Here is a 55,794-nt window from a genome sequence, read left to right on the forward strand (position 1 = left end):
CGCTGCTTGTCGGCCTCGATCTCCTCCTTCGCCAGAGCCGCATCGCGGAAGACGACGAGAGCACGCGCCATGCTGCCGATCTCGTCTCCACGCTCCTGATGCGCGATCGGGTTTTGCAGATTGCCGGTCGCAAGTTCGTTCATCGTATCCGCGAGCGAGGTCAGCATGCTCGACGAGCGGCGGCTCAGGAACACGACCAGACCAAGCATGAGCAGACCAAGCGGAACCAGGACCTTGGCCACGTCGAGCATCATGCCACGGAAGGCCGCGTCGACATCGTCGACATGCAGCCCGGAACCGACGACCCAGTTCCATTTCGGAACGGAGACGACATAGGAAATCTTGAGAGAAGGCTCCTTGTCGCCCGTCCTCAGCCAGAAATAGTCAAGAAATCCGGTGCCCTTTGCCTTGGCGAGTTCGACCATCTCCTTGACGAAGAACTTTCCGGTCGCATCCTTCAACGGCATCATGTCCGTCGTCTCGATCTTCTTATTGGCATGCAGAACGCTGATGCCGTCGAAATTGACGACGAAATAGTAGTTTCCGTTGTCGAAGCGCGCTGCGGAAATGGCATCGAGCGCCATCTTCTTCGCCTCGGCTTCCTTCAGTTCACCCTTATCAGCCCGCGCCAGATAGCTGTTGACCGTCGATGCAGCCGCCTCGACGGCGTTCTTCATCTCGGCGCGCTTGAGGGCGATCATCTCGCTGCGGGCCTGGACGAGCGTGAAGCTCACCCCACCGATGGCGAGGACGGCCGCGAGAATGGCGATGAGGCCGAACGAACGGCCGATGGACAAGGCAGCAAGCTTCTTCAGAAACGGCATCGAGTAAGCCTCGCGAGGTGTGATTCTTCACACTCCCCGGGCAACAACTAAGGCCTTGTTAATTCTGCCCCGTTTTCGCCTCATTTTGCTGGCGCGCGGCGATGCTAGATGGCCGGAGCGAAATCCTCGTTATCCTCGCCCCGGCGGCCATCCTCGCCACGCTCCCGGCGGCGAACCCGCGGACGGGCTCCGCAGAAGGCACGGGCGAGTCCGCGCAACGGAGCCGTGAGCCGATGGATATCCTCGGCCCGCGACATCACCCAGCTCGCAGTCTTCAGTTCGCGATCGAGACGGGCCATGGTCCGGGAGAGTTCGGGCTCGTCATCGTCGAGCCAGACATCGGCGACACGTGCCATCAGCAGCACCGCGCCCTGCACGCGCACCCCTCCCAGCGCGTCCTCCGTCGGGATCCCCGCCGAGGCGAGCATGTAGCGCCAGGAATTGACCGCACCGCGATTGAGAGCCGCGAGAGCCAGGGGATCGCGCCGCAGCGCCGGCATCACGCGCCGCAGGCCGGCCTTGTAAGGGGCAAGAGCATCGAGGCGGCGCATGACCAGGTCGAACATCCGCTCGCGGTAGGATTCGTCTGCGAGGTCATCGGACTGGCCGGCGAGCACCGCATCGTCGACGATACGGGTCAGCCCGCCGAGAATGGCGAGCTTGGACGGAAACAGGTTGCGCAATGTCGCAAGCGAGACGCCGGCCTCGCCAGCGATATCGCCAAGCTCGATCTCGTCCCACGGCCGCGCGGCCGCAAGATTGAAAAGCGCGTCCACCACCGCCTTCCGCGAGTCGGCGGGCGGCGCGCCTGCAGCAGGCTTTTCAGCTTTGGGGGAAGCAGGTTTGCGGGCCATCGGACCTCTCCATTCGCAAAGCGATGACGGAAAGGTAGGTCTGGATCACGGCCGAGGAAAGGCCGTTCAGCCGGAAAGCTCTTCGGCGCGACGTTTCGCGGCAGCCACGGCGCGGCGCATCAGCGGCGCAAGTCCGTTATCGGCCATCAGCACTTCGAGTGCTGCCGCCGTCGTTCCGGCAGGCGAGGTCACGTTCTGGCGCAAGGTCGCCGGCGACAGCGGCGATTGATAGAGCATCTCCCCTGCTCCTTCGATGGTGCCCCGCGCCAGGCGCTCGGCCGTCTCGGCCGGAAGTCCCGCTGCGACGCCAGCCGCCGCCAGGCACTCGACGAGATGGAAGACATAGGCGGGACCGGAGCCCGAAACGGCCGTGACCGCGTCGATCAGATCTTCGGTCGCGAGCCATTCGACCTTTCCGATGCTGCCGAGCAGCGCATCCGCCATCGCCCGTTGATCAGCACTGACGCCCCGTCCGGCGGCAGCCGCAGTGACGCCGCGCTGTACGGAAGCCGGCAGGTTCGGCATCGCGCGAATGATCGCCGTGGCATTGGGCAGGCGCGCCGAGAGATCGCCGAGCGTCTTGCCGGCCAGAATGGAAATCAGCAGGGTCTGCGGCTGGATGAACGCCTGGACCGAGGGCGCTGCCGTATCGAGCATCTGCGGCTTTGTCGCGAGCACGAGAACCTCGGTCGGCGGCACCGCGCGCGGCTCAGGGTTGAGGGCTATGCCCTTCTCGGCCGCCAGCGTCGCGATCTCGTCCGAGGGTTTGGGGTCGATCAGCGTGATCCCGGTCGGATCCATGCCGATGCGCAGCCAGCCCTCGAGCATGGCGCCTCCCATCTTGCCCGCACCAATGAGGACAAGGGTTTGCGGCAAGGAACGGGACATGGAGGCCTCACGAGGAACGATATGTGACGTCTTGCGCAGCCCGGAACCGGGCATCGCACGACCAGAAGCGGCAACGGATGTCCGGGTCAAGCCCGGGCATGACGAAACCAGGGTCTCAGGCTTCCCCGACGGTTTCGAGCATCGCCCCCTCGAGCCCCTCACGCGCGCTCTTGCCGGCCCAGACCACGAAGTGGAAGGCCTGGAAATAGCGCTCGCAGGCGTCGATCGCCGATTTGATCAGGGCGGCGGCCTGCTCGTCGGTCGGCTCCGCACCGCCCGAAAGCAGGAGCGCGTGGCGGTACATCACCACGTTCTCCGAGCTCCAGAGGTCGAAATGGCCGAGCCAGAGCTGCTCGTTGACGAGGCTGACAAGTTGCAACACCTCGCCGCGCCGCCGCTCCGGCACCTTGAGATCGAAGGCACAGGCGATGTGGAGCGCCTCCACTTCGGAGAGCCAGGTGATCGCGACATGATAGTCCGACCAGCCTCCGGTGACGGAGACGGAGAGCTCGTCATCGCTGTCGCGGTCGAACGTCCAGTTATTGAGTGCGGCGAGGCGCTCGATCAGGTCGAGAGGATTGGCAGGCCGTTCGGCTTCTGCGTCCAGGTCAAGGTCCATCATGCCCAGGGTCCAACTGCCAGCTCCCCGCGGGAATGCGGGTCCAGCTCGTTCGAGAACGGGAACACGGCGACGGGGAAGCGCGGGACGCAACAAGACTGCGGAAGCCGCTACATGGCCTCCTGACCGCCAAACGCACCCCAAGTGGATACGATCGGCGAATCACCTCTCCTTCGACGATAGCGCAGGCGCGACGACGCTCCCAACACCTGATGCAGGCTCGGCGGATTCGGGGGTTGGGCTCAATCCCTGCCGGCTGCTGTCCACAGCCGGAACACGGGCCGGCTCAGCCCTTGTCGCGCCCAGCCTCGAGTGCAGCCAGCCGTGCGGCGAGCTTGTCATTCTCTTCACGGGCCAGAACCGCCATCTCGCGCACGGCTTCGAACTCCTCGCGTGTCACGACGTCCATCTCGCGCAGGAGGCGGTCGATCTGCGTGCGGGCGACCGTCTCGACCTCACGGCGCACACCCTGGGCGGCTCCCGCGGCGTCGGTGACCAGACGAGCGAGATCGTCGAGTATACGGTTCGAGGTCGTGGCCATCATCAATCTCCAGGGCCGGATGCCGGCGCTCCATAGCACGCCTGATATGGGCGACGAAGGCCTCGCCCGCAATCGCAGCGGCACATCGTCCACGTCCTTTGAGCCCGAGCGAGCCCGGCCTAAACATGAGGACCACGTCAGCACGGGGGATTCGCGAGCCATGGCCCTGCACTTCTCTCCCGCCGAATTCGCACGCCGGCGCGATGCCCTGCTCTTAGCCATGCAAGCCGATCGGCTCGATGCGCTCTTCCTGTTCCAGCAGGAATCGATGTTCTGGCTGACCGGGTATGACACCTTCGGCTTCTGCTTCTTCCAGTGCCTGGTGGTGAAGGCCGATGGCAGCATGGCGTTGCTGACCCGCTCTGCCGATTTGCGCCAGGCCGAGCACACCTCGAATCTGGCCGATATCCGCATCTGGAAGGATGGCCGCGACGCGAATCCTGCGCGTGACCTGCTCATGCTGGCACAGGATCTCGGCCTGGCCGGCAAGCGCATCGGCGTGGAGTTTGAATCCTACGGCCTTGTCGCGGCAAACGGCCGCAAGCTGGAAGCAGCCTTCACGGATATCAGCGTTCTCGTCGATAGCTCGACGATCGTGACACGGCTGCGCGCCGTGAAATCGGCGGCAGAGATTGCCTGTGTCCGGCGCGCGGCCGCTCTCTCGGACGCCGCCGACAGGGCGGCGCTCGACCTGATCCGGGCCGGCGCCGACGAGGGCGAGATCCTGGCCGCACAGCACAATGCGATCTTCGCGGGTGGCGGCGACTATCCGGCCAACGAGTTCATCATCGGCTCCGGCCGCGACGCCCTGCTTTGCCGCTACAAGTCGGGCCGCCGGACGCTCGACGCGCAGGATCAGATCACGCTCGAATTCGCGGGCGTCGACAGACACTACCATGCTGCGATCATGCGAACCGTCGTGGTCGGGGAGCCCCGCCCGCTGCATATCAGCTATCATGAAGCCGCCAAGGCGGCGCTCCTCGCCTGCGAGGCTGAACTGAAGCCGGGGCGGACTGCAGGCGATGTCTTCTCCGCCCATGCCCGGGTCTTCGACGAACACGGTCTTTCCAGCCACCGACTCAATGCCTGCGGGTACTCGCTTGGCGCAAAGTTCACGCCGAGCTGGATGGACTGGCCGATGTTCTACGAGAGCAGCGACTGGCCGATCGTTCCGGGCATGGTGATGTTCGCCCATATGATTCTGATGGATTCGGCGAGCGAGACCGCGATGTGCCTCGGCCGCACCTATCTCGTCGGCGATAAAGGCGCAGAAAACCTGAACTTGCCCGATCTGGACCTCGCGATCCGTTGACCCTACAAGAGTCACGCAGGGAATCCTCAGCAAACCCGTACGCAAAAAGCGGGAGGCGTCATGTTTAGTCGTTTAAGTGGCCCCGTTCTGGGGCCAGCTCTCGCGCTTGCGCTCGCAGGCTGCCAGGAAACCACCAGCACGGCCGCGCGTCCGCGCGTCGATGCGCCCGGCGTCCCGGTCTCGGTCCAGAGCATCTCCGGTGCGCCCGACCAGGTCACCACGAATTTTGCGAGCCTGCTCGGCGAGGCGGCGGCGGAACGCAAGATGGAGATCGTCGCCGGCAACGCACCCGCGCGCTTCCGGGTTCGCGGCTATTTGACCGCCCAGCCGACAGAGGACGGCCAGACTGCGCTGGCCTTCGTCTGGGACGTCTATGACGAGAGCAAGAAGCGCGCCCAGCGCGTGCAGGGCGAGAGCCTCGGCAGGCGCGGCGGCGGCGGCGATCCCTGGTCGAGCATCGACCAGACCATCGTCGCCAAGGCAGCATCGGATTCGATGGACGCGATCGCGAGTTTCCTCGTGACCGCTCCGGTGCCGGACAAACCTGCCGCGGACGGCGCCAAGGATAAGGACAAGGCGAAAACCAAGACGGCTGCTGCGACCAGCGGCAAGCGCTCCTGAGCGAGGCATCCCGCTGAACGCAGTGGGGTGAGGCGTGATTCGCGCACTGTTTTTGCAGTGCAGCGGTCGACTCATTGTCATGGCGCTGTTATGAGCGCTGCGAATTCAGCCGGTCTCACGACTCCCGCCCCCGCCAGTCCTCACGGTGCGCCACGGCATGCCCTCTTCGTTCAAAGTCGTCGCCGGAAACTCCAACCGGCCGCTCGCCGAAGCGATTTGTGCCTCCCTCGAAATTCCCCTTGCCAAGGCCCAGGTCCGGCGTTTCGCCGACATGGAGGTCTTCGTCGAGATCCAGGAGAATGTTCGCGGGCAGGACGTCTTCGTCATCCAATCGACCTCCTTCCCCACCAATGACCACCTGATGGAGCTGTTGATCATCACGGATGCCCTGCGCCGTTCCTCGGCACGGCGCATCACCGCGGTGATCCCCTATTTCGGCTATGCCCGGCAGGATCGCCGTGCCTCGGGCCGTACGCCGATCTCGGCCAAGCTCGTCGCCAATCTCATCACTCATGCCGGCGTCGACCGCGTTCTGACGCTCGATCTCCATGCCGGACAGATCCAGGGCTTCTTCGACATCCCGACCGACAACCTGTTCGGCGCGCCATTGATGGCCCGCGATATCAAGGAACGGCTCGACTACAAGAACGCCATGGTCGTTTCACCGGACGTCGGTGGCGTGGTCCGTGCCCGTGCACTGGCCAAGCGCATCGACGCTCCGCTCGCCATCGTCGACAAGCGCCGCGACCGGCCGGGCGAATCCGAGGTGATGAACATCATCGGCTCGGTCGAGGGCCGCTCCTGCATCCTGCTTGACGATATCGTCGATTCCGGCGGAACGCTCTGCAACGCCGCCGAAGCGCTGCTCGCGGAAGGCGCCAGGGAAGTCTACGCCTACATCACCCATGGCGTGCTGTCGGGCGGCGCAGTCGCACGCATCGCCAATTCCAAGCTCAAGGAGTTGGTGATCACCGATTCGATCATGCCGACCGAGGCAGTGAAGGTGGCGCGCAACATCCGCGTCATTTCCATTGCCAACCTGATGGGCGAGGCGATCGAGCGCACCGCGAGCGAATCGAGCGTCTCCAGCCTGTTCGACTGAACGGGATGGTATGATGACGGCTGCCACGACCGGCGAAGGCCGCGCACTCGTCCTGTTCTCGGGCGGGCAGGATTCGACCGTCACGCTCGCCTGGGCCCTTGCACGCTTCGGCTCGGTCGAAACAGTCGGCTTCGATTACGGCCAGCGCCACCGCGTCGAGCTGGAATGTCGGCTCGCGATTCGCGATAAGCTGCCCACCCTGGCCTCGGCCTATGCCGAGCGGCTCGGGCCGGACCACATCATCGACCTCGCCGCGCTCGGCACGATTTCCGAGACGGCGCTGACGCGAGAGAGCGAGATCGCCTTCGCCGATACCGGGTTGCCGACGACCTTCGTGCCGGGACGGAATCTGATTTTCCTGACCTTCGCCGCGGCGCTGGCCTATCGCCGTAACTGCAGGCACATCGTGCTTGGCGTCTGCGAGACCGATTATTCCGGCTATCCCGATTGCCGCGATGACACGATCAAGGCGATGCAGGTCGCTCTCAATCTCGGGCTCGATCGCCGCTTGGTGCTGCACACGCCGCTGATGTGGCGCGACAAGGCGCAGACCTTCGCGCTGGCCCGCGAGCTTGGCGGCGAGACGTTGCTCGATCTGGTGGTCGAGGACAGCCATAGCTGCTATCTCGGCAACCGGACGACACGCCATTCCTGGGGCTATGGCTGCGGAACCTGCCCCGCCTGCGAGCTGCGGGCGAAGGGCTATGCTGGCTTTCTCTGTTCACCGGACGACACTGGACCATCCTATGACTCCTGATCAGCAGCGCTGGACCGAAGGGCTGGTCGCCCTCGTCCTTTTCACGCTCACCATCCCCGCCGCGAACTGGATGCTCGGCAATGTCGGCACGGTCTGCGTGCCGAACGGTCCTTGCCTCGTGCCGGTCGCGCCGGGCATCAAGGCGCCGAGCGGCGTGCTGATGATTGGCCTCGCACTCGTGCTGCGCGACATCGTCCAGCGCCGCCTCGGTGCCAAGGTCGGGCTGGGCGCGATCTTCGTCGGCGCCGCGATCTCCGGCTTTCTTGCTCCGCCGGCGATCGTCGTCGCCTCGGTCGCGGCCTTCCTTCTGTCGGAGCTCGCGGACTTCGCCGTCTACACGCCGCTGCAGCGCCGCCGCTTCGTCACGGCCGTGATCGCATCCAGCCTTGTCGGCCTCGTCATCGACAGCATCGTCTTCCTCTGGCTCGCCTTCGGCAGCCTCGACTTCCTGTCGGGCCAGATCATCGGCAAGGCCTGGATGGTGCTGCTGGCGCTGCCGCTGATGCACCTGCTGCGCCGGCGTGACGAGCGGCTGGGACTGGTCGCCGCCTGAGCGGAAGCGCCCGTCCCCGGGTTGAGCTTTCCCGCTTTTTCGCCTATGAGCCTCCTCGCGCTCGACTGACACCCTTGGAGGCACGGGCGCGAGACCAAGACGGCCGCCATCGGGCGGCCGTGTCTTTATCAAGAAAACGAGGACCATCATCATGACCGCCGTGAAGCAAATCGAGGCTTCGGCGCGCACCCAGGTCGGCAAGGGGGCCGCCCGGGCAGTTCGTCGTCAAGGCCAGACTCCTGCCGTGATCTATGGTGCGGGCGAAGCCCCGCAGGCGATCGCGCTCAACGCCAACCAGACCCGCCTGATGATCTATGGCGGCCACTTCCTGACCACGATCTTCGAGATCAATGTCGGCGGCAAGAAGACGCGCGTCATTCCGCGCGACTACCAGCTCGACCCGGTCAAGGACTTCCCGATTCACGTCGACTTCCTGCGCGTCGCAGCCGGCCAGACCATCAAGGTCATGGTTCCGGTTCACGTCGTCGATCAGGAGGCCTGCCCGGGCCTGAAGTCCGGCGGCACCCTGCAGATCGTCGAGCACAACGTCGAAATCGACGTCGCGCCTGAGAACATCCCCGAGGCCCTCGACGTCTCCGTTGCTGGCCTGGGCGTTGGCACGTCTGTCCATGTCAACGACATCAAGCTGCCGGCAGGCGTCAGCCTGACCACCCGCGAGAACCTGACGCTGGTCACGATCCTGGCGCCGTCGGTGATCGAGGATGCTGCTGCCGAGGGCGCAGCCGAAGGCACCGAGGCCGCCAAGGCCTGAGGATGCCGCGCTTCGGCGCTGCCTTCGCGAGACCACTTGGACGGCCGGGTTTCCCGGCCGTCTTGCTTTGGAGGGAGGCACAGGACCACCAGCCCCTCCCGACTGCCGGAGTGACCTGCCATGCTGATCTTTGCCGGTCTCGGCAATCCCGGCGCGCGCTATGCCCGCAACCGCCACAATATCGGCTTCATGGCGGTCGAGACGATTGCCCGCACATACCAGGCCTCCCCCTGGCGCTCGCGCTTCCAGGGCGAGGCTTGCGAGGCGACAATCGGTAGCGAGAAGGTCATCCTGCTCAAGCCGCAAACCTACATGAACGAATCCGGCCGCGCTGTCGGCGAGGCGGCTCGCTTCTTCAAGATCGCCCCCGCCGACGTGATCGCTTTCCATGACGAACTCGATCTCGCTCCGGCCAAGCTGCGCGTGAAGCTCGGAGGCGGCAATGCCGGCCATAACGGGCTGCGTTCGATGACGGCCGCGATCGGCAACGACTACCGCCGCGTCCGCATGGGAATCGGCCATCCCGGCGACAAGGCCCTCGTCCATGCCTATGTGCTGAACGATTTCGGCAAGGCTGAGCAGCCCTGGGTCGAGGATCTCTGCACGGCCTGTGCCGATTACGCCACTCTGCTCGCCGCGGGCGATGATGCTGGCTTCCAGAACAAGGTACATCTCTTCATGGACGCGCGCGGCCATGCCGCGGTGAAGCGCCTCGGCGAGAAACCCGAGGACTAAAAGGCTCGTTCATCGGACCCGATCTCGTATCGGGTCCGATGAACGAGCCTTTCCGTGTTTGCATCGGCTTTCCCGAAAACCGCAATCCACTTTTCGGGCGATGGATCAGAGCGGCAACTGGGCGCCCTGTTTCGCGATCGTAACTCGGCTGGCAAGAAGACCGCCGCCGGGCTGGCGCGTCGCCGTGAACGCGACCTGCGCGCCCGGCGACAGCTCGGACGCTTCAGCGGGTGCGGCCATGATGATATTGGCCTCGGGCGTGATCGTTACCTTTTGCTCGCCGCCGGGATAGGTCAGGACGAGATTGGCGCCATCGACGCGCGAAACCGTCTCGGCCACGGTCGCATTGGTCATGGTGCTGTCTGGCAAGACGCCCCAGGCCCTGTGCCCTTCGCCCGTCCCGCGCATCGCCTCGGGAAAGATCAGGACCTGGACGGCGAGAAGCGTGCCGTCAGCCTGCGGCCGCGCACCGACGCCGACGAAGCTGCCCTTCTTGATGTCGTTTGGGCTGGCTTTGACCACCCCGCCAACCGAGTAGCCGGGGGCCAGGGCGACCGCGACGTCCTCGCCGCTGGGCGTCTTCACGGTCAGCGCCGAGCCTTCGAGCTTCTCGACCGTGCCACGCACCCGTGTCGCCGGCGCCTGAGCCTGCACGATACTGCTGGTCAGGACGAGAGCTGCGGCGAGGAGACTGGCAGAGTGCGCGCGCATGAAAGAGCTCCGTCGAAAGGACCGGCGCAGACAGGTCGCCGTCTCGCGAAGTCCTGCGCTCCTGCGCAGTGCCTCGCCATGCACGTTCGCGTGAGCCGTCCCTGGCCCCTGCCATCTTGTCTTTTGCCGCCCGGACCCCAATAAGGCCCTGGACATTCCAATCATCATCTCGCGACCGCCCCTTTGCGGCGGCGACGCAACGGACCAGCCATCATGGGTTTCAAATGCGGTATCGTCGGCCTGCCGAATGTCGGCAAGTCGACCCTGTTCAACGCACTGACGCAGACGGCTGCGGCACAGGCGGCGAACTATCCCTTCTGCACGATCGAGCCGAATGTCGGCGACGTCGCGGTACCCGATGACCGGCTGGAAAAGCTGGCCGCCATTGCCGGTTCGAAGGAGATCATCCCGACGCGCCTGACCTTCGTCGATATCGCCGGGCTCGTGCGCGGTGCTTCCAAGGGCGAAGGCCTCGGCAACCAGTTCCTCGCCAATATCCGCGAATGCGACGCCATCGCCCATGTCGTGCGCTGCTTCGAGGATGGGGACATCACCCATGTCGAGGGCAAGATCTCGCCGATCGACGATATCGAGACCATCGAGACCGAGTTGATGCTCGCCGATCTCGAGAGCCTCGAGAAGCGCGTGCAGCCGCTGGAGAAGAAGGCGAAGTCGGGCGACAAGGAGGCCAAGGAACTGGCCGACCTGATGAACCGCTGCCTCGTCCTGCTTCGCGACGGCAAGCCGGCACGCCTCGTCCAGGTCGCAGCCGAGGAACGCAAGGCCTTCGAGATGCTCGGCCTGCTTTCCTCCAAGCCGGTGCTCTATGTCTGCAATGTCGAGGAAGCCAGCGCCGACAAGGGCAATGGCTTCTCCGAAAAGGTGAAGGCCCGCGCTGCCGAGGAAGGCGCAGTCGCCGTCGTCGTCTCGGCCAAGATCGAGAGCGAGATCGCCGTCCTGCCGGCCGAAGAGCAGAAGGACTATCTCGACGCGGTCGGCCTCGCCGAGCCGGGTCTCAACCGCGTCATCCGCGCCGGCTATGCGCTCCTGAACCTCGTCACCTATTTCACCGTCGGCCCGAAGGAAGCCCGCGCCTGGACGATCGAGAACGGCACCAAGGGCCCCGCCGCCGCCGGCGTGATCCATACCGATTTCGAGAAGGGCTATATCCGGGCCGAAACCATCGCCTATGACGACTACATCGCCCACAAGGGCGAGAGTGGTGCGCGCGAAGCCGGCAAGTTCCGGCTCGAGGGCAAGGAATATGTCGTCGCCGATGGCGACGTGCTGCATTTCCGCTTCGCCAACTGAGCCGGACCGCGAGCGACCTATGCGCTATTTCGAGGACTTCGTCGTCGGAGAGGTGAAGCAGAGCGGCCGGGTCGCCGTCTCGCAGGACGACATCATCGCCTATGCCTCGCGCTACGATGCGCAGGATTTCCACACCGATCCGGCGGCCGCGAGACAGAGCTTCGTCGGCCAGCTCATCGCGTCCGGCTGGCATAGCTGCTCGCTGCTGATGCGGCTGCTCGCCGAGGACTTCGTCCTGGAGGCCGCCTCGATGGGGGCCCCCGGCATCGAAGAGGTCAAATGGCTTCGGCCCGTGCTGCCGGGGGATGTCCTCAGCGCACGGCGCAGCGTGATTGAAACCAAGGAATCGCGCTCACGCCCCGAGATGGGCCTGGTGAAGTTCCGGTTCGAGCTCCTGAACCAGCGCGACGAGCCGGTCCTCGAGCAGACCAACTGGATCATGTTCGGTCGCAAGGGCTCGGGCTTTGCTCAGCCCAGGGGCGACTGGCTGGCCCACCCGCCCCGCTACGTGCAGCCGGGAACGCTGAGCCTGCTCGAAATTCCCGCTGGCGAGACGCAACCGGCGCCCTTCTTCGAGGAAATCGAGATCGGCGAGAGCCATGAGCTCGGCAGCTTCGTCTTCACACCTGAGGAAATCGTCGCCTTCGCCCGCGCCTTCGATCCGCAGCCCTTCCACATGGACGATGTTGCGGCGCGCAGCGGTTCCTTCGGGCGTCTCGCCGCCTCGGGCTGGCATACGGCCTCGGTCTGGATGGCAACGATGGTCGCTCACCGCAAACGCCAGCTCGCGGCCACGCCCGGACAGGCGCCACGCCTCGGCCCCTCCCCCGGCTTCAAGAATCTGCGCTGGTCCAGACCGGTCTTTGTCGGCGACAGGATCACCTATAGCTCGACTGTCATTCAAACCCGCGCCAGCGCCAGCCGCCCGCAATGGGGCCTGTTCTTCCATCGCAATGCCGGTGTGAACCAGCATGGAGAGGAGGTCTTCAGCTTCGAGGGCTGCGTCTTCATCGAGCGCAGACCGGCCTGATCTGCGGCGCGATCTGAAGCGTCCCAAGCGACATGACCGGGCCAAGCCCGACCATGTCGGGCTGCGCTCCAAAACGCCTCCGGTCGTCAGCCGACCTTGCCGTAGCCCGCGAACTTCGCGGAAACGCGCGACATCTCGACCTCGTCAAGAATGACCGGCTCCAAGCCGGAGGCGAGCAGGTCGAGATATTGCCCCGCGAGATTCTCGACCTCGGCGACGATCGTGTGTGCGCCCGCGAGAGTCTGTCCAAGCGCGATGACACCGTGGTTGGCAAGCAGCACCGCCTTGCGCCCCTCAAGCGCCTTCACGGCGTTCTCGGCAAGCTCAGGTGTGCCGAAGGTCGCATATTCAGCGCAACGCACATCGGCCCCACCGCACAGCGCAATCATGTAATGGAAGGCCGGAATGCCGCGCCTTGCCGACGACAGCGCGGTGGCGCGCGGCGAATGCGTGTGCACGATCGCCTGGGCGTCCGGGCGCGCCTTGTAGATCTCGACATGGAATGGCCATTCGGACGAAGGCTTGCGTGAGCCATTCAGGATGGTGCCGTCCTGCGAGAGATGGATCAGATCCTCCGGCCTTGTCTGCGCATAGGGCAGGCCGGACGGGGTGATCAGGAAGCCACCTTCGAAGCGGGCCGAGACATTGCCGGATTTCGATGGGCAGAACCCGGCCTTGTCGATCGCCTGGGCGACCGCGACGATCTCTGCGCGAAGCGCCATTTCACTCATGTCGCAGCTCCGCGCGCCAGATCAGGAAAGAGACCAGCAAGCCCCTGGGAGCTCGCAGGGGCCACACCACGTTCGGTGATGAGGCCGGTGACAAGGCGCGCCGGGGTGACGTCGAAGGCGGGATTGGCGGCGGGGCTGCCAGGCGCCACCACCCGGAACTGGCCGACCTCGCCATCCTCGCCCAGGCCCGCGAGATGGGTGACCTCGCGTGCCGACCGCTCCTCGATCGGGATCTCGCCGAGCCCGTCCGACAGCCGCCAGTCGATCGTCGGGGACGGCAGGGCGACATAGAAAGGCACGCCGTTGTCATGCGCTGCCAGCGCCTTGAGATACGTGCCGATCTTGTTGGCGACATCTCCGGTCGCGGTCGTCCGGTCGGTTCCGACGATGACCATGTCGACCTGCCCGCGCTGCATCAGATGCCCGCCGGCATTGTCGCTGACCACGGTATGCGGCACGCCATGGGCGCCGAGTTCATAGGCCGTCAGCGCAGCGCCCTGATTGCGCGGCCGCGTCTCATCGACCCAGACATGGATGGGCAGGCCGGCATCATGCGCCAGATAGATCGGCGCCAGCGCCGTGCCCCAGTCAACCGTGGCAAGCCAGCCGGCATTGCAATGGGTCAGGATATTGAGTCGCTCGCCCGGAGCCTTGCCCGCCGCAAGGCCGCGGATCACGCCAAGTCCGTGCTCGCCGATCGCGCGGCAGAGCGCGACATCCTCGTCGCAGATCGCAGCAGCCTCGTCATAGGCCGCTGCCATGCGCGAAGCTGGACCCAGGCCTGCCAGCCTGGCGCTCACCCGCTCCAGCGCCCAGTGCAGGTTCACCGCCGTCGGGCGGGTCGCACCAAGCAGCGCGACAGCCGCCTCCAGCGCCTGGTCGGACGGGTCCGCGCGCATGGCCAGGGCGACGCCATAGGCGGCTGTAGCGCCGATCAGCGGTGCTCCGCGCACAACCATGCTGCGGATCGCCTCGGCGGCCTGCTCGGCACTCCCAAGCGCGACGGTCTCGAAACGGAAGGGCAGCTTGGTCTGGTCGATCACGCTGACGCGCCAGCCATCCTGCGCGAGCCAGATCGTCCGGTAGGCCTTGCCGCCGATCTTCATGGGCTCAGTGTCCGCTGAAGGAGACGAGCGTGCGCACGGGAACGCCGAGGCGGCGGACCCGATCCGCCCCCCCGAGATCCGGCAGATCGACGATGAAGCAGGCCGCCACGACCTCCGCGCCCAGCGAGGACAGCAGGTTGACCGCCCCTTCCGCAGTGCCCCCGGTCGCGATCAGATCGTCGACCAGCAGGACGCGCTCGCCCCGTGAGACCGCGTCCTTGTGGACCTCGATCTCGCCCGTGCCGTATTCCAGGGAATAGCTGATGCTGACCGTCTCGTGCGGCAGCTTGCCCTTCTTGCGCACCGGGATGAAGCCGGCCGAGAGCTGATGGGCCACCGCCCCGCCGAGGATGAAGCCGCGCGCCTCGATGCCGGCGATCTTGGCGATCTTCAACCCGGCAAAAGGCTGGACGAGCTCGTCGACCGCACGTCGGAAGGCCCGGGCATCGCCGAGCAGGGTGGTGATGTCCCGGAAGATGATGCCCGGCTTGGGGTGATCCGGAATCGAGCGGATCGCGTTCTTCAGGTCGAGGAGGGTATCACGGTCCATGCGGAAACAGCTCGCTGTGGCGACGCGCTCTCTTAGCGCCGTGGCCGCGCGAAGGGAACCGCCGGCGCTCGACCGGCGGCCTTCCGATATCACACAGCAGTCAGAGGACCCGGCCCGCAACCGCGTCGAGCCTTGCCACGAGGGTCGGATCGCGAAATTCGCGCGCCGTGATGATGGCGCCGTCCAGCGCGTGATGGGAGCCAGCCGGACAAGGCTCGCGCTCGGCAGGGAAATCCGCGGCCAGGCGCGCAACCAGCCGGCGCGCCTTCTCGGCATTGTCCTTCAGGACTGCCACGACTGAGGTGACATCCACCGAGGACTGCTCCGGGTGCCAACAGTCGAAATCCGTCACCATCGCGACGGTCGCGTAGGTGATCTCGGCCTCACGGGCGAGCTTGGCCTCGGGCATCGCTGTCATGCCGATAAGGTCGTAGCCGAGCGCCTTATAGGTCAGCGACTCCGCATAGGTCGAGAATTGCGGGCCTTCCATGGTGACCAGAGTACCGCCGCGCACGAAGGGCAGCTCCTCGGCCGTAGCGGCATCGGCGAGCCGTGCCTGCAGCAGCGGACCCACCGGGCGCGCCATCGGGACATGCGCGACACAGCCTTTGCCGAAGAAGGAGCTGGCGCGACGCACGGTGCGGTCGATGAACTGGTCGACCAGCACGAACAGGCCGGGATAGAGCTCGGATTTGTAGGACCCGCAGGCTGAGAGCGAGACGAGATCGGTGACGCCCGCTCGCTTCATCACGTCGATATTGGCGCGGTAATTGATCTCGGAGGGCGGCAGGACGTGGCCGCGACCATGGCGCGGCAGGAAGACGATCTTGGTTTGGCCGATCCGGCCGATGCGCAGGATATCCGAGGGTTCGCCCCAGGGGCTCGTGACACGCTCTTCGCGCAGATCGGTCAGGCCCGGCAGGTCGTAGATGCCCGACCCACCGATGATTCCGAGCACAGCTTCGCTCATGATCGCTTCCTTTCAGTTTGGCCGGACAGGAGCAGGCTTCTGTGACGGCCGTACAAAGGGCTGCACAGCCGCAGCTGCGCAAGGCCAAACGAAAAAGGCCCCGTTTCCGGGGCCTTTTCCCAATCTCAGAGGTGGTCAGTGCGCGGTGGAGCCATCCGGCATGCGCGACCAGACCTTCTTCTTGGTGTAATAGAGCAGACCGCCGAAGAAGATGAGGAACAGCATCACCTGCATGCCAATGCGCTTGCGCGCCTCGAGATGCGGCTCAGCCATCCAGACCATGAAGGCCGCGACGTCCTTGCCATACTGCGCCACGGTCTCCGGAACTGGCGACTTGCCATCCGGCCCCTTCGGATACTCGACCTGCCCGTCCTGGAGCGGCTGCGGCATCGCGATGAGGTGGCCCGGCATATAGGTGTTGTAGTTCTGGCCCGGCAGCAGCGGCGGGAAGCCCTGCGGCGGTTCCTTGTACCCGGCCAGCAGCGCCGCGATATAGTCCGGCCCCTGCTCCTGATACTGGGAGAAGATGTCGATGATGAACTGCGGGAAACCGCGCTCATAGGTGCGGGCCTTGGCCAGGACCGACAGATCCGGCGGGTAGGCTCCGCCATTGGCGGCCCGCGCCGCCTGCTCGTTCGGGAACGGCGACGGGAAACGGTCCGCCGGACGGCCGGGACGATCGAACATCTCGCCCTGGTCGTTCGGGCCGTCCTTGATCTGATAGGTCGCCGCCAGCGCGGTGACCTGCCCGGGCGTGAACTCCGGACCACCAGATTGCGACAGCGTCCGCATCGGGATCAGGCTCATCGCGTGGCAGCTGGCGCAGACCTCCTTGACGACCTTGAAGCCGCGCTGGAGCTGGGCACGGTCGAACTTGCCGACCGGACCCGAGAATGACCACTTCTGCTGCGGCGGGATCACACGGTCGCCGGCGGCCTGAGCCGTCAGCGCGTTGGCAGTGAGGGCAAGGCCGAAGCTGAGCCCCGCCAGGGCAAGGCGAAACGGGGTGGTGCTCATCTTTCGTCAGCCCTTGGCGTTCGGTTCGGAGGCGGTGGCAGCCGCAAGGCTCGCGCCCGAGCCACCCTTGATATTGGCCAGCACGGAGTCCGCGATCGAGTTCGGCAGCTTCGCCGGCTTCTCGAAGATGCCGACCAGCACAAGCGAGATGAAGTAGCCGAAATACAGCGCGGTGAAGATCCGCGAGTAGGTCACGTAGGGCTCCTCGGCAGGCATGGCGCCGAGATAGCCGAGCACGATGCAGACCACGAGGAACGCCCAGAACAGGACCCGGGCGACCGGCCGGTAGCTCATCGACTTCACCTTGGAGGTGTCGAGCCAGGGCAGGAAGGCCAGCACCGCGATTGCCGCGAACATCGCCAGAACGCCGCCGAGCTTATCGGGAATGGCGCGCAGGATCGCGTAGAACGGCAGGAAGTACCACTCAGGCACGATATGTGTCGGCGTCACCGCCGGGTTGGCCGGAATGTAGTTGTCGGCATGGCCCATGAAGTTCGGCTGATAGAACACGAAATAGGCGAACACGAAGATGAAGCAGACCATCCCGAAGATGTCTTTGATGGTCGCATAGGGCGTGAACGGCACGGTGTCCTTCTGGACGTTCTTCACCTCGACGCCGGTCGGGTTGTTCTGTCCGACGACGTGCAGCGCCCAGATGTGCAGGATCACGACGCCGAAGATCATGAACGGCAGCAGATAGTGCAGCGAGAAGAAGCGGTTCAGCGTCGGGTTGTCGACGGAATAGCCACCCCACAGGAAGGTCACGATCGTCTCGCCAACCACCGGGAGTGCCGAGAACAGATTGGTGATGACGGTGGCGCCCCAGAAGGACATCTGACCCCAGGGCAGCACGTAGCCCATGAAGGCGGTGGCCATCATCAGCAGGAAGATGACGACGCCGAGGATCCAGAGCACCTCGCGCGGAGCCTTGTACGACCCGTAATAGAGGCCGCGGAAGATATGGACATAGACGGCGACGAAGAACATCGAGGCGCCGTTGGAGTGCAGGTAACGCAGCAGCCAGCCGAAATTCACGTCGCGCATGATGTGCTCGACGGAGTTGAAGGCCATGGTCGCATGCGGCGTGTAGTGCATCGCCAGGATGACGCCCGTCACGATCTGCGCGACGAGCATGAACACCAGGATGCCGCCGAAGGTCCAAAGGTAGTTCAGGTTGCGCGGAACCGGGTAGGACACGGCCGAATCGTGCATGAGGCGAACGATCGGCAGACGGGCATCGAGCCAGCGTTCAAAGCCGGTCTTCGGAACGTAGGTGCTATGACCACTCATGACGAATGCCTCAAGGCTTTCTCGGTATCATTGGAAATCATGGAGAAGCGCATAGCTCAGCCGATTCGGATCTTCGTATCTGCGTTGAACGCATAGGGCGGGATCGGCAGGTTGAGCGGCGCAGGCCCCTTGCGGATGCGGCCCGACGAATCGTAGTGCGAACCGTGGCATGGGCAGAACCAGCCGTCGTAGTCGCCCTTCGGATCGCCGGGGGAATTGCCGAGCGGCACGCAGCCGAGATGGGTGCAATTGCCGTAAACGATGAGGAACTGCTCGTGGCCTTCCTTGACGCGGGCCTGGTCGGTCTGAGGATCGGGCAGCGTCGCGACATTGACCGCACGCGCCTCGTCGATCTCCTTCTTGGTGCGGTGACGCACGAAGATCAGCTTGCCGCGCCAGAACAGCTTGATGGCCTGGCCTTCCGCGATCGGGCCGAGATCGACATCCATCGGCGCACCAGCAGCAACGGTCTGCGCGTCCGGAGCCAACTGGCTCACGAGCGGAACAACAACAGCACCGAGACCGACGGCACCGGCAGCGCCGGTCGCCAGCATCAGAAAGTCGCGGCGGGTGGTTTGGGTCGTCTCGGTCGCGTGAGCCACGATCGATTCCTCTGCTCTTCGCCCAGCCTGGAACGGCTGTAAATTATCGTCTGACGCCCCTCATAGGTGCGCCCCTTCGCAGCCGCAATGCGGCGGCACGTCGCCGCCGCGCTCTTTGGCATGCACTTTGGACGAAGTCTACTGTTCCGGGCGGCGGCAATGTGCATCGCGGCCTGCCCTCAGCGCGTCTCAGGCCGTGACCGTCTCCGGGTCGGCAACGGCCAGGAAACCACCCGACTGGCGTGCCCAGAGTCGGGCATAGAGGCCACCACGCGCGACGAGTTCGGCATGGCTGCCCTGATCGACGATGCGCCCTTTGTCGAGCACGATCAGCCGATCCAGCGCCGCAATGGTCGAGAGCCGGTGCGCGATCGCGATCACGGTCTTGCCCTGCATGAGCGCCGTGAGCTGCTCCTGGATCGTCGCCTCGACCTCTGAATCAAGTGCCGAGGTGGCCTCGTCCAGGATCAGAATCGGCGCATCCTTGAGCAGCACGCGGGCGATGGCGATGCGCTGGCGCTGGCCGCCCGAGAGCTTGACGCCGCGCTCGCCGACACGCGATTCGAACCCCTTGCGCCCATCCTGGTCGCTGAGGGTCGCGACGAACTCATGCGCCGATGCCCTCCTGGCCGCCTCGATGATCTCGTCCTCGGTCGCATCGATCCGGCCATACCCGATATTATCGCCGATCGAGCGGTGCAGCAGCGAGTTATCCTGCGTCACCATGCCGATCTGTGCGCGCAGCGAGTCCTGCGTCACGCGGGCGATATCCTGCCCATCGATCAGGATGCGACCGGCCTCCAGCGGATAGAGTCGCAAGAGCAGGTTGACGAGCGTCGACTTCCCGGCGCCCGACGGGCCGACGAGGCCGATCTTCTCGCCCGGTCGGATATCGAGGTTGAGCCCCTCGAACAGACCGCCGGTGCGGCCATAATTGAAGCGGACCTGCTCGAAGCGGATCGCCCCCTCGCCGACCGACAAGGGCCTGGCATCCGGCACGTCGGTCAGGTCATGCGGCTTGGCGATCGTCTCCATGCTCTCCTGCACGGAGCCGATATTCTCGAACACGCCGCGCACCAGATGGATCAGCCAGCTCGACATCTGCACCAGCCGCAGCACGAGGCCGATCGCGGCCGCGACCGCTCCGGGCGACATGATGCCCTGGCTCCAGAGATGCAGCGAAATCCACGCCGTCGTCACGACCAGCAGGCTGTTCATGGTCTGCAGGATGACGCTGACACCGGTGATCAGCCGCGACAAATGCAGGAAGGATGCGTTCCAGCGCGACAGCGAGTCGCGGACCGACGAGCGCTCGGCATCGGCGCGGGCGAAGAGCTTGACCGTCAGGATATTGGTATAGGAATCGACGATGCGCCCGGTCGTCGAGGAACGCCCCAGCGAGTTCGCCTCGGAGCGCTTCTTCGCGCGCGGCACGAAATAGATCAGCAGCACGACATAGGCCGCAAACCAGACGATGACCGGCAGCGCCAGCCAGAGGCTGGTCGAGCCGAAGAAGCCAATCGCCACCGATGCGAAGATCAGCGCGTACCAGAGATCGTCGATGACCTCGATCGTCGCGCCGCGGATCGATTGCCCCGCCTGGATGACGCGCGCCGAAAGCCGTCCCGCGAAATCGTTCTGGAAATAGGAGAGCGCATGGCCAAGCGTATAGACATGGTTGCGCCAGCGGATCTGATTGGTGATCTGCGGCACCACGACCTGGTCCACGATTGCATGATTGGCGAAATAGATCAGCGGGCGGACCACGACGAGCAGGAAGGCCGCGCCGAGCAGCACCGAGCCGTGATCGCGCCAGATCGTCTCGGGCGACTGGGTCGCCAACAGATCCACGAACCAGCCGACCATCAGGTACATCGCCGCTTCGATGCCGCTGAAGCCGAGGCCGGTGAGCATGATCAGGGCCATCCAGCCCTTCACGCCCTTGATGTGGTGCCACATGAATGGCCACACGCCCTTGGGCGGCGTCTGGCCCTCGTCAAAGGGCGCGAAGACGTCGATGCGGCTTTCGAGAAAACGGAACAGGGAGGCGAACATGGCGTACCGCCCTCCATGGACCGGCATGACGACGAAATCTGGGCGACATATGGGGCAGCAGTCAGGTCGCGGCCAGAGGCTTGACGCATGTCATGACGTCACCGCATGACAGCAGCACATGTTGCGCCTCGCCCTCTACCAGCCGGATATCCCGCAGAATTCGGGCACGATGATTCGCATGGCCGTCTGCCTCGGCATCGCGGTCGACATCATCGAACCCGCGGCCTTCGACGTCTCGGACCGCCATTTCCGGCGTTCCGGCATGGACTATCTCGAGCGCGCCGCGATCACCCGGCATGATTCGTTCAAGGCCTTCGATGCATGGCGGCTTGCGGGCGGCCACCGGCTGATCCTGGCGGAGACGGATGGGGCCACCGCCCATACCGATTTTGGCTTCGCTCCCGGCGACATCGTGCTCGTCGGACGCGAATCGGCGGGCGTCCCCGCCGAGCTCTACTCAACCGTCGACGGCAGCGTCCATGTGCCGATGCGCCCGGGTTTGCGTTCGCTCAATGTCGCAATTGCCGCAGCCGTGGTTATGGGAGAGGCCTTGCGGCAACTGGACGCTTATCCGAGATAGGCGCGAAATCCCTCGCCACCGCGGATGAAGACCCTCGCGGCGAGCGGAACGGAAACGGATCGATGACCACCCGAACGACTGGCCCCGCCTCCACGACCTCTCCCCTCGCACTCGCGGAGGCCATGAAGCCGCGCGCGACAGCCTGGTTCGAGGCCCTGCGCGATCAGATTTGCTCCTCCTTTGAGGCGCTCGAGGATGAAGCCACAGGCCCCTTCCCACCCGAAGCGCACCTTCCCGGCCGCTTCGAGCGGACTCCCTGGCAGCGTCGCAACCACGACGGCGCCGAAGGTGGTGGTGGCGTCATGTCGATGATGCAGGGCCGTGTCTTCGAGAAGGTCGGCGTCCATGTCTCGACCGTCTACGGCACCTTTCAGCCCGAATTCGCGGGGCAGATTCCGGGCGCGGCCGAGGATCCGCGCTTCCATGCCACGGGCATCTCGCTGATCGCCCATCCCTGGAATCCGCACGCACCGACAGTGCATATGAACACCCGCTTCGTGGTGACGACGAAACCGTGGTTCGGTGGCGGAGCCGATCTGACCCCCGTACTGGACAATCGGCGCACGCAGGAGGACGCCGACGCCGTCGCCTTCCACGCCGCGATGCGCGCGCCCTGCGAAAGCTTCGCCCCAGTCGCCGACTATCCCCGCTTCAAGCAATGGTGCGACGAGTATTTCTTCCTGAAGCACCGCGGTGAGCCACGCGGCATCGGCGGCATCTTCTACGACTATGTCTGGTCCGGAGAGCCTGAGGCCGATCTCGCCTTCACCCAGGCGGTCGGCAAAGCTTTCCTCGACATCTATCCGCGGATCATGCGGGCCAATATCGGCACGCCCTGGACCGAGGCCGAGCGTTACGAACAGCAGGTCCGGCGCGGTCGCTATGTCGAGTTCAACCTGCTCCATGACCGGGGCACGATCTTCGGCCTCAAGACCGGCGGCAATGTCGCATCGATCCTCTCCTCGCTGCCGCCGACCGTACGCTGGCCCTGAGCGCTCTCAGCGCTCGCGTTGCGCGATTGCGCTTTCGACAAAGGCAAACTGCTGGGTCCGCTCGCCGGGACATCCCGCTTCGATCCAGTCGCGCCTTGCCTGATCGAGCACGCGCCCGACATCCGGACCGGCGGCGACACCGCGTTTGAGCACATCGCGACCACTGAGGAGGAAGGGCGGCGTTTGCCCGAGTTCGGCAATTGCAGCCTGCACCTTGGAGCGCCCCGGAGAACTCTCGTTGGCCGTGAGCAGAACGAGGCCGCCGGCGACCGCATCCGCGCCGACGCGATGCGCCAGGTGCCGCAGCATAGCGATCGAACAATCCGTCGCACGCCCCGAGAGCCCTTCAAGGGCCAGCGCGATACGCTCGATCCTGTCGAATTGTTCGTTCGACAGCCGCAACCCGTCCCGCAGGCGCAGCGCATCCTCGCGCACGCCAACCGCCAGCGCCGCGAGCCGGAAAGCCGGATAGACTGTTCCCGCGGGCTCGTCCGCCGCGACCGCCGCGAAGCGCGAAAGCCGGGGCACGCCGCCGATCACCGGCACAAGAAGCCCCGCCCCCATCATCGCCGACAATGCGTCGGCCGCGCGCGGCGCAACGAGCAGCTTCAGCAACTCGGCGCGCACCCGCTCACGCGAAAGCCCGTCGAGCCCGGCCCGACCGGCCGTGCAGGCCGCCAGTCCCGTCGCGTCCAGTTCTCCTTCGCCATAGCGCGCGTGAAACCGGAAGAAGCGCAGGATGCGCAGATAGTCCTCGCGGATGCGCAGGTTCGCATCGCCGATGAAGCGGATACGACGCGCCGCAAGGTCGACAAGTCCGTCGCAATAGTCGTGAACGGTGCCGTCGCGCCCGAGCCCAAGCGCGTTGACCGTAAAATCCCGCCTGATCGCGTCCTCTGCGAAATCGCGCCCAAAGACCACTTTCGCGCGGCGACCATCGGTCTCGACATCGCGACGCAGCGTCGTGGTCTCGAAGGGAACGCCATGGGCGACGATGGTCACCGTGCCATGCTCGATTCCCGTGGGAACCGATTTGAAACCCGCCGCCGCTGCGCGCCGGATCGTCTCCTCCGGTAATGCCGTCGTCGCCAGATCGACATCGCCGACCGGCTCTCCGAGCAGCAGGTCGCGGACAGCCCCGCCAATGACGCGCGTGTCCTCGCCCCCGCCATTGAACGCAGCCAGCACCTCCGTCACCCCCGGCCGCTGAAGAAAGCGCTCGACCCGAGCTCGCTCCGCTTCGTTCATCTGAACTGGCCAGGGACGAGCTGCCCGTTCTCCATATGAGGCGGCACATAAGCGCCCTGGCTGCGCGGAGCGATCCAACCGGTATAGGCGACGAAGCCGATCGAGATCACGAGCCCCACGACCGACAGCCAGAACACGTGCCCGTCCCAGTGTTCGACGTCGAAGGGGTTCCGCCGCCTGACGATCAGATAGCTTGCGAAGATACAAAAGGGCAGGACGAAGAGCAGAACCTCTTCGGTCACCGAACGCAGCATGGGCGCGCCATCCAATCAGACTAGCCGGAGAGTCGCTCGTAAAGGTTACGGATCATGCCGGCGGTTGCACCCCAGATATAGTGATCTCCGAAGGGCATCGCATAGTAGGTACGATAGCGCCCCTTCCATTCCCGACCTTCGCGGCGATGATTGGCGGGATCCATCAGGAAGGCGAGCGGCGTCTCAAAGGCCTCGTCGACCTCGTGCGGATTGATCGTCAGCGCGAATGGCGGCGCGATCAGCCCCACGACAGGCACGACCCTGTAGCCGGTGCCGGTGAGATAGGCGTCGAGAAAGCCGACGACGCGCACATGTTCGCGGGCGAGACCGATCTCCTCCTCCGTCTCGCGCAGCGCCGTGACCACCGGCGAGCCGTCGACGGCATCGACGCGTCCGCCGGGAAAGGCGACCTGGGCGGAATGGCTGCGCAACGCCGCTGCGCGCTGTGTCAGCAATACGGTCGGCCCGTCCTCTCGGAGCACGATCGGGATCAGCACCGCGGCCTGGATCGCGGCCGCCTCGTCCGGCGGCTCGATCGCTTCCGGCTGGAGATCATGGTCGCCGCGCGGCCTGCTGATCAGGTCGCCGAGGTCCGGCGGTTCGTGGCGCAGCCGCGCCCCGGCAAGGGCGACGATCTCTGCCGCCGTCAGCTTCAGAGCCTGCATCAGAGTCCTTCGATTTCGCTGGATGGCACGGCCGGATAGAATGCACCGGCGACGGCCAGCCCGAACATGCTGGCGCCATCGACCGGCCTGATCTCGCCAAGGGCCAGAAGGTCATAGGTCAGGGCCCGCGTAACCCTCGCCCAGAGATCCCGGCGAATATGGACATAGGGCTTGAGCCCGTCATTCGTGTCCCGGACGAAGCGGATCGCATGCTCCGGGCCCACGCTCACGATATCGTCAACCAGTGTCCGGAACGCGATGGCGCGCTCGTCGCCTGTCCCCTCGACCGTCATCTCGACCGCCTGGAACGGCGCGTCGTCGACCTTGATCCCGACCTTTTCGACCGGTGTCACCAGGAAATAATCGCGGCCGTCGCGACGCAGGACGGAGGAGAAGAGCTTGACCAGCGCCGGCCTGCCGATGGGGGTTCCGAGATAAAACCACGTGCCATCCCCCGCAATCCGCATGTCGATATCGCCGCAATAGGGTGGATTCCAGCGTTCGACAGGCGGCAAGGCTCGCGTGCGACTGTCCTTCAGCGCGACCAGCAATCGCTCCATCGCCTGCGTTGAATGGTTCATCGAACTACCTGAAATCGCCGCCCGCGGCATATTGGTTGCATGACCCGTTTCGCCTTGAACTCTACATAATCGTGAAGCCGAGTTCTGTGCACCAGAGCCTGTAGCCCCTTGAGCCCGTTGGATAGCCCGTCCACAGTCATCGGTTCGGGAAGCTTGCGGGGCGTAAAGCAGCGCAAGGCGCGACGACGAGGGTGAAGGAGATCGACATGGTGGCGCAAGTCCGTGCGACGGATGGCAAGAGCGAGGCCGGTCAGCCCGTCAATCTCGATACCGGGATCGTCGAAGCGGCCGAAGCTGCGCTCGGCGCCATCGGCGCCGCCCGCCGCGAGATCGGCCAGGTCATTTTCGGGCAGCAGGAGGTGGTCGACCTTTCGCTGATCACCTTGCTCGCCGGTGGCCACGGTCTGCTCGTCGGCGTGCCCGGCCTTGCCAAGACCAAGCTGGTCGAGGCGATGGGTACGGTCCTCGGCCTGAGCGCGAGACGCGTGCAATTCACGCCGGACCTGATGCCCTCCGACATTCTCGGCTCCGAGGTGCTCGACGAGAGCGTCGACGGCAAGCGCCATTTCCGCTTCATCAAGGGGCCGGTCTTTGCCCAGCTGCTGATGGCCGACGAGATCAACCGCGCCAGCCCGCGTACGCAGTCGGCGCTGCTGCAGGCGATGCAGGAGCATCACGTCACCGTCGCCGGTGAACGCTACGACCTGCCTGCGCCCTTCCACGTGCTGGCAACCCAGAACCCGATCGAGCAGGAAGGCACCTATCCGCTGCCGGAAGCCCAGCTAGACCGCTTCCTGCTCGAGATCGACGTCGGCTACCCCGACCGCGAGGCCGAGCGGCGCATCTTGCTCGAGACCACCGGTGCCACCGAGCACAAGCCGGTCCAGGCAATGACGGCAGAGACGCTGATGTCGACACAGCGCCTCGTACGTCGCCTGCCGGTTGGCGAGAACGTCGTCGATGCGATTCTCGATCTGGTGCGCTCGGCTCGCCCCGGCGATGGCGATCCGGCGCTGACCAGCAAGCTTGCCTGGGGCCCCGGCCCGCGCGCCAGCCAGGCCCTGACGCTTGCCGCCCGCGCCCGCGCGCTCGTCGAAGGCCGGCTCGCACCGTCCGTGGATGACGTCGTTGCGCTCGCCACCCCCGTGCTCAAGCACCGTATTGCGCTCACCTTCGCTGCACGCGCCGATGGCGAGACGGTCGAGAGCGTCATCGCGAGGCTCGTGGAACGATTGGGATAGGGACTTCAGTGATGCTGCGCACGCGCGTCCTCGGCCCATCCGAACGCCAGCCGGCCCCGCCGGTCCTGAAGGCTTCCCTCGATCTCGCGGCGCGCCTGCCGCGCCTGATCCTCGAGGCCCGGCGCGTCTCGGCCAGCGTGCATGGCATCCACGGCCGCAGGCGCGCCGGCCCCGGCGAGACATTCTGGCAGTACCGCCCTCTGGTGACCGGTGAGGCCGCGTCACGCATCGACTGGCGCCGCTCGGCGCGCGACGGCCATCTCTTCGTCCGCGAGCGCGAATGGGAGGCCTCGCATGCGATCTGGCTCTGGATCGACCGCTCGGCCTCGATGGGCTTTTCCTCGTCGCTCGCCATGGCCTCCAAGGTCGACCGCGCGCTTGTGGCCGGCTTCGCCCTGGCCGAAACCCTGGTCGAAGGCGGCGAGCGGGTCGGGCATCTCGGCCTGACGCGGGCGCTCGCCTCGCGACGTATCGTCGAGACCTTGGCACAAGCGCTCGTGATCGACCGCAAGGGCGAGACCGCCGATTTGCCGCCGGACGCGCCGCTTCCACGCCTGGCCGACGCCATCATCATCACCGACGGACTTTCGCCGGCGCAGTCCCTGGCCAAGCGCATCGCGACCATGGCGAGCAGCGGCGCGCGCGGCCATATCCTGCTGATCGCCGATCCGATCGAAGAGACGTTCCCCTTCAGCGGCCAGGCCGAGCTCTTCGACCTCGAAGACGGCCTCACTCTGCGCGTCGGCGATGCCGGGGCCTGGGGAGAGGAATATCGCCGGCGCCTCGAAGCCCATCGCGAGATCATTCGGGAGGCTTGCCGCAAGGCGGGCTGGACGCTGACCCTGCATCGGACCGACCGGCCCGCCAGCGAAGGCGTACTCCGGATTGCGAGCCTGATCGCCGCGTCGCGCGGCGGCCAGGGCCGCTAGGAGGGCGCCAACGATGCTGACGCAGCTGCCCATCGCCTTCTCCGCCCCGCTCGCGCTGACCGCGCTTGCGCTGCTGCCAGCGCTTTGGCTGATCCTGCGGGTAACGCCGCCACGCCCGCGCCGCATCGATTTCCCACCGCTCAAGATCATGGCCGACCTGATCGCCAAGCGTGAAATGCCGGCGCATACACCTTGGTGGTTGTTGGCATTGCGGATGGCCATTGCGGCACTCGCCATCATCGCCGTTGCCGGCCCGGTCTGGAACCCACCGGTCGCAACGGCGCCCACGCGCGGGCCCGTGCTGCTCCTGATCGACAACGGCTTCGGCGCGGCGACCGACTGGCCCGAGCGTGTGGCGCTGGCGGAGTCGCGGGTCAATGCTGCAGGCCGCGAGGGACGTGCGGTGGCGATCGTCGGGCTCGCGGAAACGCCGGGCGAGGTCACGCTGTCGGAGCCGCGCGCGGCGCTCGACAAGCTGCGTGCGTTGGCCTTGCAGCCGCACGCGCCCGACCGCACCACCCAATTGCCCCGGATCGAGGCCTTTCTCCGCGCCACGCCTGACGCCGAAATCGTCTGGGTCTCCGACGGGCTCGGCCTGACCGACGAAGGCGCCTTCCTGGCGCGCCTGAAGCAGGAAGCCGATGCACGTCGGCTTTCCATCCACGCCATCCCCGCCGACCAGCTGGCGCTGACGGCAGCAGAGAACCTCTCCGGCGCGCTGACGGTCAAGGTGCTTCGGCCAGCCACCAGCGCCCCCGCGAGCGGCCAGGTTCGCGCACTCGATCTGAAGGGCCTGCCACTGGGGGATGCTCCATTCGGCTTTGGCCCAACGGAAACGCAGACGGTGGCCCGGCTCACCCTTCCGATCGAGGTGCGCAATGCCGTTTCGCGGCTTGAGGTCGTGGGCGAACCAAGCGCGGGTGCAGTGGCGCTGCTCGACGACCGCGCCAAACGGCGCCGCGTCGGTATCGTGTCCGGAACGACCACCGATACGGCGCAGCCCTTGCTGTCTCCAACCTATTACGTCTCGCGCGCCCTCTCGCCCTTCGCAGAGATCCGCGAACCGCGCCCGGGCTCGAACGACCCCGTCGGCGAGTTGCTCGCGCAAAACCTCTCGGTCCTCGTTCTCGCGGATATCGGCGCCCTCGACCCGGAGACGGCGACGAAGATCAGCAGTTTCGTCGAGCGAGGCGGTGTTCTCTTGCGCTTTGCCGGCGTGCGCCTCGCCACCGCCTCCGACGAGCTGACACCCGTGCGGCTGCGCCGCGGAGGGCGCACGCTCGGCGGCGGCCTCTCATGGGACACTCCGCGCAAGCTCGCCCCCTTCACCCGGGAGAGTCCGTTCTTCGGCACGCAGATCAGCGACGACGTCCGCGTCAATCGCCAGATTCTGGCCGAGCCCGATGCGGATCTTGCACGCAAGACCTGGGCTGCGCTCGAAGACGGCACGCCTGTGGTCACCGGCGAACGCCGCGGCGATGGCGTGATCGCCATGATGCATGTCACCGCCGACACCACCTGGTCGAACCTGCCGCTGTCGGGCCTCTTCGTCGAGATGCTGCGCAAGGTGGTGGCGCTGGCCGGAACAGGCCCGGCCGAGGCCCAGGCCGAGGATGCCAAGGTCGAGACGCTCTCGCCGACCCGCGTGCTGGACGGCAAGGGCTCCTTCCGCGCACCACCGGCTACGGCTCAACCGGTACCGCGGACCTTCACCGGACGTGCCACCCTGGCCCACCCCCCCGGCATCTACGGCCCGGCCGACGGTTCGCTCGCGGTCAATGCCTTGGCTCCCGCCGACACGCTGCACGCGCTCGATCTGGCCTCGCTCGGCGCGCCGATCCTGCCGATCGACAAGCCGGTCGCGCAGGACATCCGGCCCCAGCTCCTGGTCATCGCGCTGCTGCTGCTGATCCTCGACACGCTGGCGACGCTCTGGCTCGGCGGTCGACTGCGCGTGACGCGCGCTGGCAAGGCTGCTGCCGCCGCGCTCCTGCTTGGGCTGGCGCTGGCCGCCGCCCTTTCGGCCGCGCCGGCCCTGGCCCAACCTGTCCCGGCGGCACCGGAGGACACCCGCCCGCCGATCCCGCACGAACTTTTCGCCGCAGGTGCGGTCACCCGCCTCGCCTATGTCCTGACCGGCGACAAGGCGGTCGATGACATGTCGAAGGCGGGGCTTGCAGGCCTCAATATCGTGCTCGGCGCACGCACGGCACTCGAACCCGGCGAAGCGGTCGGCCTCGACCCAGCCCGCGACGAGCTCGCCTTCTTCCCGATCCTCTACTGGCCGGTGGTCGCCGGGCGCCCGATTCCGGCGCCCGAAACCCTGCGCAAGCTCGAAGCCTATATGAAGGGCGGCGGGCTCGTGATCTTCGATACGCGCGATGCCATGAGCGCCCGCCCGGATGGGGGCAGCACGCCCGAGGGCGATCAGCTCAAGCGGATGCTGCAGACGCTGGACATTCCCGAGCTCGAACCGATCCCGCGCGACCACGTGCTGACCAAGACCTTCTACATCCTCGACGGTTTCGTCGGTCGCTATGACACCGGCACGACCTGGGTCGAGATCCTGCCGCCCGCCGGCGAAGACGGGCGTCGGCCGGCGCGGGCCGGCGACAGCGTCTCGCCGATCGTCATCACCTCGAACGATCTTGCCTCGGCCTGGGCCGTGAATCGCCGCGGCGAAGGGCTGGTACCGGTGTCCGGCTCCGATCCCCGCCAGCGCGAAATGGCGCTCCGCGCCGGCGTCAATCTCGTGATGTACGCGCTCACCGGCAACTACAAGGCCGACCAGGTCCATGTGCCGGCCCTGCTCGAGCGTCTGGGGCAATAGACCATGTGGAGCCTCTCCTTCGCCCCGCTCGTGCCTCTGCCACTGCTGATCGGGCTCGTGTTGCTGGCTGCTCTCGCTGCCGGCGCCGCGCTCGTCCTCGCCGGCCGCAGCGCCATCCTGCGCGCGCTCGCGCTGATCGTGCTGACGCTCACGCTGGCCGACCCGTCACTCGTCTTCGAGGACAGAGAACCGGTCAAGGACGTCGTCTCGGTGCTGGTCGATCGCTCCGGCTCGAACCGCCTCGCCGACCGGACCGCGCAGACCGAAGCCGCCCTGGCCGATGTCGAACGGCAATTGCGCGGCGTTCCGGGCGTCGAGCCACGCATCGTCGACGTCACCGACATGCAGGGCTCGGGCGACGGGACCCGTCTCTTCGAGGCGTTGGCCGCAAGCATCGCGGATGTCCCATCGGAGCGCGTCGCCGGCGCCATCGTCATCACCGACGGCCTCGCTCATGACGCTCCTCCCAATGCCGAGGCCCTGGGTCTCAAGGCACCGCTGCACATTCTCACGACCGGCCGGAACGCCGAGATCGACCGCCGGATCGTGCTTGTCGATGCGCCGCGCTTCGGCATCGTCGGCAAGGATCAGGTCATTCGCCTGCGCGTCGTCGACAAGGGCGGCCCCGGCCGCGCCGGGCTGACGATCCGCCGCGACGGCGAGATCGTCGCTCGCCGAGAGGTCACCTCGGGTCAGATCGTGCAGGTGCCGGTTCGGATCGACCGCGGCGGGCCCAATGTCGTCGAGATTGAGGCGGCACCGCTCGATAACGAGCTCACGCTTGCCAATAATCGCGCCGTCATCACGATCGAGGGCGTGCGCGACAAGCTGCGCGTGCTGCTGGTCTCCGGAGAGCCGCATCCCGGCGAACGGACCTGGCGCAACCTGCTCAAGGCCGACGCCAATGTCGACCTCGTCCATTTCACGATCCTGCGCCCGCCGGAGAAGCAGGACGGCACGCCGATCAACGAGCTTTCGCTGATCGCCTTTCCAACGCGCGAGCTGTTCCAGGTCAAGATCAAGGAATTCGACCTGATCATCTTCGACCGCTACGCCAACCAGTCGATCCTGCCGCTGCTCTACTTCGACAACATCGTCCGCTATGTGCGCGAGGGTGGCGCCCTGCTGGTCGCCGCCGGTCCGGAGTATTCCGGCTCGCAATCGCTTGCACGAACCCCGCTCGGACAGATCCTGCCCGCCCTGCCCGATGGCAGCGTCATCGACGAGGCCTATCGCGCCCGCGTCAGCGAACCCGGCCGCCGCCACCCGGTCACCCGCGACCTCCCCGGTTCGGAGGTCGAGCCGCCGCGCTGGGGCGAGTGGCTGCGCATGGTCGGCGCCCGCGCCCGCACGGGCTCGACCATCATGACCGGGCCGGGTGACAGACCGTTGCTCATGCTCAGCCGTGAGCAGAAGGGGCGCGTTGCGCTTTTCCTCTCCGATCATGCCTGGCTCTGGGCTCGAGGCTTCCGCGATGGCGGCCCGCATCTCGACCTGCTGCGCCGCCTCGGCCACTGGCTGATGAAGGAACCCGAACTCGAGGAAGAGGCGCTCCGCGCAACCGCCCGCGGCCGCACCATCGAGATCGAGCGCCAGACGCTCGGCGACGCCCCCTCCCCGATTGTCGTCACCGACCCCAATGGCACGTCGCGCACGGTTCAGCTGGAAGCCGGACGGCCCGGCATCTTCAGCGCCCGCGTCCCGACCACCGAATTCGGCCTGCATCGCATCTCAGGGGATAATCTGACGGCCTTTGCCAGTGTCGGCCCGGAGAACCCGCGCGAACTCATGGAGGTCGTCAGCGACCCGGCGAAGCTTCAGCAGCTTGCCGAGGCGACGGGCGGCTCCTCCCGCCGGATCGGCCAGGACAGCGGCTCGAGCGTGTCCGTGCCGCGCATCGTTCCGGTCCGTTCGGGCAGTCAGTTCGCTGGTGCGGACTGGATCGGCCTGCGCATCAGCGATTCCGGCATCGTGCGCGGCGTTTCGATTTCGCCTGTGTTCATCGGGCTGATCGGCCTCGCGCTGCTATTTGGCGCTCTGGTGGCCGGCTGGCTCGGCGAGACCGGCCGGCGCTTCAGGCGGAGCCCGGACGCAACGCCATGACCGCCCCGCTGCGCCTGGCCAGCACGCCCTCGACCAGTTCGAGCGCGAGGAAGCGGGCGGGATTGGCCGGTCCCGGTAAGGTCAGCTGGCTCGGCGGGATCGGCTTGAAACCGAAGCGGGCATAATAGGGCGCATCCCCCACCAGCATGATGAGGTCGTGTCCGGCCGCCCGCGAGGCTTCGATCGAAGCGTTCATCAGGGCAGCGCCGATACCGCGTCCCTCGAAGGCAGGATCCACGGTAAGCGGCCCCAGCATCAGCGCCGGCTGCCCACCCGCCGAGACGCGGGTCACCCGCACCGAGCCGACCAGGAAGGTTCCGACATGCGAGGCGAAGGATAGCGCCGGGTCCTGCGGCACGCCCTCGCGCAGGCGAAATGCCGTGCGGGCAAAGCGGCCGGGACCGAAGGCGCGCTCGTGCAGGCGCTCGATGGCGGCATGATCGGCGGGGAGTTCGTGGCGAATGGTCAGGGGAAGCGAAGTCATGGCGTCGGCAAACCTGCGAACGGGCAGCGGGGCAAGAGGCTCAGGCGCCGTGAAGCAGCCGAGCGGAAGGGCGCGCTCAGCGCGCCGGTCGTCGCAGGATGGAGAGGTCTTGCCGGTCAGCCATGAATCGCCTGTAGCAGAGGCACGGGCGGGCGTCCATGTTGGAAATGACGAGCTGTTTCGTGTCTCGCTTCGCGAGCGCTGATGGCAGGGCGAAGGGCTGGCGGATGAGAGGATCGGCGACGCCGTGGACTGTTTGCGTCGAGATCATGGTTGGCGAGAGGCGAGCCTAAGCACGCACACTCTCCCGCAGGAACCGATCTCACCAATCGGCAGTAAGCTGACGCCTGCCGAATATCTCGTCGAGCCTGCGGCGGGTTCCCGCTGTGGTGGTGTCCGGCAACGCGTCGAGCGGAAAGAAACGGGCCTCGGCAATTTCGCGATCCGGTTGCCTGATACCGTCCACAACAAACTCGCGTACCACGAAGATCGCGACATGATCGCGGCGCGACACCGTTCGGTTGAAGAAGACGCCATGAAGTTGCGGCGGGCCGGTCAGCCTGACGAGCGTCTCTTCACGCAGTTCCTTGTCGAGCGCGTCTCGCAAAGTCTCGCCGGTCTCCACCCCGCCGCCCGGCAGATGCCACCCCGGCGTGTAGGTATGGCGCACCAGCAGGACCTCGCGCTCATCCCTGAGCACTGCCGCGCGCACGCCCAGCGTCATGCCGCGTGTCAGCCAGAAATACAGATGCAGCAGCCGGCGAACGGGCCTCGAGATGGGGCGCGGCTCGCGGGCATGCCCTGTTCCGCCGCCAGTTTTGGGGTCGGGCCCATGCGACACGCCTCGCGCTCCTCTCATCTACCGCGTATTTGCCTATGCAAATAACGCATAACAGACCACCGTTTGTACTGCCGTTACGTCACAAACGCGCCGCAAAGCAGGTAGAAACCACCGCCATCACCGCTGGGGTTACCACAATGCTTCTCGCTTTCATCACCGCTCGCCTCCGGGCCAAGCGCGCTTTCGTCTGGAAGCCCGCCCTCACCCTCACCGACCCGCGCATCGTTTCGGAACTCACCGTCTCGTTCAACTGAGTCCTTGGGCTCGAACCTGATCGGGTTCGGGAACGGATTGAGGCGAGCCGACGCGCGGATGCGCTTGACGGCTGCATGCTCTGAGGGCAAGCGCAGGGCGTGTTCAAGATCGCGCACCTGTCCGACCCGCATCTCGGCCCGCTTGCCGAGTTTTCACTGCATCAGCTGCTCGGCAAGCGCGCGACCGGCTATGTCAACTGGCGCCGCAAGCGCCGGCACGCCCATGACATGGAAATCCTGGCGCTGATCGTCGCGGATATCCGCGCGCAGGCGCCGGATCATGTCGCCTGCACCGGCGATGTCGCCCATATCGGCCTTCCCAACGAATTCAAGACCGCGGTCACCTTTCTCGACACGCTGGGTGCGCGCACCGATGTCAGCTTCGTGCCGGGCAATCACGATGCCTATGCCCGTTCCTCGCTAAAGCCACTCGCGACCCTGCTGGGCCCATGGTCCAGCAGCGATGATGGCACGATCGGGTATCCCTGGTATCGCGAGCGCGGGCCGGTCGCGCTCATCGGGTTGAACACCGGCATTCCGACATTGCCTCTGATGGCGACGGGCCGCGTCGGGCGCGAGCAGATCGCCAAGGCGGAGATTCTCCTCGACCGGGCCAAGGCGGCCGGGTTGATCCGCGTCGTGCTCATCCATCATCCGCCCTATCTCGGCGGCGCGCGGCGCACCCGCGAATTGCTCGATGCTGATGCTTTCGAGTCGATGCTGAGACGCAAGGGGGCCGACCTCGTCCTGCACGGCCATAACCACCGCTTCTCACTCGCCTGGCGGCCGGGGCCGGATCACGATATCCCCATCGTCGGCGTGCCCTCGGCCTCGATCGGGCCGCTCGGTCATGGCGAAATGGCGAGCTGGCATCTCATCAAGATCGAGGGCGATGCCAAGGCTCCTTCGATCAGCGTCGAGCAACGTGGCTTCGAGCCCGACGGCACCGTCAGGATGCGTCAGGAAATTGCGCTTCACGCCAAGCCGGTTTGACGCCCCGCTCTCCATGGAGAGAGCCGCGGCGCAATGACAAAGGGCGCCGCATGGCGGCGCCCTTCAGAGGTCTGGCAGAGGAACCGCTCAAACGCAGCGGCCACCATCCACCGCAAGCACGCTGCCCGTCACCATTTCCGACTCGTCGGAGCATAGGAAGAGCGCCGCGTTGGCAATGTCCTGCGGCGTCGAAAAACGGCCCCAGGGAATCGTGCTGGTGAAAGCCTTGCGCTTCTCGGGAGTGTCCTCCCCCATAAAGGTCGCAAGCAGGGGCGTCTCGCCGGCAACAGGCGCGATCGCATTGACACGGATGCGGTCAGGCGCGAGTTCGACGGCCATCGACTTCGAGAGCAGGTTCGCGGCCCCCTTGGAGCCGTTGTACCAGGTCAGCCCGGGGCGCGGACGCAAGCCCGCAGTCGATCCGATATTGAGGATCACCCCGCCGCCATGCTCGCGGAAATGGGGCACGACCGCCTTGGCCATCAGGTAGATCGACTTCACGTTGACGTCGAAGACGCGGTCGAACTCCGCTTCCGAGACGTCAAGCATTGGCTGGTTACGGTGGCTGATGCCGGCATTGTTGACGACGATATCCAGCCTGCCGAGCCGGGTGATCACCTTCGCGACCGCCGCATCGACGCTCTTTCCCTTGCCGACATCGCACGCGACGGCAAAGGCCTTGCGGCCGATCGCCTTTGCCGCCTCCTGCGCCTTCTCGCGATTGATATCGAGTACAGCCACCCGCGCGCCCTCCCGCACGAAGGTTTCGGCGATGCCGAAGCCGAACCCTTGCGCAGCGCCGGTAACCAGCGCGGTCTTGCCCTTCAGTCTCATGCTGTTTCCTCGTGATCTTCTTTGAGGTGATGACATTGGGACGATTTGCGGCCGGCCAAAAATGCGTTTTTGCGATTGCCCGGATACCGAAATCCTATGGCCGGCCCGATCGCACGACAGACAGGCCGGAGGACCCTGGGTCTAGCCGATCTCCTCACGCAGCATCTCGAGCTCCAGCCAGCGCTCTTCGGCCTGGTGGATCTCGCGAGTGACCTCGTCCAACCGGGCCGTTGCCTTGGCAAAGAGCTTGGGATCGCGCGTGTAAAGATCGCCGGAGACAGCCGTGTTGAGCTTGGCGGCCTCCCCCTGAAGGGCCTCGATGCGCTTCGGCAGCGTCTCCAGTGCGTGCTTCTCGTTGAAGGAGAGCTTCCGCTTGCTGGATGCCACCGTCGCGGCAGCAGCCGGCTTGGCGGCTGGAGCAACGGCCTTCTCCGCCACAGCACGCGCCTTCGCGCCGACGCCGCGGCCACGCTGCGCAAGCATGTCGGAATAGCCACCGGCAAACTCGGTCCAGATTCCGTCCCCATCCGAGATCAGCGTCGCGGAAACCACACGGTCGATGAAGTCGCGGTCATGGCTGACCAGCAGCACCGTCCCCTGGTAGTCCGCCAGCAACTCCTGGAGCAGGTCCAGCGTTTCGAGATCGAGATCGTTGGTCGGCTCGTCCAGGACCAGCAGGTTCGATGGCTTTGCCAGGGCCCGTGCCAGCATCAGCCGCCCGCGCTCGCCCCCCGAGAGCGCTCCAACCGGCGTGCCGCGCTGGATCGGCTGGAACAGGAAGTCCTTCATGTAGCTGATGACATGGCGCGGCTGCCCGCCGACCATGACCTGGTCGGAGCCGCCGCCAGTCAGAGCATCGCCGAGTGGCGTCGCCGGGTCGAGGCTTTCACGGCGTTGGTCGAGCGTCACCATTTCGAGTGAGACGCCGAGCTTGATCTTGCCGGAATCCGGCTGCAGCCCTCCGGTCAACAGGTTGATCAGCGTGGTCTTGCCAGCGCCATTCGGTCCGACGATGCCGATCCGGTCGCCGCGCGCCACGCGCAGCGAGAGATTCTTGACCACAACATTGTCGTCATAGGCCTTGGCGACGTCGATCGCCTCGATCACCAGCTTGCCCGACATCTGGGCCTCGCTGGCCTCGAGCCGGATTGAACCGACCGCCCCGCGCGCCGTGCGGCGCTGGTCGCGCAGCGCATGGAGATCGCCGAGGCGGCGTTGGTTGCGTGTGCGACGTGCGCTGACGCCGTAGCGCAGCCAGTCCTCCTCGCGCGCGATCTTGCGGTCGAGCTTGTGCCGGTCGAGTTCCTCCTGCGCCAGCACCTCGTCACGCCAGGCCTCGAATTCGCCAAAACCACGATCCATGCGCCGCGTCTGGCCGCGATCGAGCCAGATCGTCGCGCGCGAAAGCGAGGTCAGAAAGCGCCGGTCGTGGCTGATCAGGACCATGGCGGAGCGCAGCGACTTCAACTCCTGTTCAAGCCACTCGATCACCGGCAGGTCGAGATGGTTGGTCGGTTCGTCGAGCAACAGGATGTCGGGCTCCGGCGCCAACACACGCGCCAGCGCCGCACGACGAGACTCGCCGCCCGACATGGTGGCCGGGTCCTCATCGCCGGTCAGGCCCAGCTCCTCCACGAGATAACGGGCGCGGTAGGCATCGTCGCCAGGGCCGAGGCCAGCCTCGACATAAGCAAGCGACGTCCTGTAGCCGGTGAAATCCGGCTCCTGCGGCAGGTAGCGGACAGTCGCCCCCGGCTGCAGGAAGCGCTCGGCGCTGTCGGGCTCGACCAGCCCGGCCGCGATCTTGAGCAGCGTCGACTTGCCCGAGCCGTTTCGGCCGACCAGGCAGACCCGCTCGCCCGGCGATACTGCGATCTCCGCGCTTTCGAGCAGGGGCTGGCCGCCAAAGGTCAGGGCGACGTCGCGCAGGTGGAGCAGAGGAGCCATTCGATACCCGTTGATTGTCGAGCGGTCGGGATAGACTGGCACGCCCGGCCTGTCACTCCGCCACGGCGTCACGGCCCCTTGCGCAATGCAATATCCATTATAGGATACAAAACGTATCCCTTAATGGACAGAGCGCCGTGACCCGCCCTCCTTCCCGCAGAGCCCGCAATGCCAGGATCGGCGACAATGGCGGCCCGCCGCTCGAAGACACGGCCCAACGCCAGCCGGAATGGGGCAAGGGCGAGATCGGACGCTATTTCGACTGGCGCTTTGCGTCGCGCAAGGCCTGGAAGAAGCCGCCCGCTATCGCTTTGCGACGTCAGGAGCGGGCCGAGGAGCTCGGCCTGACCTATGAGGAATACACGCTCGAAGTCATGGAGCGGGGCTATTTTCCGCAGCCGGAGGATGTCACGGCGATTGTCGCCAAGCGCGAGGAGAGGCGTAAGGCCGGCGGCATCGTCGGCCAGTCTTTGAAGGGAATGCGCCTGAAACGGCAGCGCGATTAGGCCTCAAGCCGCTTCCTGAGCCAGCGCGTCGCCGGTCGCTCGAACCAGCGATAGATCAGCACCGAAGCGATCACCGAGGCGCTGAGTGCCGTCAGGACATAGAGGCCGGGCCAGCCGGGAGCCACACGTGCAAAGATCTCGCGAAGCGCCCGGATCGCAAATGGGTGAACGAGATAGAGCGCGTAGGATGCATCGCCGAGACCGGCAAGGCCGCGAACCAGGGCCGATGGTGCCGAATTGCCGCTGCCGGATGACGCCGCCGCGACCAGGAGCATGGCAGCCGATCCCCGCAGCAGGAAGGACATCCAGGGCGTGTCTGCCCCGGGAAGCCAGGCTGCCAGCAGCAGGATTGCGACGCCCAGGACAGCAACGAGCCAGCGCGGCCCACCCGAGAGCCGAAAGCCCTGCCGCCTCAACAGGGCCAACCCCATCCCGGCGGCGAATTCCAGCACGATCGGCTGCCCCCAGAAGCCGAATGGCAATGGCAGGGGGCCAGACAGAGCCTCGGTCGCAACCAGCACCGCGAGCGCCAGCGTCACCACCAGGACCACTGCGGCCCGCGGCAGGAGGAGCGCTGCGCCAAACAGCACGTAGAACAGCATCTCGTAGTTCAGTGTCCAGCCGAGCGAGTAGACGGGCTGGACGAGACCGGCAGATGAGACGGCCGGCCAGAACAGATAGGATGCCAGAATTTGCCCGAGATCGGGCGCAGCCGAATTGAGCGCACCGGGGAGCAGCAATCCCGCCAGCAGGAACAGCGTCGTCGCCGCCCAGTAGAGCGGCACGATGCGGGCAAGCCGGCGCGTCAGGAACAGGCGAGGCGCATCCTTGCGACCAAAGAGTTCGCCGGACGCATGCACCATGATGAAGCCGGAGACGACGAAGAAGATATCGACGCCAGCCATCCAGGGCACGAGATGGGAGGGCGTGAAACTCGCACCCGAGCGCTGGGCCAAAGCAAGCGCGTCCGGCTGGACGTGATGCACGGCGACCATGAATGCCGCGAAGGCGCGCAGAACCTGGATGCCATAGAGCTGGGACAAGGAGCGGAAAAGCCCTGACGAGAGAATGCGGCGCTCTGCGCTGATCGCGAAGCGTAGCTGCTACCCGCCGTTCACGGAAACCACAATCGGGCTTTGTCGTCGAGACCAAAGCGGGCCGGAGATTCCGCAATGGCTGCAAGCCCCTGCTCGGCAGCGTCCGGTGCCGTGATGACGTGCAGGGCGAAGCGCGCCGCAAGTTCCTCCATCGGCGGCTTGCCATTGAACATGGCATGAAGCGCGGCATTCCCCGCGAGCGGCAGGAGGCGCGGCACGATTCCGCCGGCGATATAGACGCCACCGGTCGCCTTGAAGATAAGGGCGAGATCGCCGGCAACACGCGCCAGCAAGCGCCAGAAGCGGATGACCGCCATCAGCGCGGCAGGGTTGCCGTCGAGCGCCAGTGTCGTCACATCAGCGGCGCTGACCCGCGCCTCCTCCATGCCTGTTTCGCTGGCGATGGCGCGATGCAGGCGCACCAGGCCATCACCGCTCAAGAGCGCCTCGACCGTGACGCGCGGCAGACCGGCCGCCAGCGCCGGCCAGATCTTCTCCTCCGCCTGATCCTCGGGCCCGACGCCGATATGCCCGGCCTCGGTCGGGATCAATGCGCCCCTGCCATTCCGGCTGACCAGAGCTGCCGCACCAAAGCCGGTCCCGGGTCCGAGCACGAGGCGCACTCCCTCCGCCTCGGGCTGCCCCGGCACCAAGGTGACCATGTCCTGCGGCTTCAAGACAGCGAGCGAGGCGGCGAGCGCCTCGAAATCATTCACCAGCAGCCCCTGCACCAGCCCAAGCTCGGCGGCCATGCCAGGCCCGTCGAAATGCCAATTGGCATTGGTCAGCTGGGCAGTACGTCCATCGAGCGGCCCTGCAACCGCAAGAACCGCCGAGCGAGGGCGTGGATCGAGAGATGCCAGAACCGAGGCCAGCGCTGCATCTGGTGTCGGATAACTGCCGGTCTGGATACGCGCCAGCGGCTCAGGCCGTGCGCCGGCGTGCTGCACGAGCGAAAGGCGGGAATTGGTCCCGCCAATATCAGCAACGAGGACCGGGTAGGCAAAGGGCTCGGCGCGCATCGCTCAGGCCTGCTTTTTCCAGTCGGAGAACCAGCCTAGCCCCTCGAGCGTCCCGGCCCTTGGCCGGTACTCGCAGCCGACAAAGCCAGTATAGCCGAGACAGTCGAGTTCAGCGAACAAACGCGGATAATCCGGGCCGAGCGCGTCCGGTTCATGGCGGCCATTGGCGCTGGCGATCTGGACATGGCCGACCAGCGGATAGAGCGCCTTGAGCTTGCCCGAGACGTCGCCGTGGATCAGCTCACAGTGATACATATCGAACTGCAGCCTGACATTGGGCCGCCCGGACTCGCGGACATAAGCCGCGGCCGCATCGAAATCATTGAGAAAATAGCCCGGCATATCCTTGCCGTTGATCGGCTCGAGCAGCAGATCGATGCCATGCTCGGCGAGCTTGTCAGCGGCATAGGCGAGCGAGACACGATACGCCGCCTGGGCTGCGGGATCCCCGGGATCGGCATGTCCCGCCATCATATGCAGGCGCTTGACTCCGGTGGCATGCGCATAGGTCAACGCGGTTTCGACGGAGGCGCGGAATTCCGCCTCCCGGCCCGGAATGGCGGCCATGCCGCGCTCGCCCTTGGCCCAGTCGCCCGGCGGCAGATTGAACAGCGCCTGCTCGAGTTCAGCCCCCGCGAGCGCAAGGCTCACCTGCTCGACCGGGTGTTCATAGGGGAACAGGAACTCCACGCCCTCGAAGCCAGCTTCCGCGGCCGCCTTGAAGCGGTCGAGGAACTCCCACTCGTTGAACATCATCGACAGATTGGCGGCAAAACGCGGCATGGCATCCTCAGGCAAACGATACGCGCGCCAACCTATCGGGCCGCACGCGCTGCGTCATGTGAGAACGCAACAGAGGCGCTTTGCGTTCCGATGGGAGATCAGCCTCCTCGTCGCGAAGTCAGCCCGGATGACCAGCAAGCCCCGGCGACATCGCGAGGGAGCGCGGGAGCACTGCTATTTCTTGGCAGGCGCCACCGGCGGGTTCGGATCCGTGGAGAAATTGCGGAAGACCATGTCCGGCGAAGAGGTATTGTGACGCGAGTGGGTCGTGCGGCCCATCCAGATATCGCTCGCCTTGCCGCCGCTGAAGGGCATCAGCAGTTCCTCGCGCCAGCCCTTGGCTCCGGGCTCGCGTATGGCGATGCGGGCGACGTCGTTGTTGAACTCGGTGACGTACATCGAGCGCAGCGCCACAAAGGCCTTGCCGCCGGTAACCGGCTTGTCGAGCACGGCATCCAGCACCATGCGGTTCTCGTCGACGCTGTCGAGCTTGAGCGTCGCAGCCGAGCCATCCTTGAAGTTCATCTTGAAGGAGGTCGTCTTCGGGTCGAACTCGATCTCCTTGATGTTCACCACCGGCCGTGCGCCATCCTGTTCGATCGGTCCGAACAGGAAGGATGAGCCGTAGGAGGAGAAGCCGAGATGTTGCGGCGGCATCGGCCGGGCGCGCCAGTAGCCGTCCTGCGGATAGACTACGAGGACTTCATAGGATTTGTCCTTGCCGAGCTTCCAGAGCTGCACGAGATGCAGGCCCTTCTCGACCCGGTCTCCAACCTTGAAAGTGGTGTCCGACGGCCGCCAGAAGGTCGGGAAGGTGTAACCGACGAGCCAATAATCGATGCTCTCGTAGAAGGTGACCCGGCGCGGCGGTGTCGGCGCGGTGAAGACGGGGTCGCCGGTCATATCGCAGGCGGTCCAGTCAGCGTCCCAGTTATCGCGGACCAGCCCGGCGATATAGGCCGGATGTGCCGCCTCGATCTGGAACCGCCGCACTTCAGGCGAGATCGCCTTGATCGTGACGTTGTCCTTCTCGGCGCAAAGCACCGGCTCCGACTCGTTCTTCACCTCGACAGCGACATCGCCCGCGGCGTGCACCGGCGCGGCGAGAAGCAGGAGAGAGAGCGAGAGAGCGATTGGGCGGGCGAGGCTGAACATGACCATCCTTCGAAAACGGCTTTCGACGCCAGCATGGCGAAGGCCTGATGAATGCAAGCTGGCTGGTTCCCTCTTAGGGCGTGCGGGCAGTCGATGAAAGCATGCGCCTGCAGAGACGGAGGCTCAGCAGGCGGTCGTTTCAACCGATGACAGGCAGTGGTTCACGGCTGACTCGCGCCATCGGGGAACGCGTGCAAATACAACTTCTGCTGGCCGGAGCCCTGATGCTCCTCATCGGGCTGGTCCACTCCGTCCTCGGCGTCCTGGCGGCGACGAAGGGCAGGCATCCGGGCCGGCTCGTCTCCTTGCGGCAGCGGTGCTGGTCCGGCGGGGGGCCGGCAGTTTGAGCAATGCGACGATGCCCGCTGCTCAGCCCTGCAGGATAGCGTAGACATCGCCAGAGTTCGCCGAATGCGGCAAATCACGCAGGTAGCCGCCCATTGCTTCGGCGCTGGCCTCCTCGGAGAGTTCAAGGAACTGGCTTTCACCGAGTGCAACGTTGAAGCGGTACGGCCCCATAGTCTCGAGCAGCGCGAGGCAGCCCTCAGCGACATCGCGCTGGATCGTGGTGAACTCGAACGAGATCACCGGCACCCGCCGCGAGAGCCCGGCAAGGACATTGGCCTCGAAACCCTCGACATCGATCTTGATGAAGGCGGGCTCGCCATAGCGCGAGATCAGAGCATCGAGCGTCGTGCAGGGCACCGTGATCTCGCGATCCCAGACCTGGTCTGCCCAGCCCTCGGCGCCGTGGGCGGCACCGACAAACTGCTCGGAGACGGTCGAGACGGTCGGATTTGCACTGTTGATCCTGAGCGTCACAGTGCCGGCCCGGTCGCCACAGGCGGCCTGTACCAGAGTGACATTCGGATCCCGACCGTGAATGAGGCGAATGGCGCGCGCCGGGCCGGGTTGCGGCTCCAGCGCAACAACCCGCGCACCGAGCCGACGGAAGGAGGAAATCCGGTCGCCGACATGGGCTCCGATATCGAAAGCGAGATCGCCGGGCTTCAGGAAACTTGCATAGAGCGCATCCATTGCCGCGTGGCGTTCACGATCACGATGATAGACCCTGAGCGAGCGCGCAATCGCCTTGGCCGTACCCTTGGGATAGGCCACCCCCGTCACGCGTGCGTCTCCGCCTGGATGGCGACGAGTTCGGCCGGAGCATCGAAATCCTCAGGGATACCGCAGAGACCGCGGGCGACGAACCATTCGCCTAGCGCCGGTGCGGCGGTCAGCATGGCAAAGGGAATCGCCAGCACATAGCCGGCAGTCAGCGGCAGCGACCAGAGCAGCACCGCTGGCGACAAGATGGCGAGCGTAACGAAGATATAGAGCCCGAAAAGCAGATGCGGCCACAAACCTGCGAATGCCGTCGCAAAGGACAACGCGTGTGCGTCGCGCGATTGGCCGTTCCAGCCGATCTTCGCTCGCCCGAAGGCTAGGCCGATCATGAACAGCGTCGTGCGGAAGGTCGAGACCGCTCCCTGCAGGAAGGCAAAGATGATCTCGATCAGCGACGAGGCGATGAAACGGCCCGTGCCGCCGTAACGCTTCGTGCCTCCTCTGGTCAGCAGGATATCGGCAAAGCCCGCCAGCTTGGGCGAGAGATACATCGTGAAGAACATCACGTAGAGGAAAGCCGCGAGCCCCGCCGGGTATCCGGCGATATTGCCATCCTCGAGCACCTTCCAGGGCAGCAACGCGATCATCAGCGTCCAGGCAGGCAGGCCGAGGAACATCAGGATCGCCCAGACGAGCTGGAAGCGACTCATCGGCTTCAGGCCCGGCAGATCGAGCAGCTTGAGATATTGCAGGTTGCCCAGGCACCAGCGCAGATCGCGCTTGGCGAATTCGAGCATGGTCGGGGGGTTCTCCTCCCAGCTTCCCATCTCCTCCGGCAACACGCGCACCTCATAGCCGGCGCGGCGCATCAGGGTCGCCTCGACCTGGTCATGGCTCATCACCGCCCCGCCCAGCGGCGGGCCGCCAGGCAGCACGGGCAGATGGCATTCATCGCGGAAGGGCGCGATCCGCACCATGGCGTTGTGCCCCCAGAAGGGCCCGCACTCGCCGATCCACCAGGCCGAGCCCATCGTGTAAGGGCGCATGCCGTGACGCATGCCGAATTGGAAGATCCGAGCGAAGGCCGACCTGCTCGGCATGCCGACAACAAGGCTCTGCAGGATGCCGAGCCGCGGATGGGCCTGCATCATGCGGGTCAGCCTGACGATCGCCTCGCCCGACATCACGCTGTCGGCGTCGAGCGGCAGCATCAGCTCGTAGCGATCGCCCCAGCGCTCGCAGAATTCACGGACATTGCCGGCCTTGAAGCCGGCATTGTCGGTCCGGCGGCGATAGGTCACCCGGCCGCTCTCGCCGAGCTCGCTCGCCCACCCCTCGGCGAGCGCCTCCTCCGCAGCGGCGACACGAGGATCATTGCTGTCGGAGAGCACGAAATAGTCGTACCAGCCGCCCTGCCCTGTCGCGTCAAGGCTTTGCTTGACCACGCGCAGGCGACGGAAGGCCCGCGCGGGGTCCTCGTTGCGAAGGGTCATCAAGACTGCAGTGCGAACCGCCAACGGTGTCGCGACATCGCCGTCAGCGGCGAACGGCGCAACCTGCTCGCGCCCGTCCTCGACGCCATGCAGCAGCCAGAGCCCGATTGCAGCATTCCAGAAGCCGAGCACGGTCCAGGGAGCGCCGAACAGGAAGGCGACGAAGATCACCATATCGGCAAGCGTCCAGCCGCCCGCTCCCAGCACCCGCGACACCCCGAAGAGAAGGCCGGCGAGCGTGACGAGATTGAGCACGAGAACCAGCAGTCGGCGGGCCCGCAGCACGCCGATCGTCTGCAGCCCGGCGGGGGTTAGCCCCGGCAGCGCATCGCCTGCCTCTTGCGCCGCCGGCTGGAACGTGGTCGGAGCGGGGCGCTGGTTCATGGCGGTTTCCGTCATGCGATGGTGCAAGGCGAGGGTCTGCTCAACATGGCGCAGGAGCTAAAGCCGGCATTCGCAGCCGGCGCAAGTTCGACGGCGATGGGCCTCTGGTATGTGGCGCCGCGTGAATGCGCCCTGAACACCGTTACGGTGCCCCCGGTGGGACCGGGTGATTGCCTTGTTCGCACGCTCTGGAGCGGCATCAGCCGTGGCACCGAGCGCCTGGTATTCGAGGGGCGCGTGCCGCCGTCCGAGCACGAGCGCATGCGCGCGCCCTTCCAGGAAGGAGCGTTCCCGTTCCCGGTCAGATATGGCTATTGTGCCGTCGGGCTGGTTGAAGACGGGCCGGCCGATATCATTGGCAAGACGGTGTTCTGCCTCCATCCGCATCAGAGCCATTTCGTGGCGCCGCGCGAACGCCTAACGGTTGTGCCCGATGCCGTTCCTGCTCGCCGCGCGGTGCTCGCCGCCAATATGGAAACAGCGCTGAACGCGCATTGGGATGCCGCATCAGGTCCCGGCGACCGCATCGTCGTCGTCGGCGGCGGCGTGCTCGGCCTGCTGGTTGCCTGGATTGCGGCGCGGATGCCCGGTGCCGATGTGACCCTGGTCGATATCGACCCCGGCCGCGCGACGCTGGCGGAACAGCTCGGCTTCGGTTTCGCCCGGCCCGGCGCCGCCCCCGAGAACGCCGATCTCGTCTTCCATGCCAGCGCCTCGGCGCCAGGGCTTGCCACGGCGATAGCAGCGGCCGGTTTCGAGGCCCGCATCGTCGAGCTGAGCTGGTATGGCGAGGGCGTTGTGCCCGCCCCGCTCGGCGGCACCTTCCATTCCAAGCGATTGCAGATCGTCTCCTCGCAGGTTGGGCAGGTCTCACCTTCGCGCCGTTCCCGATGGGACTACGCCAGGCGCGCCCAGGCCGCGATGGCCCTCCTCGCCGACGAACGTCTGGACGGGCTGATCACGCAGGAAATCCTCTTCGCCGACGCTCCGGCGCAGCTTCCCGGCGTGCTGTCAGCTGATTGGCGCGGGCTTACCGCAGTGCTGCGCTATTGACCTGACACAGGCGCGTTGGCCAAGACAGGAGCCTGCCGACGCGCCGGCTCAAGGGAGTTGCACATGTTTTCCGTCGAAGTCCGCGACCGCATCATGATCGGCCACTCGCTGCCCGATCCGTTCTTCGGCCCGGCGCAGAACATGCACGGCGCAACTTTCGTGGTCGATGTCGCCTTCTTCCGCGAGCGGCTTACGCGCCAGAATGTCGTGGTCGATATCGGCGCCGCGCTCGACGTGCTGAACAAGACGCTGAAGCCGTTGAACTATCAGAACCTCGATACGCTGCCGCAGTTTTCCGGCGTGCTCACCACCACCGAATTCCTCTGCAAATACATCTTCGACGCGATCGCTGGAGCCGCGAAGTCGGGGGCCCTCGGCGAGGACGGCGCCGGGCTGTCCCGCATCCGCGTCACCTTGCATGAGACCGACCTCGCCCGCGCCAGCTATGAGGGCGCCCTCGCGTGAGCGAGATCGTCTTCGCGATCCCCGGCGAGATCGACCTGCCTACGGGCGGCTACGGCTATGATCGTCGCCTCCTGCGGGAATGGCGCGCGAACGGCGTCGCGGCGCGGCATCTCCCCCTGCCCGGTTCCTTCCCAAACCCGACGCCGCAGGATCTCGACGAGACCCGGCGGCTGTTTCTGTCACAGCCTTCAGATCACGTCCTGCTGATCGACGGATTGGCCTATGGAGCCTTTCCGGAAAACATCGCAGCCGGCCTGGCCGGTCGCGTGGTCGCGCTGGTGCACCACCCCCTCGGCTTCGAAACCGGACTTGAAACGGAGCAGGCCCGAGCGCTGATTGCGCGCGAAACCGCCGCCCTGCGTCATGCGAGCGCCATCATCGTCACGAGTCCGGCGACCAAGCGCCTTCTGGTCTCCGATTTCGGAGTCCCCGCCGGGCGCATCGCAGTGGCGGAACCCGGCGTCGATCGGGCACCGCGTGCTGCCGGCGGGCGCCCGGACGAGCCGCTGCAACTGCTCGCGGTCGGATCCCTCGTCCCGCGCAAAGGCTACGACATCCTGGTTGAGGCCTTGCGCCCGCTGCAGGGCCTTGCCTGGCGGCTCACGATCATCGGCGCAGCCGACCGTGCACCCGCGACAACGCTCGCGCTCAAGGCACAGATCGCGTCTTCCGGGCTTCAAGACCGGATCACGCTGGCGGGGGTCGTCGGCGAGGCCGAGCTGGCGCAGGCTTATGACAAGGCCGACACTTTCGTGATGCCCTCCCTCTTCGAGGGATATGGCATGGTGCTGACCGAAGCGATGGCGCGAGGCCTGCCGATCCTGTGCACCACCGGCGGCGCAGCAGCTGAAACAGTGCCGGACGCCGCCGCCATCAAGGTTGCTCCCGGCGATGCCGGCGCATTGACCCGGGCGTTGAGCGAGCTTCTGGCTCAACCGACTGGCAGAAAGCGCCTCGCCGATGCCTCTTGGGCCGCGGCCGAGACATTGCCTCGCTGGCAAGACACCGCGACGATCGTCGCCGAGACCTGCCGAAAGGTGTTTGCATGAGCGGCTTTTCTCCAGACTGGCTGGCCCTGCGCGAGCCGGCCGATCACGCGGCACGCAACCCGCAATTGCTTGCAGCCGTTGGCGCCCATTTCTCCAGCCGCCCATCGCTCACCATCGTCGATCTCGGCTGTGGCGCAGGCTCCAACCTACGCGGCACCTATTCCGCGCTCCCCGCCCGGCAGCACTGGACGCTCGTAGATTTCGATGAGCGCCTGCTTGGCGTCGCTCGCGAGCGCCTCGCGGCCTGGGCCGATGACGTCCGCGAGCAGGGCGAGGAGCTCGTTCTGAGCAAGGGCAGCAAGACGATCACCGTCGATACCCGCAAGGCGGACCTGAACAAGGATCTCGAATGGGTCCTGGGCTGGCAGCCCGATCTGGTGACCGCCGCAGCCCTGTTCGACCTCACCTCGAAGCGATGGCTCGAACGCTTCGTCGCCGCACTCGTGAGCCAGAACGTCCCGCTTTACACGGTGCTGACCTATGACGGTCGCGAGCAGTGGCAGCCCAAACATGACGCCGACGCCAGGGTCCTGGCGGCCTTCCACCATCATCAGCACAGCGACAAAGGCTTTGGTCCAGCCGCTGGACCGGATGCTACGGAGGCGATGGCCGAGGCTTTCCGCAAATCCGGCTTCGCGGTTTCCACCGGCGAAAGTCCGTGGTTGATCGACGAGAGCCAGCGCGAATTGGCGGAGGCCCTGACCAAGGGCATCGCCGAGGCGGTCACCGAAACCGGCCATGTCGACCCCGCCACGGTCGCAGACTGGCTGGAGGCCAAGCGCGCGACCGTGTCCGGGCTCGTCGGCCATCAGGACCTCTGGGCCCGGCCCGTCTGAAGCGGGTCGGCTAGCGCGATCCGGGCCACATCCGCCGCAATACGCCGTCTTTACGGATGAAACGGTGATAGATCACGGCTGCGATATGCGCTGCGATCAGCAGAGCCATGCCGAGCGCCAGCCACCCGTGGATATTGAGCACCCTCTTCGCCATATCCTCGTTCGGCGCAGCGAGTGCCGGTAGATCGAACAGATCGAAGATCGTCAGCGCTGGAAAGAGCGACACACCGATCCAGCCCAGAATCGGCACGATGAGCAGCAGGCCGTAGAGCAGCCAATGCACCAGATGCGAACCGGCCTTGTGCCACCACAGCAGGGTCGGCTCGTCGGACGGGGCGCCATGCAGCAGGCGATAAGCCAGTCGCCCGGCCATCAGCCAGAGCAGCGTGAAGCCGATCAGCTTATGCGCGCTGTAGAGAGAGTTGGTCAGTGCATCCCAGATATCGAGGGTCTTGCCGCGATAGGTCATCGCCAGGCCAAGCGGAATCATCACGAGGACGAGCGCAACGATCAGCCAGTGGAAACCCCGCGCGACCGGGCTGTAGATCTCTCCCATGCCCGATTTGGCGGCCTTGGCGTCGTGACTGATCACCCTGCTCTCCCATGGCTTCCTGTGATTGGGTATGCTGCTACCTTCGCCCATTCATCTCGCGTTCAATCTCACCTTCCTATACAGCTGGCGGCAACAGATTGGATGGCTGCTAAGTGCAGCCGACGTGAGGGTTTTGGCAACGGGAACCGTCTGCCCCCGGGAACGTTTCGAAACCGGGGTCAGTCGCGCATACCTAGCGATTTCCTGATCGTAGAATAAACATTCCTCCGCCGCTCGCCGGTGCAATCTGACGGACAGTTCGATGCCCAAGTCGCCGATGTCTAGGTCGCGTACGCTCTTCGGCCGCTCGCAAGAAACCAGCCTCGTGACGGTCGATCGTGCGATCGCCGAATTCCGCGCCGCCCGACCGGTGCTCTTGCGCGATGGCGTCAATCTGGCTCTGGCCCTGTCCGCGGAGCTCGCGGACGCTGATCTGGCTCAGCGTCTAGACGAACTTGCCCGCGGCCGAGCGCACCTCATTCTCAGCGCAGCGCGTTTGCGCAGGCTCGGAGCCAAGGGCCGGAGCGAGACCGGCATCCTGGCGATGCCGGCGCTCGACCTTGCCCGGATCGAAACCCTTGCCTTGAAGATCGACGCCAAGGTCGATGCGCCCGTTGCGCCAGCCGGCTCGCTCGACGAAGCCGCGATCGAGCTCGCCAGGCTTTCGCTGGTTTTGCCAGCGACGATCCTTGTTCCGGTCGCAGCTGACGAGATCGCCGGAGAGCCGCTGGTCGAGGTCACCATTCAAGCGATCAACGCCTACCGGGGCGAACAGGTCGCATCGCTGGCGATCGTCGGGCGGGCGCCGGTGCCGCTGGAAGGTGCGCCGGAGACCGAGTTCGTCGTCTTCCGCGGCGGCGAGGGCCTGCGCGATCAGGTTGCGATCATCGTCGGCAAGCCGAATCTCGACACGGCCGTGCCCGTGCGCCTGCATTCAGCTTGCTTGACGGGTGATCTCTTCGGATCGCTGAAATGCGACTGCGGCGACCAGCTGCGCGAGACCGTGCAGTGGATGGCAGAGAACGAGGGTGGCATTCTGCTCTATCTGGACCAGGAAGGCCGCGGCAACGGCATCTCCAACAAGATGCGCGCCTACCGCCTGCAGAGTCAGGGCTGGGATACCTATGACGCAGACGAAGTGCTCGGCTTCGACCTCGACCAGCGCCATTTCGATTTTGCCGCCACGATGCTGAAGCAGCTTGGCGTGACGAGCGTCACCGCCTTGACCAACAACCCGCTCAAGATCGGCGCGATCAAGGCTGCAGGCCTCGAGGTCGCCGCAACCCAGCGCGTGCTCGGCCGGCCGAACGTCCACAACGTCCGCTATCTCGCCTCCAAGCGGGACCGTGCCGGTCACTTCATCGACATGGACGCGTTGATGGCTCGCGCCGCCCCGACGGATTGATCGAGGCTGCAGCTTCGGGCAGAGCTCACTGATGTCCGAGCCCGGCACCGCCCCCCCTCCGGTTCCCTCGACACGCTGGCCGCTGGTCAGCGTGTTCTGCATCGTATTCTGCGCCTGGCTGGCTCTGTCCTGGCCCTGGCTTTCGGGAATCGTCACCATTCCCTGGGATGCAAAAGCGCATTTTCACCCACAGCTGCAATTCCTGGCGACGGCGCTGAACCGCGGCCTTTCTCCGTTTTGGACGCCCTATGTCTTTGCCGGATCGCCGCAGGTCGCCGACCCGCAATCCCTGATCTTTTCACCCCCCTTCGCGCTGATCGCGATCTTCAATCCGGCGCCGAGCTTTCGCTGGAGCGACGGCGCAGTGCTCGGCACCTTGCTGGCGGGCGCCCTCGCGGTTGTGCTGCTGTTTCGAGATCGCAACTGGCATCCGGCCGGTGCCGTCGTTGCAGCTCTCGCCTTCGCCTTCGGCGCCTCGGCAGCCTGGCGCATCCAACATATCGGGCAGGTGCTCAGTCTCGGCTACTTCGCCATAACGCTATTGCTGCTGTCGCGTGCGCTTGAACGCAGCTCGCTGATCTACGGCTTGGCAGCGGGCATCGTGGCCGGCTTCATGGTGCTTGGCCGCGATCAGGTCGCATTGCTCGGCGTCTATGTCCTGGCCGGGCTGGTGATCGCCGCCATTGCCATGGCCGACAGACCGCTGCGGGCCTTGCGCGCAAGCATCCTCCCGCTCCTCGCCGGGTCGCTCGGCGCCATCCTCGTCGCGACCGTTCCGATCCTGCTCACCGCCTTCCTGGCCCAGGAATCGAACCGCCCCGCCATCGATCTCATCGGTGCCGGAAAGGGTTCGTTGCACCCTGCATCCCTGCTCACCGGGCTGATTGCCAATCTCTATGGCGCGGCAGGGCCACTCGAGAACTTCTGGGGGCCGCCGAGTCCTGCCTGGGAACAGCGGTTCGGACCGCTCGATCTCTATCTCGCCCGCAACATGGGTGAGCTCTATCTCGGCTTCCTGCCGATGTTGCTGATCCTGACCGTCGGACTGGTGCGTGGCGCGCTGCTGCGGCGTGAGATCATCGCGATCGCCATCGCAGCGCTGCTGGTGCTGGTCTACGCACTCGGTCGCTACACACCCGGTTTCCGGCTGATCTTCGAGGCGCTGCCCGGCGTGAGTTTCTACCGGCGGCCGGCCGACGCGCTCTTCATCCTGGGGGCGCTGCTTGCGATCCTCGGCGGCTACCTGACCCATCTCGTCATGACCGACACGGCGCCACCGACGCGGCTCTGGCAGGTGCTCGTCGAGGCCGCGCTCCTGGCCGGCGCCCTTGGGCTTGCCGTCTGGCTCGCCTGGACCGTCGGACGTGTCGGTGTCGCGACGATCCCGCTCGTCACGGCGCTGCTCTGTGCCCTCTTGAGCGCGGGCGCACTGGTTGCGGCACGCGGACTCGCGCTGAGAGGGGCAACGCTGGCGGCCGCTGCCTTGCTGGCGGCGACGCTGACCGTGGATCTCTCCGTCAATAACGGTCCGAGCGAATCCACCGCCCTGCCCTCGCAGAATTATGACGTCCTGCGCGCCGACAGCACGAACGAGACGATTGCTCTGCTCAAGCGTGAGACGGCCCGCACCGCCGCGCCGGACCGCCGCGACCGCATCGAACTCGCTGGCATCGATTTCCACTGGCCCAACGCCAGTCTCGTCCATCAACTCGACAATACGCTCGGCTACAATCCCCTCAGGCTCGGTCTCTACAGCAAGGCCACGGGCGCGGGCGACCATGTCGCCTTGCCGGACCAACGCACGTTCTCACCGCTGATGCCGGGTTACCGCTCACCGCTCGCCGACATGCTCGGCCTGCGTTTCATCGCGACCGGCGTCCCCGTCGAACAGATCGACAAGACCCTGAAGCCTGGCGACCTCGTTCAGATCGCCAGGACGCGTGATGCCTATGTCTACGAGAACCCGCGCGCCTTGCCGCGCGTGCTGCTCGTCGAGAAGGCCGAGCGGGCCGATTTCGGCGCGATCCTGGCAAGCGGCCAATGGCCGGCAGGTTTCGACCCGAGAACCACGGTCCTGCTGGAGAGGGCCCCGCCGCCCGTGCCCGCCGGGCCGGTTCAGCCCGGCTCGGTCCGCATCGTCGATTACGGCACCACCGAAGTCGCTCTCGAGGCGGATTCACCGCGCGGCGGCTATGTCGTGCTCAATGATGTCTGGCATCACTGGTGGCAGGTCGAAGTCGATGGCAAGCCAGCTCAGTTGCTTCGCGCCAATGTCCTGTTCCGGGCGGTCGCTGTGCCGCCAGGCCGATCGAAGATCCGCTTCGTCTTCCGCCCCTTCGAGGGGCTCTACGCCGATATCGGAGCCTGGCTGAAGGCGCAGCGGGCGCCTCCGGTCTGAAGCGCGCTCAGGCGAGCGCGGCCATGGCCGCGACAGGCATGGCCGGTTGCCCGGCCAGGACGCGGGTGACACCGGCCGGGTCGACCTGTCCATCCAGGATCGTCTCTTCGCGATGGATGCCGCCGGCGACGAAGAGGCTGTCGAAGCCCATCATGCGAGCCCCAGCGAGATCGGTCCGCACCGCATCGCCGATCACCAGAACCTTGTCGGTTTCGATCGCTCGGCCGCCCCGAGCCTCCCGGGCCGCAGCAAGCGCCAGGTCATAGGCCGGACGATGCGGCTTGCCGGCCCAGGCGACCGAACCGCCAAGTTCCTCGTAAATCGTCGCAAGCGCTCCGGCGCAGGGCAGCAGATCCTCGCCGACATGCACGACGAGATCGGGATTGCCGCAAATGAAGGGAAGCTTGCGCGCCGCCAAGCGCGTCAGCAGCGGACGGTAATCCTCTGGTGTCTCGCGCCGATAGTCGTTCAGCTCCGTCGCAACGACGAGCTCCGCCTGCGCTTCGTCGACGAGACTGACATCGAGGCCCGCAAACACGGCCCGGTCCGCCTGCCAGCCGATATGATAGATTTGCCGCGTCGGGCTCGCTGCGATGAGCGCCTTGGTCACATCGCCGGAGGTCACCAGCCGATCCCAGGCCTCGCGCGGAACGCGCTTGTCGTCGAGAACGCCGGCAATCTGCTCCGAGGGACCGGGCGCATTCGAGAGCAGCACGACTGCCCCGCCACGCTGCCGGAACTTGATCAACGCATCGCAAGCGGGTTCGAGGGCCCAGACACCGTCATGCACGACGCCCCAGACATCGCTGATGAGCACGTCATAGCCGGCGAGCAGATCGCCGGCCTGGCTCAGGATCGGAACGTTCATCTCAATCAAGCCCTTGCCTCAACGGCCATCCGCGCCTCGACATCGGCGCGCCTTGGCAGCGGCGCGACTGCGCCATAACCCAGCGTGGAAAGTGCCGCCGCGACATTGGCGTAGGCGGCAGCGACAAAGGGATCGCCCGTGCGCACATATTCTGCGAGGAAGGCCCCGTCATAGCAGTCGCCGGCTCCGGTCGCATCGATGGCGTCGACCTTGATCGGCACGAAGCGCTGACGCCGCTCCGGCGTCGCAACCAGCGAGCCCTCGTGGCCCAGCGTGAGCGCGACAATCCTTGCGCCAAGGCCGAGATAGAAATCCGCGATCGCATCCGGCTCGCTCAGGCCGGTCAACTGGGTCGCGTCGTCAAAGCCTGGCAGCACGATATCGGCCATGGCGCAGGCCGCATGGATGATCGCTCGCGCCCGGGTCAGCGGCCAGAGCTTCAGCCTCAGGTTGGTATCGTAGGCCGTGGTGACGCCGCTCGCACGAGCCGCGGCAAAGGCCTCGAATACCGCATCGCAGGCACTTGCCGAAATCGCCTGGCTGATCCCCGATGCCTGCACCACCTTGGCCGACCGAACCAAGTCGAGCGGCAGGTCGCGCGGTCCGCAGAGGCTCGCGGCCGACCCCGCACGCAGATACGAGAACACGTGCCCGTTCGGTCCGTGATCGACGAAATAGAGCCCGGTCGGCGCGGTCGGATGGGTCGTGACATGGCTGTCATCGACGTTTTCCCTGGCCCAGAGCTCACGGAAGGAGCGGCCTGCGCTGTCATCCCCCAAAGCGCCGGCATAGGCGACGCTGGCACCCTGCCGCGCCGCGGCGATCGCGCAATTCGAGGTGTCCCCGCCATGTCCGAAGCGGAACGAACCGGCCTCGCCGCGGGTCGCATTGAACTCGCCCAGCGGCTCGCCGATGCAGAGAATATCGAGTGTCTTATCCGTCACGGCACCGTCTCAGGCCAGAGCTGTTGGACGCGGCGAAAAGCCTGCGCGCCTTCCTAAAGCATCAAGCGCCCAAGGTGGAAACGGTTTTCCGCGGGATTGCGCGCTATTCCGCCGCTTCCCGGCTCGGCGGCGGCGCCAGGAGCTGATCGGCGATCCGCACGATCTCCCGCCGCAGAGCGGCATTGTCGCTCCGCGCAGCCGGATCATCGACGGGCTTCGCCTCGCGTCGCAACTGGGACAGTTCCTGCTGGGTGCGCGCAAGCTCGGCTCGCACCTGAGCCAGTGCCCCGTGCAGGGTCTGCGCTTCCGCATGCTCGGTTTCAAACCGGGCATCCCGAGCCCGCAACTCGTTCTGGGCCTGCGCGACCTCTTCGGCGGCGCGCTGTTTTCTGGACGCGTTCATGGATTTCTCCTGCGCCAACTCCACTTCGAGTTCCTGCTTCATCCGCACCTGCTGGTCGCGCTCCTCCTCGACCTTGCGGGCGAGCGCCGCGAGACGACCAGCCTCCGCAGCGACCTCGACTGCGCCAGAATCAGCCGCCGCAAGGCCTGCCTCGGCTTGTACCGCGCGTGCGACCAGGGCGTCAGCGCGCAGTCTTTCGCTATCCCGATCGGTCGTCATCGCCTTGAGCGCGGCCGTCGCCTGATCGACGGCGCGCCGGCTCGCCGCGAATTGGGCTGCCAGCTCGCCGCGCTCTCCCTCGATCACCATGATGCGCGTGCGGCCTTCGACCTGCGCAACGCGATGAGCATCGCCTTCCTGGCGGGATTGCGCGAGCTCGGCCTCACGCTCCGCAAGCAGTGCCTGGGTCTGCTCGAGCGTCGCGCGCAATTCTGCCAGCTCTCCGGTGCGTGCATCGAGATCGGAGCCAGTGCCACGTAACGCAAGCCTGGCCTCGTTCAGGCTGTGCTCCAATGCACCTAGATCATGGATCCGCTGTTCGATCGT

Annotated in this window: 55 protein-coding genes (2 of these 55 running past the window's edge); 23 read left to right on the plus strand and 32 right to left on the minus strand. The window is 65.9% G+C overall.

The features are described from left to right. From AC1DW9_RS01650 to AC1DW9_RS01670, 5 genes are all read right to left on the minus strand, one after another. Positions 1-824, minus strand: partial view of a methyl-accepting chemotaxis protein gene (locus AC1DW9_RS01650; protein ID WP_476775204.1) — the beginning only. It extends 1,156 nt beyond the left edge of the window; only the first 824 of its 1,980 coding nucleotides appear in the window; its start codon is at positions 822-824; its stop codon lies beyond the left edge, outside the window. A gap of 104 nt (positions 825-928) precedes the next feature. Further along, positions 929-1,600, minus strand: a complete 672-nt coding sequence (locus AC1DW9_RS01655; RefSeq protein WP_441505186.1) for a TetR/AcrR family transcriptional regulator — start codon at positions 1,598-1,600, stop codon at positions 929-931. Between the two features lie 144 nt (positions 1,601-1,744). Beyond that, positions 1,745-2,566 (minus strand): pyrroline-5-carboxylate reductase, encoded by an 822-nt coding sequence (gene proC, locus AC1DW9_RS01660; protein WP_476775205.1) that lies wholly within the window; start codon positions 2,564-2,566, stop codon positions 1,745-1,747. 115 nt (positions 2,567-2,681) lie between these two features. Beyond that, complete coding sequence (locus tag AC1DW9_RS01665; protein ID WP_043232643.1) at positions 2,682-3,188, minus strand: type III secretion system chaperone family protein; 507 nt, start codon at positions 3,186-3,188, stop codon at positions 2,682-2,684. A 283-nt stretch (positions 3,189-3,471) separates the two neighbouring features. Beyond that, on the minus strand, positions 3,472-3,726 hold the full coding sequence (locus AC1DW9_RS01670) for an accessory factor UbiK family protein (RefSeq protein ID WP_441489504.1): 255 nt from the start codon (positions 3,724-3,726) through the stop codon (positions 3,472-3,474). A gap of 160 nt (positions 3,727-3,886) precedes the next feature. Between AC1DW9_RS01670 and AC1DW9_RS01675 the strand changes: the two genes are divergently transcribed. From AC1DW9_RS01675 to pth, 7 genes are all read left to right on the plus strand, one after another. Beyond that, the gene (locus tag AC1DW9_RS01675) at positions 3,887-5,038 is read left to right on the plus strand and encodes a M24 family metallopeptidase (protein ID WP_476775253.1); all 1,152 of its coding nucleotides are present in this window, start codon (positions 3,887-3,889) and stop codon (positions 5,036-5,038) included. Between the two features lie 60 nt (positions 5,039-5,098). Further along, a complete protein-coding gene (locus tag AC1DW9_RS01680) occupies positions 5,099-5,659 on the plus strand; it encodes a hypothetical protein (protein ID WP_441505183.1) in 561 nt (186 codons plus the stop codon). A gap of 157 nt (positions 5,660-5,816) precedes the next feature. Then, a complete protein-coding gene (locus AC1DW9_RS01685; RefSeq protein ID WP_069882563.1) occupies positions 5,817-6,761 on the plus strand; it encodes a ribose-phosphate pyrophosphokinase in 945 nt (314 codons plus the stop codon). A gap of 13 nt (positions 6,762-6,774) precedes the next feature. Next, positions 6,775-7,518: a 7-cyano-7-deazaguanine synthase QueC gene (queC, locus tag AC1DW9_RS01690; protein ID WP_441505182.1), complete on the plus strand. Its 744-nt coding sequence runs from the start codon at positions 6,775-6,777 to the stop codon at positions 7,516-7,518. Beyond that, positions 7,508-8,071 (plus strand): VUT family protein, encoded by a 564-nt coding sequence (locus AC1DW9_RS01695; protein ID WP_441489508.1) that lies wholly within the window; start codon positions 7,508-7,510, stop codon positions 8,069-8,071. The genes queC and AC1DW9_RS01695 overlap by 11 nt, the downstream gene beginning before the upstream one ends. A 151-nt stretch (positions 8,072-8,222) precedes the next feature. Next, a complete protein-coding gene (locus AC1DW9_RS01700) occupies positions 8,223-8,843 on the plus strand; it encodes a 50S ribosomal protein L25/general stress protein Ctc (RefSeq protein WP_441505181.1) in 621 nt (206 codons plus the stop codon). A gap of 120 nt (positions 8,844-8,963) precedes the next feature. Continuing rightward, positions 8,964-9,578 (plus strand): aminoacyl-tRNA hydrolase, encoded by a 615-nt coding sequence (gene pth / locus AC1DW9_RS01705; protein WP_476775206.1) that lies wholly within the window; start codon positions 8,964-8,966, stop codon positions 9,576-9,578. Positions 9,579-9,683: 105 nt separating this feature from the next. Here the strand turns inward: pth and AC1DW9_RS01710 are convergent, their stop codons facing one another. Continuing rightward, entirely contained in the window at positions 9,684-10,289 is a 606-nt protein-coding gene (locus AC1DW9_RS01710) for a DUF5666 domain-containing protein (protein WP_476775207.1), read from the minus strand. Between the two features lie 213 nt (positions 10,290-10,502). Between AC1DW9_RS01710 and ychF the strand changes: the two genes are divergently transcribed. Both ychF and AC1DW9_RS01720 read left to right on the plus strand, forming a co-directional pair. Continuing rightward, positions 10,503-11,600, plus strand: coding sequence for a redox-regulated ATPase YchF (ychF, locus tag AC1DW9_RS01715; protein WP_113510844.1), 1,098 nt, complete (start codon positions 10,503-10,505; stop codon positions 11,598-11,600). Positions 11,601-11,619: 19 nt separating this feature from the next. Continuing rightward, positions 11,620-12,630, plus strand: coding sequence for a MaoC family dehydratase (locus AC1DW9_RS01720; RefSeq protein WP_476775208.1), 1,011 nt, complete (start codon positions 11,620-11,622; stop codon positions 12,628-12,630). Positions 12,631-12,716: 86 nt separating this feature from the next. On the opposite strand, the gene AC1DW9_RS01725 is transcribed toward AC1DW9_RS01720, so the two are convergent. The 8 genes from AC1DW9_RS01725 to AC1DW9_RS01760 all read right to left on the minus strand — a co-directional run bounded on the left by AC1DW9_RS01725 (position 12,717) and on the right by AC1DW9_RS01760 (position 20,951). Next, complete coding sequence (locus tag AC1DW9_RS01725) at positions 12,717-13,361, minus strand: class II aldolase/adducin family protein (RefSeq protein WP_476775209.1); 645 nt, start codon at positions 13,359-13,361, stop codon at positions 12,717-12,719. Further along, on the minus strand, positions 13,358-14,467 hold the full coding sequence (gene mtnA / locus AC1DW9_RS01730; RefSeq protein WP_476775210.1) for an S-methyl-5-thioribose-1-phosphate isomerase: 1,110 nt from the start codon (positions 14,465-14,467) through the stop codon (positions 13,358-13,360). The genes AC1DW9_RS01725 and mtnA overlap by 4 nt, the downstream gene beginning before the upstream one ends. A 4-nt stretch (positions 14,468-14,471) precedes the next feature. Next, positions 14,472-15,017, minus strand: coding sequence for an adenine phosphoribosyltransferase (locus AC1DW9_RS01735; RefSeq protein WP_441505176.1), 546 nt, complete (start codon positions 15,015-15,017; stop codon positions 14,472-14,474). 100 nt (positions 15,018-15,117) lie between these two features. Beyond that, complete coding sequence (locus AC1DW9_RS01740; protein WP_476775211.1) at positions 15,118-15,987, minus strand: S-methyl-5'-thioadenosine phosphorylase; 870 nt, start codon at positions 15,985-15,987, stop codon at positions 15,118-15,120. Between the two features lie 135 nt (positions 15,988-16,122). Next, positions 16,123-17,004 (minus strand): cytochrome c1, encoded by an 882-nt coding sequence (locus tag AC1DW9_RS01745; protein WP_476775212.1) that lies wholly within the window; start codon positions 17,002-17,004, stop codon positions 16,123-16,125. Between the two features lie 6 nt (positions 17,005-17,010). Further along, positions 17,011-18,294, minus strand: coding sequence for a cytochrome b (locus tag AC1DW9_RS01750; protein WP_069879615.1), 1,284 nt, complete (start codon positions 18,292-18,294; stop codon positions 17,011-17,013). 56 nt (positions 18,295-18,350) lie between these two features. Then, the gene (gene petA / locus AC1DW9_RS01755) at positions 18,351-18,896 is read right to left on the minus strand and encodes a ubiquinol-cytochrome c reductase iron-sulfur subunit (protein ID WP_476775213.1); all 546 of its coding nucleotides are present in this window, start codon (positions 18,894-18,896) and stop codon (positions 18,351-18,353) included. 189 nt (positions 18,897-19,085) lie between these two features. Next, on the minus strand, positions 19,086-20,951 hold the full coding sequence (locus AC1DW9_RS01760) for an ABC transporter ATP-binding protein (protein WP_476775214.1): 1,866 nt from the start codon (positions 20,949-20,951) through the stop codon (positions 19,086-19,088). A gap of 118 nt (positions 20,952-21,069) precedes the next feature. On the opposite strand from AC1DW9_RS01760, the gene AC1DW9_RS01765 reads away from it, so the two are divergent. Then, on the plus strand, positions 21,070-21,531 hold the full coding sequence (locus AC1DW9_RS01765; RefSeq protein WP_476775215.1) for a tRNA (cytidine(34)-2'-O)-methyltransferase: 462 nt from the start codon (positions 21,070-21,072) through the stop codon (positions 21,529-21,531). A 122-nt stretch (positions 21,532-21,653) separates the two neighbouring features. Then, the gene (gene hemF / locus AC1DW9_RS01770; protein WP_476775254.1) at positions 21,654-22,523 is read left to right on the plus strand and encodes an oxygen-dependent coproporphyrinogen oxidase; all 870 of its coding nucleotides are present in this window, start codon (positions 21,654-21,656) and stop codon (positions 22,521-22,523) included. A 6-nt stretch (positions 22,524-22,529) separates the two neighbouring features. On the opposite strand, the gene AC1DW9_RS01775 is transcribed toward hemF, so the two are convergent. Genes AC1DW9_RS01775 through AC1DW9_RS01790 form a run of 4 tightly spaced genes read right to left on the minus strand, consistent with a single transcriptional unit; the run spans position 22,530 to position 25,271 of the window. Next, a complete protein-coding gene (locus AC1DW9_RS01775) occupies positions 22,530-23,771 on the minus strand; it encodes a CCA tRNA nucleotidyltransferase (protein ID WP_476775216.1) in 1,242 nt (413 codons plus the stop codon). Beyond that, entirely contained in the window at positions 23,768-24,025 is a 258-nt protein-coding gene (locus AC1DW9_RS01780) for a DUF6111 family protein (RefSeq protein ID WP_441489523.1), read from the minus strand. The genes AC1DW9_RS01775 and AC1DW9_RS01780 overlap by 4 nt, the downstream gene beginning before the upstream one ends. A 20-nt stretch (positions 24,026-24,045) precedes the next feature. After that, positions 24,046-24,690, minus strand: a complete 645-nt coding sequence (locus AC1DW9_RS01785; RefSeq protein WP_476775217.1) for a CoA pyrophosphatase — start codon at positions 24,688-24,690, stop codon at positions 24,046-24,048. Next, a complete protein-coding gene (locus AC1DW9_RS01790; protein ID WP_476775218.1) occupies positions 24,690-25,271 on the minus strand; it encodes a DUF1285 domain-containing protein in 582 nt (193 codons plus the stop codon). Before AC1DW9_RS01790 ends, AC1DW9_RS01785 begins: the two co-directional genes overlap by 1 nt. A gap of 206 nt (positions 25,272-25,477) precedes the next feature. Here AC1DW9_RS01790 and AC1DW9_RS01795 point away from each other — a divergent pair, with 206 nt between their 5' ends. From AC1DW9_RS01795 to AC1DW9_RS01810, 4 genes are read left to right on the plus strand one after another with little or no spacing between them, the layout of a single operon-like run. Continuing rightward, positions 25,478-26,512 carry an AAA family ATPase gene (locus tag AC1DW9_RS01795; protein ID WP_441489526.1) on the plus strand — a complete coding sequence of 345 codons (1,035 nt, stop codon included), beginning with the start codon at positions 25,478-25,480 and terminating at the stop codon, positions 26,510-26,512. Between the two features lie 11 nt (positions 26,513-26,523). Then, positions 26,524-27,441 (plus strand): DUF58 domain-containing protein, encoded by a 918-nt coding sequence (locus AC1DW9_RS01800; protein ID WP_441489527.1) that lies wholly within the window; start codon positions 26,524-26,526, stop codon positions 27,439-27,441. 13 nt (positions 27,442-27,454) lie between these two features. Next, entirely contained in the window at positions 27,455-30,271 is a 2,817-nt protein-coding gene (locus AC1DW9_RS01805; protein WP_476775219.1) for a DUF4159 domain-containing protein, read from the plus strand. Positions 30,272-30,274: 3 nt separating this feature from the next. Then, positions 30,275-32,374, plus strand: coding sequence for a hypothetical protein (locus tag AC1DW9_RS01810; RefSeq protein WP_476775220.1), 2,100 nt, complete (start codon positions 30,275-30,277; stop codon positions 32,372-32,374). Here AC1DW9_RS01810 and AC1DW9_RS01815 read toward each other — a convergent pair. Both AC1DW9_RS01815 and AC1DW9_RS01820 read right to left on the minus strand, forming a co-directional pair. Next, positions 32,346-32,858: a GNAT family N-acetyltransferase gene (locus AC1DW9_RS01815; protein WP_476775221.1), complete on the minus strand. Its 513-nt coding sequence runs from the start codon at positions 32,856-32,858 to the stop codon at positions 32,346-32,348. The genes AC1DW9_RS01810 and AC1DW9_RS01815 overlap by 29 nt on opposite strands. A 322-nt stretch (positions 32,859-33,180) precedes the next feature. Then, positions 33,181-33,582 carry an NUDIX domain-containing protein gene (locus tag AC1DW9_RS01820; RefSeq protein WP_441489531.1) on the minus strand — a complete coding sequence of 134 codons (402 nt, stop codon included), beginning with the start codon at positions 33,580-33,582 and terminating at the stop codon, positions 33,181-33,183. Between the two features lie 470 nt (positions 33,583-34,052). Here AC1DW9_RS01820 and AC1DW9_RS01825 point away from each other — a divergent pair, with 470 nt between their 5' ends. Further along, positions 34,053-34,946 carry a metallophosphoesterase family protein gene (locus AC1DW9_RS01825; protein ID WP_441505165.1) on the plus strand — a complete coding sequence of 298 codons (894 nt, stop codon included), beginning with the start codon at positions 34,053-34,055 and terminating at the stop codon, positions 34,944-34,946. 87 nt (positions 34,947-35,033) lie between these two features. Here the strand turns inward: AC1DW9_RS01825 and AC1DW9_RS01830 are convergent, their stop codons facing one another. Together AC1DW9_RS01830 and AC1DW9_RS01835 are read right to left on the minus strand one after the other, a co-directional pair. Further along, positions 35,034-35,780, minus strand: a complete 747-nt coding sequence (locus tag AC1DW9_RS01830; RefSeq protein ID WP_113510863.1) for a glucose 1-dehydrogenase — start codon at positions 35,778-35,780, stop codon at positions 35,034-35,036. A 141-nt stretch (positions 35,781-35,921) separates the two neighbouring features. Further along, positions 35,922-37,727 (minus strand): ABC-F family ATP-binding cassette domain-containing protein, encoded by a 1,806-nt coding sequence (locus tag AC1DW9_RS01835; protein WP_476775222.1) that lies wholly within the window; start codon positions 37,725-37,727, stop codon positions 35,922-35,924. Positions 37,728-37,864: 137 nt separating this feature from the next. Between AC1DW9_RS01835 and AC1DW9_RS01840 the strand changes: the two genes are divergently transcribed. Then, positions 37,865-38,233, plus strand: coding sequence for a hypothetical protein (locus AC1DW9_RS01840; RefSeq protein WP_476775223.1), 369 nt, complete (start codon positions 37,865-37,867; stop codon positions 38,231-38,233). Here the strand turns inward: AC1DW9_RS01840 and AC1DW9_RS01845 are convergent. The 6 genes from AC1DW9_RS01845 to mdoH form a co-directional block, all read right to left on the minus strand. After that, positions 38,230-39,276 (minus strand): acyltransferase family protein, encoded by a 1,047-nt coding sequence (locus tag AC1DW9_RS01845; RefSeq protein WP_476775224.1) that lies wholly within the window; start codon positions 39,274-39,276, stop codon positions 38,230-38,232. The genes AC1DW9_RS01840 and AC1DW9_RS01845 overlap by 4 nt on opposite strands. A 71-nt stretch (positions 39,277-39,347) precedes the next feature. Further along, complete coding sequence (locus AC1DW9_RS01850) at positions 39,348-40,352, minus strand: glucokinase (protein WP_441489536.1); 1,005 nt, start codon at positions 40,350-40,352, stop codon at positions 39,348-39,350. Between the two features lie 3 nt (positions 40,353-40,355). Then, the gene (gene otnI / locus AC1DW9_RS01855; RefSeq protein ID WP_476775225.1) at positions 40,356-41,135 is read right to left on the minus strand and encodes a 2-oxo-tetronate isomerase; all 780 of its coding nucleotides are present in this window, start codon (positions 41,133-41,135) and stop codon (positions 40,356-40,358) included. A 174-nt stretch (positions 41,136-41,309) separates the two neighbouring features. Next, the gene (locus AC1DW9_RS01860; RefSeq protein ID WP_476775226.1) at positions 41,310-42,290 is read right to left on the minus strand and encodes a hypothetical protein; all 981 of its coding nucleotides are present in this window, start codon (positions 42,288-42,290) and stop codon (positions 41,310-41,312) included. Positions 42,291-42,659: 369 nt separating this feature from the next. Continuing rightward, on the minus strand, positions 42,660-43,418 hold the full coding sequence (locus tag AC1DW9_RS01865) for an FkbM family methyltransferase (RefSeq protein ID WP_476775227.1): 759 nt from the start codon (positions 43,416-43,418) through the stop codon (positions 42,660-42,662). Next, a complete protein-coding gene (mdoH, locus tag AC1DW9_RS01870) occupies positions 43,415-45,235 on the minus strand; it encodes a glucans biosynthesis glucosyltransferase MdoH (protein WP_476855011.1) in 1,821 nt (606 codons plus the stop codon). The genes AC1DW9_RS01865 and mdoH overlap by 4 nt, the downstream gene beginning before the upstream one ends. A 45-nt stretch (positions 45,236-45,280) precedes the next feature. On the opposite strand from mdoH, the gene AC1DW9_RS01875 reads away from it, so the two are divergent. From AC1DW9_RS01875 to AC1DW9_RS01890, 4 genes are all read left to right on the plus strand, one after another. Next, entirely contained in the window at positions 45,281-46,288 is a 1,008-nt protein-coding gene (locus AC1DW9_RS01875; RefSeq protein WP_476775229.1) for a zinc-dependent alcohol dehydrogenase, read from the plus strand. Positions 46,289-46,351: 63 nt separating this feature from the next. Next, complete coding sequence (locus AC1DW9_RS01880; protein ID WP_113510869.1) at positions 46,352-46,753, plus strand: 6-pyruvoyl trahydropterin synthase family protein; 402 nt, start codon at positions 46,352-46,354, stop codon at positions 46,751-46,753. Continuing rightward, the gene (locus tag AC1DW9_RS01885; protein ID WP_476775230.1) at positions 46,750-47,802 is read left to right on the plus strand and encodes a glycosyltransferase family 4 protein; all 1,053 of its coding nucleotides are present in this window, start codon (positions 46,750-46,752) and stop codon (positions 47,800-47,802) included. The genes AC1DW9_RS01880 and AC1DW9_RS01885 overlap by 4 nt, the downstream gene beginning before the upstream one ends. Beyond that, positions 47,799-48,638, plus strand: a complete 840-nt coding sequence (locus tag AC1DW9_RS01890) for an SAM-dependent methyltransferase (RefSeq protein WP_476775231.1) — start codon at positions 47,799-47,801, stop codon at positions 48,636-48,638. Before AC1DW9_RS01885 ends, AC1DW9_RS01890 begins: the two co-directional genes overlap by 4 nt. 10 nt (positions 48,639-48,648) lie before the next feature. Here the strand turns inward: AC1DW9_RS01890 and AC1DW9_RS01895 are convergent, their stop codons facing one another. Continuing rightward, entirely contained in the window at positions 48,649-49,230 is a 582-nt protein-coding gene (locus AC1DW9_RS01895) for a cytochrome b (protein WP_441505154.1), read from the minus strand. A 262-nt stretch (positions 49,231-49,492) separates the two neighbouring features. Here AC1DW9_RS01895 and ribA point away from each other — a divergent pair, with 262 nt between their 5' ends. Both ribA and AC1DW9_RS01905 read left to right on the plus strand, forming a co-directional pair. Next, positions 49,493-50,635: a GTP cyclohydrolase II RibA gene (gene ribA, locus AC1DW9_RS01900; protein WP_476855012.1), complete on the plus strand. Its 1,143-nt coding sequence runs from the start codon at positions 49,493-49,495 to the stop codon at positions 50,633-50,635. A gap of 31 nt (positions 50,636-50,666) precedes the next feature. Beyond that, positions 50,667-53,033 carry a glycosyltransferase family protein gene (locus tag AC1DW9_RS01905; RefSeq protein ID WP_476775233.1) on the plus strand — a complete coding sequence of 789 codons (2,367 nt, stop codon included), beginning with the start codon at positions 50,667-50,669 and terminating at the stop codon, positions 53,031-53,033. 7 nt (positions 53,034-53,040) lie between these two features. On the opposite strand, the gene AC1DW9_RS01910 is transcribed toward AC1DW9_RS01905, so the two are convergent. From AC1DW9_RS01910 to AC1DW9_RS01920, 3 genes are all read right to left on the minus strand, one after another. Beyond that, positions 53,041-53,901: a TIGR01459 family HAD-type hydrolase gene (locus tag AC1DW9_RS01910; RefSeq protein ID WP_476775234.1), complete on the minus strand. Its 861-nt coding sequence runs from the start codon at positions 53,899-53,901 to the stop codon at positions 53,041-53,043. Positions 53,902-53,906: 5 nt separating this feature from the next. After that, positions 53,907-54,845, minus strand: a complete 939-nt coding sequence (locus AC1DW9_RS01915) for a sugar kinase (RefSeq protein WP_441505150.1) — start codon at positions 54,843-54,845, stop codon at positions 53,907-53,909. A 103-nt stretch (positions 54,846-54,948) separates the two neighbouring features. Then, positions 54,949-55,794 carry the 3' portion of a coiled-coil domain-containing protein gene (locus AC1DW9_RS01920; protein ID WP_476775235.1) on the minus strand. Its footprint extends 417 nt past the window's final position, so the window shows 846 of its 1,263 coding nt (coding positions 418-1,263); its start codon lies beyond the right edge, outside the window; its stop codon occupies positions 54,949-54,951.

The sequence above is a fragment of the Allobosea sp. P4_E12 genome, assembly GCF_056401655.1.

Coding starts and splice junctions, on each gene's coding strand:
- mdoH (WP_476855011.1), bottom strand. CDS start 45,235: ATGAACCAGCGCCCCGCTCCGACCACGTTCCAGCCGGCGGCGCAAGAG.
- AC1DW9_RS01685 (WP_069882563.1), top strand. CDS start 5,817: ATGCCCTCTTCGTTCAAAGTCGTCGCCGGAAACTCCAACCGGCCGCTC.
- AC1DW9_RS01810 (WP_476775220.1), top strand. CDS start 30,275: ATGTGGAGCCTCTCCTTCGCCCCGCTCGTGCCTCTGCCACTGCTGATC.
- AC1DW9_RS01780 (WP_441489523.1), bottom strand. CDS start 24,025: ATGCTGCGTTCGGTGACCGAAGAGGTTCTGCTCTTCGTCCTGCCCTTT.
- AC1DW9_RS01875 (WP_476775229.1), top strand. CDS start 45,281: ATGGCGCAGGAGCTAAAGCCGGCATTCGCAGCCGGCGCAAGTTCGACG.
- AC1DW9_RS01670 (WP_441489504.1), bottom strand. CDS start 3,726: ATGGCCACGACCTCGAACCGTATACTCGACGATCTCGCTCGTCTGGTC.
- AC1DW9_RS01795 (WP_441489526.1), top strand. CDS start 25,478: ATGGTGGCGCAAGTCCGTGCGACGGATGGCAAGAGCGAGGCCGGTCAG.
- AC1DW9_RS01765 (WP_476775215.1), top strand. CDS start 21,070: ATGTTGCGCCTCGCCCTCTACCAGCCGGATATCCCGCAGAATTCGGGC.
- AC1DW9_RS01820 (WP_441489531.1), bottom strand. CDS start 33,582: ATGACGCTGGGCGTGCGCGCGGCAGTGCTCAGGGATGAGCGCGAGGTC.
- AC1DW9_RS01750 (WP_069879615.1), bottom strand. CDS start 18,294: ATGAGTGGTCATAGCACCTACGTTCCGAAGACCGGCTTTGAACGCTGG.
- AC1DW9_RS01805 (WP_476775219.1), top strand. CDS start 27,455: ATGCTGACGCAGCTGCCCATCGCCTTCTCCGCCCCGCTCGCGCTGACC.
- AC1DW9_RS01800 (WP_441489527.1), top strand. CDS start 26,524: ATGCTGCGCACGCGCGTCCTCGGCCCATCCGAACGCCAGCCGGCCCCG.
- mtnA (WP_476775210.1), bottom strand. CDS start 14,467: ATGAAGATCGGCGGCAAGGCCTACCGGACGATCTGGCTCGCGCAGGAT.
- AC1DW9_RS01695 (WP_441489508.1), top strand. CDS start 7,508: ATGACTCCTGATCAGCAGCGCTGGACCGAAGGGCTGGTCGCCCTCGTC.
- proC (WP_476775205.1), bottom strand. CDS start 2,566: ATGTCCCGTTCCTTGCCGCAAACCCTTGTCCTCATTGGTGCGGGCAAG.
- AC1DW9_RS01860 (WP_476775226.1), bottom strand. CDS start 42,290: ATGTTCAGCCTCGCCCGCCCAATCGCTCTCTCGCTCTCTCTCCTGCTT.
- AC1DW9_RS01850 (WP_441489536.1), bottom strand. CDS start 40,352: ATGCGCGCCGAGCCCTTTGCCTACCCGGTCCTCGTTGCTGATATTGGC.
- AC1DW9_RS01880 (WP_113510869.1), top strand. CDS start 46,352: ATGTTTTCCGTCGAAGTCCGCGACCGCATCATGATCGGCCACTCGCTG.
- AC1DW9_RS01785 (WP_476775217.1), bottom strand. CDS start 24,690: ATGCAGGCTCTGAAGCTGACGGCGGCAGAGATCGTCGCCCTTGCCGGG.
- AC1DW9_RS01815 (WP_476775221.1), bottom strand. CDS start 32,858: ATGACTTCGCTTCCCCTGACCATTCGCCACGAACTCCCCGCCGATCAT.
- AC1DW9_RS01675 (WP_476775253.1), top strand. CDS start 3,887: ATGGCCCTGCACTTCTCTCCCGCCGAATTCGCACGCCGGCGCGATGCC.
- AC1DW9_RS01725 (WP_476775209.1), bottom strand. CDS start 13,361: ATGAGTGAAATGGCGCTTCGCGCAGAGATCGTCGCGGTCGCCCAGGCG.
- AC1DW9_RS01680 (WP_441505183.1), top strand. CDS start 5,099: ATGTTTAGTCGTTTAAGTGGCCCCGTTCTGGGGCCAGCTCTCGCGCTT.
- pth (WP_476775206.1), top strand. CDS start 8,964: ATGCTGATCTTTGCCGGTCTCGGCAATCCCGGCGCGCGCTATGCCCGC.
- queC (WP_441505182.1), top strand. CDS start 6,775: ATGACGGCTGCCACGACCGGCGAAGGCCGCGCACTCGTCCTGTTCTCG.
- AC1DW9_RS01760 (WP_476775214.1), bottom strand. CDS start 20,951: ATGTTCGCCTCCCTGTTCCGTTTTCTCGAAAGCCGCATCGACGTCTTC.
- AC1DW9_RS01720 (WP_476775208.1), top strand. CDS start 11,620: ATGCGCTATTTCGAGGACTTCGTCGTCGGAGAGGTGAAGCAGAGCGGC.
- AC1DW9_RS01830 (WP_113510863.1), bottom strand. CDS start 35,780: ATGAGACTGAAGGGCAAGACCGCGCTGGTTACCGGCGCTGCGCAAGGG.
- AC1DW9_RS01700 (WP_441505181.1), top strand. CDS start 8,223: ATGACCGCCGTGAAGCAAATCGAGGCTTCGGCGCGCACCCAGGTCGGC.
- AC1DW9_RS01740 (WP_476775211.1), bottom strand. CDS start 15,987: ATGAGCGAAGCTGTGCTCGGAATCATCGGTGGGTCGGGCATCTACGAC.
- AC1DW9_RS01710 (WP_476775207.1), bottom strand. CDS start 10,289: ATGCGCGCGCACTCTGCCAGTCTCCTCGCCGCAGCTCTCGTCCTGACC.
- otnI (WP_476775225.1), bottom strand. CDS start 41,135: ATGCCGCGTTTTGCCGCCAATCTGTCGATGATGTTCAACGAGTGGGAG.
- AC1DW9_RS01745 (WP_476775212.1), bottom strand. CDS start 17,004: ATGAGCACCACCCCGTTTCGCCTTGCCCTGGCGGGGCTCAGCTTCGGC.
- AC1DW9_RS01905 (WP_476775233.1), top strand. CDS start 50,667: ATGTCCGAGCCCGGCACCGCCCCCCCTCCGGTTCCCTCGACACGCTGG.
- AC1DW9_RS01775 (WP_476775216.1), bottom strand. CDS start 23,771: ATGAACGAAGCGGAGCGAGCTCGGGTCGAGCGCTTTCTTCAGCGGCCG.
- AC1DW9_RS01790 (WP_476775218.1), bottom strand. CDS start 25,271: ATGAACCATTCAACGCAGGCGATGGAGCGATTGCTGGTCGCGCTGAAG.
- AC1DW9_RS01890 (WP_476775231.1), top strand. CDS start 47,799: ATGAGCGGCTTTTCTCCAGACTGGCTGGCCCTGCGCGAGCCGGCCGAT.
- ribA (WP_476855012.1), top strand. CDS start 49,493: ATGCCCAAGTCGCCGATGTCTAGGTCGCGTACGCTCTTCGGCCGCTCG.
- AC1DW9_RS01735 (WP_441505176.1), bottom strand. CDS start 15,017: ATGGACCGTGATACCCTCCTCGACCTGAAGAACGCGATCCGCTCGATT.
- AC1DW9_RS01835 (WP_476775222.1), bottom strand. CDS start 37,727: ATGGCTCCTCTGCTCCACCTGCGCGACGTCGCCCTGACCTTTGGCGGC.
- AC1DW9_RS01665 (WP_043232643.1), bottom strand. CDS start 3,188: ATGATGGACCTTGACCTGGACGCAGAAGCCGAACGGCCTGCCAATCCT.
- AC1DW9_RS01910 (WP_476775234.1), bottom strand. CDS start 53,901: ATGAACGTTCCGATCCTGAGCCAGGCCGGCGATCTGCTCGCCGGCTAT.
- hemF (WP_476775254.1), top strand. CDS start 21,654: ATGAAGCCGCGCGCGACAGCCTGGTTCGAGGCCCTGCGCGATCAGATT.
- ychF (WP_113510844.1), top strand. CDS start 10,503: ATGGGTTTCAAATGCGGTATCGTCGGCCTGCCGAATGTCGGCAAGTCG.